57 protein-coding genes and 5 pseudogenes (1 of these 62 running past the window's edge) are annotated in these 55,479 nt (G+C 67.0%); 34 read left to right on the top strand and 28 right to left on the bottom strand.

What is annotated here, in order from left to right; translation table 11 throughout:
* Positions 1-639, bottom strand: partial view of a peroxide stress protein YaaA gene (yaaA, locus tag G6N10_RS04310; protein WP_085095753.1) — the 5' portion only. The gene continues 111 nt to the left of window position 1, outside the view; 639 of the gene's 750 nt are visible here — the first part of the coding sequence; its start codon is at positions 637-639; its stop codon lies beyond the left edge, outside the window.
* 172 nt (positions 640-811) lie between these two features.
* Here yaaA and G6N10_RS04315 point away from each other — a divergent pair, with 172 nt between their 5' ends.
* Together G6N10_RS04315 and G6N10_RS04320 are read left to right on the top strand one after the other, a co-directional pair.
* The gene (locus tag G6N10_RS04315) at positions 812-1,240 is read left to right on the top strand and encodes an MmpS family transport accessory protein (protein WP_085095755.1); all 429 of its coding nucleotides are present in this window, start codon (positions 812-814) and stop codon (positions 1,238-1,240) included.
* Positions 1,237-4,149: an MMPL/RND family transporter gene (locus tag G6N10_RS04320; protein ID WP_085095757.1), complete on the top strand. Its 2,913-nt coding sequence runs from the start codon at positions 1,237-1,239 to the stop codon at positions 4,147-4,149. The genes G6N10_RS04315 and G6N10_RS04320 overlap by 4 nt, the downstream gene beginning before the upstream one ends.
* A gap of 125 nt (positions 4,150-4,274) precedes the next feature.
* Here G6N10_RS04320 and G6N10_RS04325 read toward each other — a convergent pair whose 3' ends face one another.
* Genes G6N10_RS04325 through G6N10_RS04335 form a run of 3 tightly spaced genes read right to left on the bottom strand, consistent with a single transcriptional unit; the run spans position 4,275 to position 5,592 of the window.
* The gene (locus G6N10_RS04325; RefSeq protein WP_085095759.1) at positions 4,275-4,772 is read right to left on the bottom strand and encodes a DUF5078 domain-containing protein; all 498 of its coding nucleotides are present in this window, start codon (positions 4,770-4,772) and stop codon (positions 4,275-4,277) included.
* A gap of 15 nt (positions 4,773-4,787) precedes the next feature.
* Positions 4,788-5,123 (bottom strand): DUF732 domain-containing protein, encoded by a 336-nt coding sequence (locus G6N10_RS04330; RefSeq protein ID WP_085095761.1) that lies wholly within the window; start codon positions 5,121-5,123, stop codon positions 4,788-4,790.
* Positions 5,124-5,139: 16 nt separating this feature from the next.
* Positions 5,140-5,592 carry an Rv1352/Rv1906c domain-containing protein gene (locus G6N10_RS04335; protein WP_109750491.1) on the bottom strand — a complete coding sequence of 151 codons (453 nt, stop codon included), beginning with the start codon at positions 5,590-5,592 and terminating at the stop codon, positions 5,140-5,142.
* Positions 5,593-5,735: 143 nt separating this feature from the next.
* Between G6N10_RS04335 and G6N10_RS04340 the strand changes: the two genes are divergently transcribed.
* Entirely contained in the window at positions 5,736-6,575 is an 840-nt protein-coding gene (locus G6N10_RS04340) for a serine hydrolase (protein WP_407663966.1), read from the top strand.
* A 65-nt stretch (positions 6,576-6,640) separates the two neighbouring features.
* On the opposite strand, the gene G6N10_RS04345 is transcribed toward G6N10_RS04340, so the two are convergent.
* Complete coding sequence (locus G6N10_RS04345; RefSeq protein ID WP_085095765.1) at positions 6,641-7,057, bottom strand: STAS domain-containing protein; 417 nt, start codon at positions 7,055-7,057, stop codon at positions 6,641-6,643.
* 210 nt (positions 7,058-7,267) lie between these two features.
* On the opposite strand from G6N10_RS04345, the gene G6N10_RS04350 reads away from it, so the two are divergent.
* Complete coding sequence (locus G6N10_RS04350) at positions 7,268-9,085, top strand: fatty acyl-AMP ligase (protein ID WP_085095767.1); 1,818 nt, start codon at positions 7,268-7,270, stop codon at positions 9,083-9,085.
* Positions 9,086-9,176: 91 nt separating this feature from the next.
* On the opposite strand, the gene katG is transcribed toward G6N10_RS04350, so the two are convergent.
* Positions 9,177-11,375 (bottom strand): catalase/peroxidase HPI, encoded by a 2,199-nt coding sequence (gene katG, locus G6N10_RS04355; RefSeq protein ID WP_085095769.1) that lies wholly within the window; start codon positions 11,373-11,375, stop codon positions 9,177-9,179.
* A 51-nt stretch (positions 11,376-11,426) separates the two neighbouring features.
* Complete coding sequence (locus G6N10_RS04360; protein WP_085095844.1) at positions 11,427-11,864, bottom strand: Fur family transcriptional regulator; 438 nt, start codon at positions 11,862-11,864, stop codon at positions 11,427-11,429.
* A 178-nt stretch (positions 11,865-12,042) separates the two neighbouring features.
* On the opposite strand from G6N10_RS04360, the gene G6N10_RS04365 reads away from it, so the two are divergent.
* On the top strand, positions 12,043-13,005 hold the full coding sequence (locus tag G6N10_RS04365) for an enolase C-terminal domain-like protein (protein WP_085095771.1): 963 nt from the start codon (positions 12,043-12,045) through the stop codon (positions 13,003-13,005).
* Here G6N10_RS04365 and G6N10_RS04370 read toward each other — a convergent pair.
* Positions 13,002-13,643: a cutinase family protein gene (locus tag G6N10_RS04370; protein WP_109750493.1), complete on the bottom strand. Its 642-nt coding sequence runs from the start codon at positions 13,641-13,643 to the stop codon at positions 13,002-13,004. The genes G6N10_RS04365 and G6N10_RS04370 overlap by 4 nt on opposite strands.
* 239 nt (positions 13,644-13,882) lie before the next feature.
* Here G6N10_RS04370 and tpx point away from each other — a divergent pair, with 239 nt between their 5' ends.
* The 3 genes from tpx to G6N10_RS04385 all read left to right on the top strand — a co-directional run bounded on the left by tpx (position 13,883) and on the right by G6N10_RS04385 (position 16,090).
* Positions 13,883-14,374 (top strand): thiol peroxidase, encoded by a 492-nt coding sequence (tpx, locus tag G6N10_RS04375; RefSeq protein ID WP_085095775.1) that lies wholly within the window; start codon positions 13,883-13,885, stop codon positions 14,372-14,374.
* Positions 14,375-14,599: 225 nt separating this feature from the next.
* The gene (ripD, locus tag G6N10_RS04380) at positions 14,600-15,235 is read left to right on the top strand and encodes an NlpC/P60 family peptidoglycan-binding protein RipD (protein ID WP_085095777.1); all 636 of its coding nucleotides are present in this window, start codon (positions 14,600-14,602) and stop codon (positions 15,233-15,235) included.
* A 75-nt stretch (positions 15,236-15,310) separates the two neighbouring features.
* Entirely contained in the window at positions 15,311-16,090 is a 780-nt protein-coding gene (locus G6N10_RS04385) for a DUF3159 domain-containing protein (protein WP_085095779.1), read from the top strand.
* A 2-nt stretch (positions 16,091-16,092) separates the two neighbouring features.
* Here G6N10_RS04385 and G6N10_RS04390 read toward each other — a convergent pair whose 3' ends face one another.
* Together G6N10_RS04390 and mgtE are read right to left on the bottom strand one after the other, a co-directional pair.
* Positions 16,093-17,643: a class I adenylate-forming enzyme family protein gene (locus tag G6N10_RS04390; RefSeq protein WP_085095781.1), complete on the bottom strand. Its 1,551-nt coding sequence runs from the start codon at positions 17,641-17,643 to the stop codon at positions 16,093-16,095.
* A gap of 34 nt (positions 17,644-17,677) precedes the next feature.
* Positions 17,678-19,060: a magnesium transporter gene (mgtE, locus tag G6N10_RS04395; protein WP_085095783.1), complete on the bottom strand. Its 1,383-nt coding sequence runs from the start codon at positions 19,058-19,060 to the stop codon at positions 17,678-17,680.
* 93 nt (positions 19,061-19,153) lie between these two features.
* Between mgtE and G6N10_RS04400 the strand changes: the two genes are divergently transcribed.
* From G6N10_RS04400 to G6N10_RS04410, 3 genes are all read left to right on the top strand, one after another.
* Positions 19,154-19,564, top strand: a complete 411-nt coding sequence (locus tag G6N10_RS04400; protein ID WP_085095785.1) for a hypothetical protein — start codon at positions 19,154-19,156, stop codon at positions 19,562-19,564.
* 6 nt (positions 19,565-19,570) lie between these two features.
* Complete coding sequence (locus G6N10_RS04405; protein WP_407663967.1) at positions 19,571-20,212, top strand: hypothetical protein; 642 nt, start codon at positions 19,571-19,573, stop codon at positions 20,210-20,212.
* Positions 20,213-20,282: 70 nt separating this feature from the next.
* A complete protein-coding gene (locus tag G6N10_RS04410) occupies positions 20,283-20,522 on the top strand; it encodes a hypothetical protein (protein WP_085095789.1) in 240 nt (79 codons plus the stop codon).
* 18 nt (positions 20,523-20,540) lie between these two features.
* Here the strand turns inward: G6N10_RS04410 and G6N10_RS04415 are convergent, their stop codons facing one another.
* The 4 genes from G6N10_RS04415 to G6N10_RS04430 all read right to left on the bottom strand — a co-directional run bounded on the left by G6N10_RS04415 (position 20,541) and on the right by G6N10_RS04430 (position 22,596).
* Positions 20,541-20,846, bottom strand: coding sequence for a barstar family protein (locus G6N10_RS04415; protein WP_085095791.1), 306 nt, complete (start codon positions 20,844-20,846; stop codon positions 20,541-20,543).
* Positions 20,843-21,247, bottom strand: coding sequence for a guanyl-specific ribonuclease (locus tag G6N10_RS04420; protein WP_407664014.1), 405 nt, complete (start codon positions 21,245-21,247; stop codon positions 20,843-20,845). The genes G6N10_RS04415 and G6N10_RS04420 overlap by 4 nt, the downstream gene beginning before the upstream one ends.
* Positions 21,248-21,327: 80 nt before the next feature.
* Entirely contained in the window at positions 21,328-21,954 is a 627-nt protein-coding gene (locus G6N10_RS04425) for an FKBP-type peptidyl-prolyl cis-trans isomerase (protein ID WP_109750494.1), read from the bottom strand.
* Between the two features lie 36 nt (positions 21,955-21,990).
* Complete coding sequence (locus G6N10_RS04430; RefSeq protein WP_085095793.1) at positions 21,991-22,596, bottom strand: class I SAM-dependent methyltransferase; 606 nt, start codon at positions 22,594-22,596, stop codon at positions 21,991-21,993.
* 125 nt (positions 22,597-22,721) lie between these two features.
* Between G6N10_RS04430 and G6N10_RS04435 the strand changes: the two genes are divergently transcribed.
* The 4 genes from G6N10_RS04435 (at position 22,722) to G6N10_RS04450 (ending at position 25,825) form a co-directional block, all read left to right on the top strand.
* On the top strand, positions 22,722-22,916 hold the full coding sequence (locus G6N10_RS04435) for a hypothetical protein (RefSeq protein WP_085095795.1): 195 nt from the start codon (positions 22,722-22,724) through the stop codon (positions 22,914-22,916).
* Positions 22,917-23,005: 89 nt separating this feature from the next.
* Positions 23,006-24,625 (top strand): cation:proton antiporter domain-containing protein, encoded by a 1,620-nt coding sequence (locus tag G6N10_RS04440; protein WP_085095797.1) that lies wholly within the window; start codon positions 23,006-23,008, stop codon positions 24,623-24,625.
* A gap of 35 nt (positions 24,626-24,660) precedes the next feature.
* On the top strand, positions 24,661-25,293 hold the full coding sequence (locus G6N10_RS04445) for an LGFP repeat-containing protein (RefSeq protein WP_085095799.1): 633 nt from the start codon (positions 24,661-24,663) through the stop codon (positions 25,291-25,293).
* A 103-nt stretch (positions 25,294-25,396) separates the two neighbouring features.
* On the top strand, positions 25,397-25,825 hold the full coding sequence (locus tag G6N10_RS04450; protein ID WP_085095850.1) for a cellulose-binding domain-containing protein: 429 nt from the start codon (positions 25,397-25,399) through the stop codon (positions 25,823-25,825).
* 10 nt (positions 25,826-25,835) lie between these two features.
* Here the strand turns inward: G6N10_RS04450 and G6N10_RS04455 are convergent, their stop codons facing one another.
* Positions 25,836-27,530 carry a GMC family oxidoreductase gene (locus G6N10_RS04455; RefSeq protein WP_085095801.1) on the bottom strand — a complete coding sequence of 565 codons (1,695 nt, stop codon included), beginning with the start codon at positions 27,528-27,530 and terminating at the stop codon, positions 25,836-25,838.
* A 147-nt stretch (positions 27,531-27,677) separates the two neighbouring features.
* Between G6N10_RS04455 and G6N10_RS04460 the strand changes: the two genes are divergently transcribed.
* Entirely contained in the window at positions 27,678-27,911 is a 234-nt protein-coding gene (locus tag G6N10_RS04460) for a hypothetical protein (protein WP_085095803.1), read from the top strand.
* Positions 27,901-28,212 (top strand): type II toxin-antitoxin system PemK/MazF family toxin, encoded by a 312-nt coding sequence (locus tag G6N10_RS04465; protein WP_085095805.1) that lies wholly within the window; start codon positions 27,901-27,903, stop codon positions 28,210-28,212. Before G6N10_RS04460 ends, G6N10_RS04465 begins: the two co-directional genes overlap by 11 nt.
* A 10-nt stretch (positions 28,213-28,222) precedes the next feature.
* Here G6N10_RS04465 and G6N10_RS04470 read toward each other — a convergent pair whose 3' ends face one another.
* From G6N10_RS04470 to G6N10_RS04480, 3 genes and pseudogenes are all read right to left on the bottom strand, one after another.
* Positions 28,223-28,735: a YaeQ family protein gene (locus tag G6N10_RS04470; RefSeq protein WP_163742641.1), complete on the bottom strand. Its 513-nt coding sequence runs from the start codon at positions 28,733-28,735 to the stop codon at positions 28,223-28,225.
* Positions 28,732-30,051, bottom strand: a complete 1,320-nt coding sequence (locus G6N10_RS04475) for an IS256 family transposase (RefSeq protein ID WP_085100861.1) — start codon at positions 30,049-30,051, stop codon at positions 28,732-28,734. The genes G6N10_RS04470 and G6N10_RS04475 overlap by 4 nt, the downstream gene beginning before the upstream one ends.
* A 130-nt stretch (positions 30,052-30,181) precedes the next feature.
* Positions 30,182-30,271: pseudogene (locus G6N10_RS04480) on the bottom strand (YaeQ family protein); the annotation flags it as partial.
* Positions 30,272-30,472: 201 nt separating this feature from the next.
* On the opposite strand from G6N10_RS04480, the gene G6N10_RS04485 reads away from it, so the two are divergent.
* Both G6N10_RS04485 and G6N10_RS04490 read left to right on the top strand, forming a co-directional pair.
* On the top strand, positions 30,473-30,706 hold the full coding sequence (locus G6N10_RS04485) for a hypothetical protein (protein WP_085095809.1): 234 nt from the start codon (positions 30,473-30,475) through the stop codon (positions 30,704-30,706).
* On the top strand, positions 30,688-31,038 hold the full coding sequence (locus tag G6N10_RS04490; protein ID WP_234810544.1) for a type II toxin-antitoxin system PemK/MazF family toxin: 351 nt from the start codon (positions 30,688-30,690) through the stop codon (positions 31,036-31,038). The genes G6N10_RS04485 and G6N10_RS04490 overlap by 19 nt, the downstream gene beginning before the upstream one ends.
* A gap of 445 nt (positions 31,039-31,483) precedes the next feature.
* Here G6N10_RS04490 and G6N10_RS04495 read toward each other — a convergent pair whose 3' ends face one another.
* The 4 genes from G6N10_RS04495 to G6N10_RS04510 all read right to left on the bottom strand — a co-directional run bounded on the left by G6N10_RS04495 (position 31,484) and on the right by G6N10_RS04510 (position 35,094).
* A complete protein-coding gene (locus G6N10_RS04495; RefSeq protein WP_133055135.1) occupies positions 31,484-31,822 on the bottom strand; it encodes a hypothetical protein in 339 nt (112 codons plus the stop codon).
* A 170-nt stretch (positions 31,823-31,992) separates the two neighbouring features.
* Positions 31,993-33,228 carry an IS256 family transposase gene (locus G6N10_RS04500; protein ID WP_085095815.1) on the bottom strand — a complete coding sequence of 412 codons (1,236 nt, stop codon included), beginning with the start codon at positions 33,226-33,228 and terminating at the stop codon, positions 31,993-31,995.
* 145 nt (positions 33,229-33,373) lie between these two features.
* On the bottom strand, positions 33,374-33,859 hold the full coding sequence (locus tag G6N10_RS04505) for a hypothetical protein (protein ID WP_163742128.1): 486 nt from the start codon (positions 33,857-33,859) through the stop codon (positions 33,374-33,376).
* A 170-nt stretch (positions 33,860-34,029) separates the two neighbouring features.
* Positions 34,030-35,094, bottom strand: coding sequence for an IS630 family transposase (locus G6N10_RS04510; protein ID WP_085095819.1), 1,065 nt, complete (start codon positions 35,092-35,094; stop codon positions 34,030-34,032).
* Between the two features lie 262 nt (positions 35,095-35,356).
* Between G6N10_RS04510 and G6N10_RS04515 the strand changes: the two genes are divergently transcribed.
* The 6 genes and pseudogenes from G6N10_RS04515 to G6N10_RS04540 all read left to right on the top strand — a co-directional run bounded on the left by G6N10_RS04515 (position 35,357) and on the right by G6N10_RS04540 (position 40,834).
* The gene (locus tag G6N10_RS04515; RefSeq protein ID WP_163742211.1) at positions 35,357-36,154 is read left to right on the top strand and encodes a TnsA-like heteromeric transposase endonuclease subunit; all 798 of its coding nucleotides are present in this window, start codon (positions 35,357-35,359) and stop codon (positions 36,152-36,154) included.
* Positions 36,151-37,140, top strand: a complete 990-nt coding sequence (locus tag G6N10_RS04520; protein ID WP_163742215.1) for a helix-turn-helix domain-containing protein — start codon at positions 36,151-36,153, stop codon at positions 37,138-37,140. The genes G6N10_RS04515 and G6N10_RS04520 overlap by 4 nt, the downstream gene beginning before the upstream one ends.
* A 77-nt stretch (positions 37,141-37,217) precedes the next feature.
* Positions 37,218-38,357: pseudogene (locus G6N10_RS04525) on the top strand (IS3 family transposase).
* Positions 38,358-38,432: 75 nt separating this feature from the next.
* Positions 38,433-39,470 (top strand): Mu transposase C-terminal domain-containing protein, encoded by a 1,038-nt coding sequence (locus G6N10_RS04530; protein ID WP_163742218.1) that lies wholly within the window; start codon positions 38,433-38,435, stop codon positions 39,468-39,470.
* 7 nt (positions 39,471-39,477) lie between these two features.
* Positions 39,478-40,509, top strand: a complete 1,032-nt coding sequence (locus G6N10_RS04535; protein WP_085100120.1) for an AAA family ATPase — start codon at positions 39,478-39,480, stop codon at positions 40,507-40,509.
* Between the two features lie 7 nt (positions 40,510-40,516).
* Complete coding sequence (locus G6N10_RS04540) at positions 40,517-40,834, top strand: hypothetical protein (protein ID WP_133055194.1); 318 nt, start codon at positions 40,517-40,519, stop codon at positions 40,832-40,834.
* On the opposite strand, the pseudogene G6N10_RS04545 reads toward G6N10_RS04540, so the two are convergent.
* Positions 40,835-41,674: pseudogene (locus G6N10_RS04545) on the bottom strand (IS3 family transposase); the annotation flags it as partial.
* A gap of 31 nt (positions 41,675-41,705) precedes the next feature.
* Positions 41,706-42,973, bottom strand: a pseudogene (locus G6N10_RS04550) (IS3 family transposase).
* Positions 42,974-43,026: 53 nt separating this feature from the next.
* Between G6N10_RS04550 and G6N10_RS04555 the strand changes: the two are divergent.
* The 8 genes and pseudogenes from G6N10_RS04555 to G6N10_RS04590 all read left to right on the top strand — a co-directional run.
* Positions 43,027-43,896, top strand: a pseudogene (locus tag G6N10_RS04555) (Mu transposase C-terminal domain-containing protein); the annotation flags it as partial.
* Positions 43,884-44,912 carry a TniB family NTP-binding protein gene (locus G6N10_RS04560; protein WP_046253719.1) on the top strand — a complete coding sequence of 343 codons (1,029 nt, stop codon included), beginning with the start codon at positions 43,884-43,886 and terminating at the stop codon, positions 44,910-44,912. The pseudogene G6N10_RS04555 and the gene G6N10_RS04560, both read left to right, overlap by 13 nt.
* 454 nt (positions 44,913-45,366) lie before the next feature.
* A complete protein-coding gene (locus G6N10_RS20270; RefSeq protein WP_052740222.1) occupies positions 45,367-45,735 on the top strand; it encodes a hypothetical protein in 369 nt (122 codons plus the stop codon).
* A 467-nt stretch (positions 45,736-46,202) separates the two neighbouring features.
* The gene (locus G6N10_RS04570; RefSeq protein ID WP_234810677.1) at positions 46,203-47,651 is read left to right on the top strand and encodes a GMC oxidoreductase; all 1,449 of its coding nucleotides are present in this window, start codon (positions 46,203-46,205) and stop codon (positions 47,649-47,651) included.
* A gap of 51 nt (positions 47,652-47,702) precedes the next feature.
* Positions 47,703-48,374 (top strand): carboxymuconolactone decarboxylase family protein, encoded by a 672-nt coding sequence (locus tag G6N10_RS04575; RefSeq protein WP_046253722.1) that lies wholly within the window; start codon positions 47,703-47,705, stop codon positions 48,372-48,374.
* A 101-nt stretch (positions 48,375-48,475) separates the two neighbouring features.
* On the top strand, positions 48,476-48,901 hold the full coding sequence (locus tag G6N10_RS04580) for a hypothetical protein (protein ID WP_163742225.1): 426 nt from the start codon (positions 48,476-48,478) through the stop codon (positions 48,899-48,901).
* Between the two features lie 99 nt (positions 48,902-49,000).
* Positions 49,001-49,573: a TetR/AcrR family transcriptional regulator gene (locus G6N10_RS04585; protein ID WP_052740224.1), complete on the top strand. Its 573-nt coding sequence runs from the start codon at positions 49,001-49,003 to the stop codon at positions 49,571-49,573.
* 9 nt (positions 49,574-49,582) lie between these two features.
* The gene (locus tag G6N10_RS04590; RefSeq protein ID WP_046253724.1) at positions 49,583-50,233 is read left to right on the top strand and encodes a carboxymuconolactone decarboxylase family protein; all 651 of its coding nucleotides are present in this window, start codon (positions 49,583-49,585) and stop codon (positions 50,231-50,233) included.
* Positions 50,234-50,551: 318 nt separating this feature from the next.
* Here the strand turns inward: G6N10_RS04590 and G6N10_RS04595 are convergent, their stop codons facing one another.
* From G6N10_RS04595 to G6N10_RS20275, 3 genes are all read right to left on the bottom strand, one after another.
* Positions 50,552-51,310: an alpha/beta fold hydrolase gene (locus G6N10_RS04595; RefSeq protein ID WP_085100058.1), complete on the bottom strand. Its 759-nt coding sequence runs from the start codon at positions 51,308-51,310 to the stop codon at positions 50,552-50,554.
* A 244-nt stretch (positions 51,311-51,554) separates the two neighbouring features.
* Complete coding sequence (locus G6N10_RS04600) at positions 51,555-52,373, bottom strand: IS3 family transposase (protein WP_244960448.1); 819 nt, start codon at positions 52,371-52,373, stop codon at positions 51,555-51,557.
* The gene (locus G6N10_RS20275; protein WP_244960449.1) at positions 52,363-52,689 is read right to left on the bottom strand and encodes a transposase; all 327 of its coding nucleotides are present in this window, start codon (positions 52,687-52,689) and stop codon (positions 52,363-52,365) included. Before G6N10_RS20275 ends, G6N10_RS04600 begins: the two co-directional genes overlap by 11 nt.
* A gap of 530 nt (positions 52,690-53,219) precedes the next feature.
* Here G6N10_RS20275 and G6N10_RS04605 point away from each other — a divergent pair.
* Entirely contained in the window at positions 53,220-54,533 is a 1,314-nt protein-coding gene (locus G6N10_RS04605) for an IS256 family transposase (protein WP_083033565.1), read from the top strand.
* Positions 54,534-54,583: 50 nt separating this feature from the next.
* Here the strand turns inward: G6N10_RS04605 and G6N10_RS04610 are convergent, their stop codons facing one another.
* A complete protein-coding gene (locus G6N10_RS04610) occupies positions 54,584-55,444 on the bottom strand; it encodes a phytanoyl-CoA dioxygenase family protein (protein WP_085094720.1) in 861 nt (286 codons plus the stop codon).
* Positions 55,445-55,479: the final 35 nt, after the last annotated feature.

Raw genomic sequence — 55,479 nt, forward strand, 5'->3', positions numbered from 1 at the left:
GGCCGCCAGCGCGCGGGCCAGTCGGCCCTTGTGCGCCTTGTTGAAGTGACTGACCACGGTGCGCCGACCATCGGCATGCTGGCAGAGCACGTCGACGCCGACCGCCCCGGGCACCCGGCCGAGCCCGGCGTAGGCGCCCGAACGCAGGTCCACGACCAGTTCGCGGGCGGCGATGTCGGCGAGCACCGGTTCCAGCAGCGGGCGCCAGCGGGTGGCCAGCCCGGGCCGCCCGGGCAGCTTCGACCCGGCCGAGAGCCGATAGGCGGGCACCGGGTCATCGGCGCGCAGCAGCCCGAACAGCGCCGAGCCGACCGCCAGCCGGGCCCGCGCTCGCGCCGCGGCCGCCCCGCGCAGCGATCCGATGTCCAGCGCGTCGTAGAGCACCCCGGTGTAGCGGTCGATGGCCGGCAGGGTGGCCGCACCGCGCAACGCGGCGTTCCGGCCGATCTCGTCGTCCTGCTTGGCGGAGATGCCCAGGGCGGCCCGGCTGGCGGGCCGGTCGGCGGCCAGCCGCACCAACTCCTCGACCAACTCCGATCGCAGCGGGGTCAGCGCGGGGAAGCTCAACGCGGCCAGGTCCAGCGGAGCGCCGTCGCCGCCGGGGCGCTTGGTTTCCGACGGCGGGAGCAGCACGATCACCGGCCGACCGTAGCCCAGCGGCCAGGGGTGATGGCGGACACAGGCCCGGCTTACCCATGGTGAGGCATCGATAAGTTAAATTAGCTAACCTGATGAGCACGTACCGAATGGGGTTCTTGATGGAACGCAGTACAGGCGGTGGACCAGTCTCCCGGGTCTGGAGGCACCCCGCATGCTGAACCTGCTCAAAAAGGCCTGGCTGCCGCTGCTCATCGTCGTCGTCGTGGTGATCGCCGGGGCCGCGGTGATGCGGGTGCGCACCTTCTTCGGTGCCAACAATGATGCCGGCGCGGCCGGCACCAAGTTCGAGGACACCGAGCCGTTCAACCCCAAGCGCGTGACCTACGAGATCTGGGGCAACGGTTCCTACGCCGACATCAACTACCTGGACCTCGACGCCGAACCCCAGCGCGTCGACGGCGCCGCCCTGCCGTGGACCCTCACCCTGGAGTCCACCGCCCCCTCGGTCTTCCCGAACATCGTCGCCCAGGGCGATGGCTCCACCATCACCTGCCGGATCACCGTCGATGACGAGATCAAGGACGAGCGCACCACCGACGGCGCCAGCGCCCATACCTACTGCTTGGTGAAATCCGCATGAGTGCACCCACCTCCGACGCGCCGACCGACTCGTTCCCGGCGGCGGCGCCGTCGTCCCATTCCGGCATCGCGAAGTGGATCCGCACCCTCGCCGTCCCGATCATCCTGGGCTGGATCGCCGTCATCATCGGGCTGAACGTCGCCGCACCGCAGCTCGAGGTGGTCGGCAACATGCGTTCGGTCTCGATGAGCCCGGAAAGCGCGGCCTCGACGATCGCGATGAAACGTGTCGGCGAGGTGTTCGACGAGTACAAGTCGAACAGCTCGGTGATGATCGTGCTGGAGAGCGAAAAGGATCCGCTCGGCCAGGCGGCGCACGACTTCTACGACGAGATCATCCGGGAACTGCGCGCCGACACCAAGTACGTCGAGCACGTCCAGGACTTCTGGAGCGATCCGCTGACCGCCGCCGGCTCGCAGAGCCCCGACGGTATGGCCGCCTACGTGCAGGTGTACACCGCGGGCAACCAGGGCGAGGCGCTGGCCAACGAGTCGGTCGAGGCCGTGCAGGGCATTGTCGCCAAGGTCCAGGAGCGGATGGCCCCCGACGGCGTGCACGCCTACGTCACCGGCCCGGCCGCGCTGTCGGCCGATCAGCACATCGCCGGTGACCGCAGCATGCGCCTCATCGAGGCGCTGACCTTCACCGTCATCATCGTGCTGCTGCTGCTGGTCTACCGGTCCATCGTGACGGTGGTGCTGTCGCTGCTGCTGGTGGTCTTCTCGCTGACCGCCGCCCGCGGCATGGTGGCGGTGCTGGGCTACTACGACATCATCGGCCTGTCGACGTTCGCGACGAACCTGCTGGTCACGCTGGCCATCGCGGCGTCCACCGACTACGCCATCTTCCTGATAGGCCGCTATCAGGAGGCCCGGTCCAGAGGGATGGACAAGGAAGCGTCCTACTACGACATGTTCCACGGCACCGCGCACGTGATCTTGGGCTCGGGCCTGACGATCGCCGGTGCGACGCTGTGCCTGCGCTTCACCAACCTGCCGTACTTCCAGAGCCTCGGCATCCCGTTGGCGGTCGGCATGGTTGTGGTGGTGGTCTGCGCGCTGACCATGGGGTCGGCGATCATCGCGACCGCCACCCGATTCGGCAACATCCTGGAGCCCAAGCGGGCGATGCGCATCCGCGGCTGGCGCAAGGTCGGCGCCGCGGTGGTGCGCTGGCCCGGCCCGATCCTGATTGCGACGATCGCGCTGTCACTGGTCGGTCTGCTGACCCTGCCGGGCTACCGGACCAACTACAACGACCGCAACTACCTGCCCGCCGACCTGCCGGCCAACGCCGGCTACGCCGCCGCGGACCGGCACTTCAGCCAGGCCCGGATGAACCCCGAGTTGCTGCTGATCGAGACCGATCACGATCTGCGCAACTCCTCGGACTTCCTGGTCATCGACAAGATCGCGAAGTCGATCTTCCGGGTGCCCGGCGTCGGCCGGGTGCAGGCCATCACCCGCCCGCAGGGCACTCCCATCGAGCACACGTCGATCCCGTTCCAGATCTCGATGAACGGCGTGTCGCAGAAGATGAACGAGAAGTACCAGCAGGACATGATGGCCAACATGCTCAAGCAGGCCGAGGACATGCAGGTCACCATCGACAGCATGACCAAGATGCAGAGCATCACGGTGCAGATGGCCGACGTCACCCATTCCATGGTCACCAAGATGAAGAGCATGACCATGGACGTCGCCGAAATGCGGGACAGCATCTCCGATTTCGATGACTTCTTCCGGCCGATCCGCAACTACCTGTACTGGGAACCGCACTGTTTCAACATTCCGGTGTGCTGGTCGATGCGATCGATCTTCGACACCCTCGACGGCATCGATGTGATGACCACCGACATCGAGGACATCATCCCGGACATGGAACGTCTCGACACATTGATGCCACAGATGGTGGCGTTGATGCCGGAGATGATCAGCACCATGGTGCGGATGAAGGCCTACATGCTGACCATGTACCAGACCCAAAAGGGCATGCAGGACCAGATGTCGGCGATGCAGGAGAACTCGACCGCCATGGGTAAGGCGTTCGACGAATCCAAGAACGACGACTCGTTCTATCTACCGCCGGAAACCTTCGACAACCCGGACTTCAAGCGCGGCATCAAGATGTTCCTGTCGCCCGACGGGCACGCGGTGCGGTTCATCATTTCCCACGACGGGGACCCGATGACCCCGGAGGGCATCGCCAAGATCGACTCGATCAAGCAGGCCGCCCGGGAAGCGATCAAGGGCACCCCGCTGGAGGGCTCGAAGGTCTATCTCGGCGGCACCGCGGCGACCTTCAAGGACATGCAGGACGGCGCCGACTGGGACCTGATAATCGCCGGCATCGCCGCGCTCGGGTTGATCTTCATCATCATGCTGATCATCACCAGATCGATCATCGCCGCCGCAGTGATCGTGGGGACGGTGGTGTTCTCCCTTGGGGCATCGTTTGGCCTGTCGGTGCTGATCTGGCAGCACCTGATCGGCATTGAACTGCACTGGATGGTGCTGGCGATGGCGGTGATCATCCTGCTTGCCGTCGGGGCGGACTACAACCTGCTGCTGGTGGCCAGATTCAAGGAAGAGATACACGACGGCCTGAACACCGGCATCATCCGGGCGATGGGCGGCACCGGTTCGGTGGTGACCTCGGCGGGCCTGGTGTTCGCCTTCACCATGATGTCCATGGCGGTCAGTGAATTGATCGTCATCGGACAGGTTGGCACCACGATCGGCCTGGGCCTGTTGTTCGACACCCTGGTGATCCGCTCGTTCATGACCCCGTCGATCGCGGCCCTGCTGGGCAAGTGGTTCTGGTGGCCGCAGCGGGTGCGTCAGCGTCCGGTGCCCTCGCCGTGGCCCAAGCCCCCGGCCAAGGACGACGAGCCGGTCCCGGTCGGCTAGTTTCCCCCGAGAGCGCTCAACGATGTTGCGACATCGTTGAGCGCTCTTGGCATTTCGCCGGGCACCGGCCATGCTCGGGGTACAAAAAATCCCCGCCCGAGGGGCGGGGATTTCTTGACTGCGGGTCAGCGGGGGACGGTCGGCCAGTCCCACACCGAGTAGTCGTCCGGGTAATCCATGCAGACCTTGGTGGCTGCGGCGGTGACGCCCTTGTTGTTGAAGAACGGCTTGGCCCAGTTCGGCCAGCGCCAGGACATCGACTCGTAGAAGGCGTCGGTGGCGATCTGCTCGGAGTACTGCCGGCGGCCCGGGTAATCCATCGAGAAGAACCAGTTGATCCGGTCGCGGGCGCCCTGCTGGTCGGCGGCCGGCTTGTTGTTGTAGTCGATCATGTAGCGCTCGTAGTAGATCGGCCGGGTGTCGCGGACCGCCGCCAGGTACTGCTGCGCGGTGCACGGGGTCTTCAGGATCCGGCTGGGGATCGGGTACTCGTCGGTCGCGTCGGCGCCGGCGACCGCAGCGGCAGTCAGGCCGGTGCCGAGCATCGCGGTGGCCACCCCGGCCAGCAGGGTCGCCTTGAGTGACTTCTTCAGCCCGGTCGTCTTCGCAGGTGTGCGTGCCATCGGATTCTCCTAGGTTCAGTGCTGCTCGGCGGCCCGGGCCAGCACCGGCTGCTGGTCGGGGCAGTAGGTGTCGACGGTCAGCCCGAGGAACTTCCAGACCTGGTCGGTCTGGGTGGTCCGGTCGAGCTGCTTGCCGATGAAGGCGGCCGATTGGTAGGCGTCCTTGTCCTGGCCGATGCGCAGGCGCTTGCACGCGATCTTGGCGATCCAGGCGTTGTAGTCCCGCTGGCCGTAGATGCCGTAGGTGTGCAGGGTGTTGGCAAAATCGGTATCGATCTCGGCGTTTGCCGGAGCTGCGAAGCCGATTGCGGCTGCGGTCAGGGCGACCGTGGTGATGCCGAGTAGTTTCATGGGCTAAGTATATCGCCTAACCGGCCGGCGGCGGGGCCGACCCAACCCGTCCGGCCATCTGGCCTATTCCGCCGAGGATCTCCCACGGCGATCGCGGTGGCGGCGGGGCCTGATCGGTCAGCCGCCAGGTCTGGCACGAGGTGGTCCGGAAGCTCTTGTCGGTCGGCGCGATGACGACGATGGCGGGCTTCTTGGTCAGCGCGTTGTCCAGGGTCTCGGTGCCGTTTTCGCCGCCGGACCGCTTCCAGTAGCAGGGGCTGCCGTCGCGCGGGCCCTCCGAGGCGTAGTTGCCGGGCACGATGTCGGTGCCCACCGCGTAGGTGCCGTCCTCCTCGATGGAGGTCTTGGGCCCGTCGCCGGGCTTCGGGGCGGCGGTCTCACTCGGGGCCGGCGGGGCGGCCGGATCCGCGGCGGCCGGCGCAGCAACGGAAAGCGCCCCGGCGGCCAGCACCGCGGTGGCGAGAATCATTGTGCGACGACAACGCATGTTCTCCAGGTTAGCCGCCCGATCGGCCGCACTTCCAGCGTTGACCGCGTCGGCAGCGGTGATACTTGGCACAGCGTCCGCGTGTCCACGCCGGTCGGGCGCCCTCCGCACCTACCATTCGCCGCATGGGTCGGCGGGTGAGGTTGTTCAGACCGGCGGCGGCGACGCTGCTGGCGTTGGCGTTGATCGCGCTGGCGCCGGCCGGCCCGGTGCTCGCGCAATGTGTCCCGGCGACCGGCGCGGGCTGCGATCTGCGTTCCCGGATCGCCGCGGCCGAGGCGTTTGTGGCCACCCGCCCGGGCACCGTCGGCTACGTGCTGCGCGATCGCACCTCCGGGCTGCGCTACCGCAATGCCCATGCCGCGACGATGATCTGGACGGCCTCGACGATCAAGCTCGCCATGGTGGTCGATCTGCTCACCCGGGAGCGGGCCGGGACGGTGCGGCTGTCGGCCGAGGACCGCCAGTTGATGCAGGCGATGCTGCGCGGCTCCGACAACGACGCCACCGACACCCTGTGGGACCGCTACGGCGGGCCCGACCACCGCGCGTTCAATGCCGGCTTTCCGCGCTACGGGATGACCAGTGTTGCCCCGCAGCCCGGGTTCGGTTCGGTGTTTCCGTACTGGGGATTCCAGAAGGGCACCGCCGACGATTTCGACCAGCTGATGAATTTCACGCTGTCGCAAATGAATCCGGCCGACACCGCGGCGATCGTCGCCGAAATGCAGAAGGTCGCCCCGAACCAGCAGTGGGGCGTGTGGGGCGCCGGGCCGCAGATGGCGCCCGGCAACAAGAACGGCTGGTCGCAGGAGCAGGGCGGCTGGGTGGTCAACTCGGTGGGCTTCGCCGGACCGGCCCAGCGTTACACGCTGACGGTGTTCAACGCGCTCAACGGTGAGGGCGGTTTTGACGACGGGGTGCAGACCACCACCGGGCTCGGCCGGATCCTGCTGGGCCGGTAACCGCCGGACAGCAGAAAGGCGGCGGCGGTATCCGAGTGGATACCGCCGCCGCCTTTCTCGTGTCGTCAGGCCGTCCGGTGCAGCAGCGGGATCAGCATCCTGCGCCGGAGGAACACGTCGTCGGCGAGCCACTGCAGCGCCTCGGGTACCGAGGTGGCCACCGGGTAGCCGTCGTCGCCGATGCGGACCTGGTGGGCCAGCGCCGGGGAGGTCACCAGCAGCCACTGCACGCCGGCCGCCAGGCAGGCCTCATCGACGGACTCCAGCAGCGGCAGATACTCCTCCGGCGAGGAGGTGACCGCGGTCAGGTCAAGGACGACGGGCTTCTCGGCGATGATGAACCGCCGGGTCGCGGTCATCGCGGCCTCGGCGTTGGATTCGTCGAGCACACCGCTGATGGTCACAACGGTGGCCAGGTGGCGGCATTGCACCCGAATCTGGGCGCCGCCACAGATGATTGCCGGGTTTCCATAACCAGTCATGAGTGCCCTCACTTCACGATCAGTTTGCTGACGGGTCGCTCGCGCGTGACCTCGATGTCCCCACTGACGGTATGCGGCGAATTTAAGGCCACGGGGAGCACGATCTAACGCTTTGCTAAGAAACGCCGAGACTGTTTGCCCTGCTACCGGCCGGTAGCAGGGCGACGGCCCGAGCGGGGCCGCGATCCCCAGGCCCATAGACTTCCTGGCATGTATCCCGGTTTGCTGCAGGTCGACGTGTGCCTCGACGGCGACGGGCTGGTGGTCGTTCCGCCGACCCTGACCCTCGACACCCTGATCGAACGCTGCATCTACAGCGTCGGCAATCAGACCGCCTACCGCTACATCGACTTCTCCCGGACCACCGACGGAGTGATCTCCGAGATCACCTGGAACCAGGTGGGGGTGCGCGCCGCCGCGGTGGCGGCCGCCGTGCAGCGCCACGCGCACCGCGGCGACCGGGTCGCGGTGCTCGCCCCGCAGGGACTCGACTACATCACCGGATTTTTCGGCGCCATCAAGGCCGGCATGGTCGCCGTTCCGCTGTTCGCGCCCGAGCTGGCCGGTCAGGCCCAGCGACTGGACACCGCGATGCGCGACGCCCGCCCGGCCGTCGTGCTGACCACCACCGCGGTGCTGGACCTCATCGAGGGCTTCCTGGACCGGCTGACCGGGGTGCCGCGCCCGCACGTCGTGCTGCTCGACGAGACGCCGGACACCCTGGCCCGGCAGTTCAGCCCGGTCCACATCGACATGGCAGACGTCTGCCACCTGCAGTACAGCGGGGGAGCCACCCGCGCGCCGGTCGGCATCGAGATCACCCATCGGGCGATGGTGACCAACCTGGTGCAGATGATCCTGGCGATCGACCTGCACGACCGGAACACCCACGGGGTGAGCTGGCTGCCGCTGTATCACGACATGGGCCTGTCGATGATCGGCTTCCCGACGGTCTACGGCGGGCACACCACGCTGATGTCCCCGGCGGCGTTCATTCGGCGGCCACAGCGCTGGATCAAGGCGATGTCCGACGAGATCCGGCTGGGCCGGCTGGTGGTGACCGCCGGGCCCAACCTCGCCTACGAGTGGGCCGCCCAGCGCGGGCTGCCCGCGGACGGCGAGATCATCGACCTGAGCCGCTCCACCATGATCATCGGGTCCGAGCCGGTCAGCTTCGACGCGATCGAGGCGTTCACCGAAGCCTTTGCGCCGCACGGGCTTCCGCCCACCGCGATCAAGCCGTCCTACGGGATCGCCGAGGCCACCCTGATGGTGACGACCACCGGGCCGGGCGAGCGTCCCACGCTTCGGCACTTCGACCGCGCCGGGTTGGGTGCCGGGCGGGCGATCCCGGTCGCCGCCGAGGATCCCGCGGCGGTGCCGCACGTCAGCTGCGGGCAGCTGGCCAACAACCTGCAGGCGGTGATCGTCGACCCGGCCACCGGGGCCGAGCTGGCCGACGGCACGGTGGGGGAGATCTGGCTGCACGGCGCGAACATCGGTCGCGGCTACTGGCGGCGGCGGGCCGAGAGCGACGCGGCGTTCGGCGCCCGGCTGTCCGCCCGGCTGCCGGAGCACAGTCGCGCCGACCGGGTCGGCGCCGACGCCCGCTGGCTGCGCACCGGGGATCTGGGCTTCTTCCTCGACGGCGAACTGTTCGTGCCCGGCCGGCTGGTCGACCTGATCGAGATCGACGGCGTCGCGCACTACCCCGACGACATCGAACGGACCGCGGCCGACGCGTCGGCGCTGCTGCGCCGCGGCTACGTCGCCGCGTTCACCGTCCCCGACGGCGCCGGAGGCGAGCAGCTGGTCATTGCCTGCGAGCGGGCCTCGGGCACCGCGCGGATGGATCCGCAGCCGGCGATCGAGGCGATGATCGCCGCGGTGCGCGACCGGCACGGACTGCCGGTCGCCGACGTCCGGCTGCTGCCCGGCGGCGCGATCCCGCGCACCACCAGCGGCAAGCTGCGCCGGCGGGCCTGCCGCGCCGGCTACCTCGACGGCTCGCTGGGCAACAAGGGCTGAGAAACGAACACCGCCCCGCCGGCCGAAGCCTGCGGGGCGGTGCTCGTGTCTGCGACCTAGCCGGTTCTCATGCGGCTAGGCCCGCTGCGATCTAGCCGGTCACATCGAACCGGTCGGCGTCCATCACCTTGGTCCATGCCGCGACGAAGTCCCGGACGAACTTCTCCTGCGCGTCGTCGCTGCCGTACACCTCGGCCACCGCCCGCAGCTGCGAGTTCGAGCCGAACAGCAGGTCCACCCGGCTGGCGGTGTACTTCTGCTCACCGGTCTTGCGGTCGCTGCCCAGGTAGCTGCCGTCGTCGGCCGAGGACGGTGCCCACTTGATGCCCATGTCGAGCAGGTTGACGAAGAAGTCGGTCGTCAACGCACCCGGCCGGTCGGTGAGCACACCGAGCCTGCTGCCACCGAAGTTGGCGTCGAGCACCCGCAGGCCACCGACCAACACCGCCATCTCCGGCGCGGACACATTGAGCTGGTTGGCCCGGTCGATCAGGTGGTACTCCGCGGGCAGCCCCAGCCCCTTGCCGGCGTAGTTGCGGAAGCCGTCGGCCTTGGGCTCCAGGTAGGCGAAGGACTCCACGTCGGTGCCGTCCTGGGTGGCATCGCCGCGCCCGGAGGTGAACGGCACCGCGACGTCGAAACCGGCTGCCTTGGCGGCGGTTTCGACACCCACGTTGCCCGCCAGCACGACCAGGTCGGCAAACGACACCGCGACACCGGCCGAAGCCTGGAGCTCCTCCAGCGCGCGGATCACCTGGGCCAGCTCGTCGGGCTCGTTGGCCTCCCAGCCGAGCTGCGGCTGCAACCGGATCCGGCCGCCGTTGGCGCCGCCGCGCATGTCGCTGTTGCGGTAGCTGGACGCGGCCTTCCACGCCGTGGAGACCAGCTGGCCAACGGTCAGGCCGGAGCCCGCGATCGCCGCCTTGAGGGTCGCCACATCGGCGTCCGAGAGCCTCGGGCCGGCCGGAATCAGGTCCTGCCAGACCCAGGTTTCCTTGGGCGCCAGCGGCCCGAGGTAGCGGCTCACCGGCCCCATGTCGCGGTGGATCAGCTTGAACCAGGCCTTGGCGTACTCCTCGGCCAGCTCCTCGGGATGGTCGAGCCAGCGCCGGGTGATCTCGCCGTAGATCGGATCCATCCGCATCGACAGGTCGGTGGTCAGCATCGCCGGGTGGGTGCGGCCCTTGAGATCCGGGGTCGGCACCGAGTTGGCCCAGCCGTTGTCCTTGGGTCGCCACTGCTGGGCGCCGGCCGCGCTGTGGAACAGCTCCCACTCGTTGCTGTAGAGGATCTCCAGGAAGCTGTTGTCCCACTTGGTCGGGGTGTGCGTCCAGATCACCTCCAGGCCGCTGCCCACCCGGTCGTTCGGGTTGCCGGTGTCGTTGGGGTTGTGCCAGCCCAGACCCATCTGCTCCATCGGCGCGACGGCCGGCACGGGTCCCAGCGCACCGGCGTCGCCGTTGCCGTGGGTCTTGCCGAAGGTGTGCCCGCCGACGATCAGCGCGGCGGTCTCCACGTCGTTCATCGCCATCCGGCCGAAGGTCTCGCGGATGTCGATGGCCGCGGCCAGCGGGTCCGGGACGCCCTCGGGGCCTTCGGGATTGACGTAGATCAGGCCCATCATGGTTGCGGCCAGCGGGTTGTCCAGCTTGGTGCGGTCGCTGCCGGAGTAGCGGTCTTGGGAGCCCAGCCACTCGGCCTCGGCACCCCAGAACACGTCCTCCTCGGGCTCCCAGAAGTCCGGACGGCCGAAGGAGAAGCCCTTGGTCCGAAAGCCCATGTGCTCCATGGCGCGGTTGCCGGCGTAGGCGATCAGGTCCGACCAGGAGATCTTGTTGCCGTACTTCTTCTTCAGCGGCCACAGCAGCCGGCGGGCCTGATCCAGCAGCACGTTGTCCGGCCAGCTGTCCAGCGGCGAGAAGCGCTGCATGCCGCGGCCCGCGCCGCCGCGGCCGTCCTGCACCCGGTAGGTGCCCGCGGCGTGCCAGGTCATCCGGACGAACAGCGGGCCGTAGTGGCCGAAGTCGGCGGGCCACCAGTCCTGGGAGTCGGTCAGCAGCGCATCGAAGTCGCTTTGGAAGGCGTCGAAATCCAGGTCGAGGACGGCCTTGCGGTAGTCGTAGCCCGCGTCCTCCGGGTCGATGACGTCGGGGTTCTTCTGCAGCAGCTTCAGGTTGACCACGTCGGGCCACCAGTCGCGGTTGCTGCCGCCCTCGACCGGCGGCTTGATCCGCATCGGACAACCGGGTGCGGACTGCGCTGCTCCAATGGGTGGGGTTTCCTCAGGCACGGCGATTCCTTTCGGTGGTGGATGGGTTTTCGGTGGTGGATGGGGCGGTGATCACGGGTGCGACCCCGATGGCTGGACGCTCTGGCAGGCCGGGCAGTGGCCCCAATAGATGACCTCGGCCTCGTCGATGGCGAAGCCCCGGTGGTCGACCGCGGTCAGGCACGGCACCTCGCCGACCGCGCAGTCCACGTCGGCGATCACTCCGCAACGGCGGCAGACGATGTGGTGATGGTTGTCCCCGACCCGGGCCTCGTAGCGGGCCAGTGATCCCGACGGTTGGATCCGGCGGACCAGGCCGGCGGTGTTCAGCGCGCTGAGCACGTCGTAGACCGCCTGTCGGGACACCTCGGGGAGCCGCTCGCGGACCGCAGCGAGGATCGTCTCGGTGTCGGCATGGGCGTGGTCGTGAACGGCCTCCAGGACGGCCAGCCGCGGCCGGGTGACCCGCAGATCGACGGCACGCAGCTGATCGGAGTAGTCCGTCGGCATCTCCACACTTCAATACGTACGCCCTTTTTTGGATCTGGTCAAGATATTGTTTGGACTGGATCTAGAAGAGGCTGGTGCGCCGGGGAAGGGAGTGGCTACCCTGCACCGGGCCGCAGAGCCAAACCGTAGAGCCAAACCGGCCGTCGCGTCGGCGTTTCGGGGACTACGGTGTCCTCCGGTGAGAGCCCTGATCGATTTCGACGCCGCCGCGGCATTTTCGGTACCGGCAACGCACCCCGGCCGGCCGGCCGTCGAGGGACTGGTCCTGGAGGGTCCGCAGGGCTGGGGAGAGTTCAGCCCCCGCTCGGCGGCGCAGGCCGGCCCGGCACTGGTGGCCGCCACCGAGGGCGGCACGGTCGGCTGGCCCGACCCGGTCCGCGGCCGGGTCCCGGTCGCCCTCACCGTCGACACCGCCGACCCGGACCGGGCCGCGGCAATGGTCGCCGCGACCGGCTGCGGCACCGTCCGGGTTCCGGTGGGCGCCGGGCCGGCCACGCTGACCGACGACCTCGCGCGCTGCCGCGCGGCCCGCGCCGCGGTGGGCCCGCACGGGCGGGTCCGGCTGGTACTGGCCGCGGGCTGGGATCCCGAGGGCGCCGCGCCGGCGCTGCGGGCACTGCAGCGCGCCTGCGGCGGAATCGAATTCGCCGAGATCCCGGCCGGCACCACCGGGCAACTGGCCGCGCTGCGCCGCGGGTGCGACGTCCCGGTGGCAATCGAGGCGGCGGGGCTCGAGCCGGCCGGCAGCGACGCCGATGCGGTGCTGCGGCACGCCGATGTCGTCGTGCTCGGTGTCGCGGCACTGGGCGGGGTGCGACGCGCGCTGCGCATCGCGCAGTCGATTCCGCTGCCCGCGGTCGTCGGCTCGCCGGGGGAGACCAGCCTGGGGCTGGCCGCCGGGCTTGCGCTGGCCGGCGCGCTGCCGTCGCTGGAATACGCCTGCGCGCTGGGCGATCTGGGCGCCCTGGCCGGCGATCTCGTCGACCCGGCCCGATCGCTGCGTCCGGTCGACGGGCAGCTGCCGGTCGCCCCGATGCCGCCGGCGCCCGACGGCGCCGCGCTGGCCCGCTTCGCCTTGCGCGACCCGGGCCGGGTGCGGCACTGGCGCGCCCTGCTGGCCGGGGCCCGCGACCGCGACTAGAGCCGGGTGATCGCGAAGTCGGCGGCCTGCTCCGGCATTCCGTTGAAGGCGTAGAGCAGGTGGCCGGGCCCGTTGCCGTTGCCGCCGCAGATGAAATCGCCTGCGGCGCACAGCTCGATGGTCTTGGCGGTGTAGCCGGGGCCGATGGTCAGCGGGGGAGCGCCGATCGTGCTCAGCAGCCCGGCCGAGGGGGTGCCGAACAGCGCGACCGCGGCAACGTGCTCGGCGATCTCCGGCGGCAGCGGGCCGGTGATGCCGGGGGGCAGCGCCGTGCCCTCCGGAATCTGGTCGACGGTCAGGTACCCGATCACCGCCGCGCCCTGGGAGAAGCCACCCAGGATCAGCCGGGTGTCCGGGCAGCGGGCGGCCATGTCCCTGACCCGGCGGTCGGCGTCGACGATGCCCTGCGAGGCGGTCGGGAAGTCGGTGGTGGCCGGGTAGTTGACCGAGTACAGGTCGATGGAGCGCCCGGCGGCACGGGCCAGCACGGCGTTGTAGAAGGCCTGCCCGACGGCACCGGGACCGGGCGGCTCATCGGTGCCCCGGGCGAAGATCACCTCGGCATCGGGGCACGGATCGGCGACCGCGGCCGGCATCGCCACCGCCAGCAGCCCGGCGAGCACCGCCGTCGTCATCATCGCGCGGACCAGAACCCGTCCTGCCCGGCGCCCCGCCGTCGTCGTTCGTCGCATCTTTCCCGCCTCGAATCACCCCGGCCCTCGGCTCGCTCCCATGCTAGGGCGTGTCGAACAACGGGGTGAGTGTTCGGCAACCGCCGGCGCCTCGGCCCCGCCGGCGCCTGCAATGCTGGGCGGTTGCACAACAGTTCGCAACCCCGGGTGCGACAGGCCAGGCTGTCCTTGGCAGACTGTTGAACATGGCTCAGATCACATTCAAAGGAAATCCGATCAACACCGTCGGCGAGCTTCCCGCGGTCGGCAGCCCGGCCCCCGAGTTCACCCTGACCGGCACCGACCTGTCCGAGGTCACCAAGGCGACCTACGCCGGACAGCCCGTCGTGCTGAACATCTTCCCGTCGCTGGACACCGGGGTGTGCGCCGCCAGCGTGCGCACCTTCAACGAGCGCGTCGGCTCCGGCGGCACCAAGGTGCTCAACGTGTCGGCCGACCTGCCGTTCGCCCAGGGCCGGTTCTGCGGCGCCGAGGGCATCGAGAACGTCGACAGCGCCTCGACCTTCCGCAGCAGCTTCGGCGCCGACTACGGCCTGACCATGACCGACGGCCCGCTGGCGGGTTTGCTGGGCCGCGCGGTGGTGGTCATCGGCGCCGACGGCAATGTGGTGTACACCGAGCAGGTTCCCGAGATCGTCCAGGAGCCGAACTACGACGCCGCACTCGGCGCGCTGTAGTACCCGGACGCTCTTCCGGCGACCCAACGAGGCGCCGGCGCTGACCGCGCCGGCGCCTCGTCGCGTCGCGACACCGTCACCGTTGTGTCACGGTCGGAAAACTCCCCGGGCGATGCACCTGCTCGGATTGGCCGGTCTCCCGCACTTGTTGTACAAGTGAATTAAGTGGCTATTGAGGCTGCTGTGTACTAATAAGTGCGCGGTGCGGAGAGAAGGTTGATTCAGATGAAGCGCGCATACGCCGTCATGCTTGCCGCCGTCATGCTGTTTGCGGTGCCGGGCATCGCAAGCGCGGACATTTACCGAACCCCGACCAACCAGCAGGCCGTTGCTGTGGTGGTCCAGCGCGCGCTGTCCCAGCGCGGCGTGCCGTTCGTCTACGGCGGCGGCGACGTCAACGGCCCGACCCTGGGCGTCCCGCGCACCCCGGTCGCCACCCCGGCCCCCGGTCAGCTCGGCGCCCCTCAGCTGGGCCCCGGCCAGGCGCCCGCCGGTGCGCTGAACCCGGCACCGCCGGCCACCCCGGCGTTCGGCTTCCCCGGCCTGAGCGCGCCGACCGCCCCGATCCCGCTGGCACCGACGGTGCCCGGTTTTGATGCCTCCGGCCTGATGGTCTACTCGTTCGCCGGTGCCGGGCTGAAGCTGCCGCGGTCCTCCGGTGAGCAGTACCGGGTGGGCCAGAAGGTGCTGCCGCAGCAGGCGCTGCCCGGCGACCTGCTGTTCTACGGGCCCGAGGGCACCCAGAGCGTGGCGATGTTCCTGGGCAACAACCAGATGATCGAGGTCAGCGAGTCCGGGGTGTCCGTCGCGGCGGTCCGCACCAAGGACATGACCCCGTACCTGGTGCGCTACATCCCCTGAGACCGCCAGATCCCCTGATGTCAGATCGGGCCGCGAACCACCCGGCCGCGGACGGCTTTTCGTAGACTCGGCCCCGTGAGCATTCTCTTCGGGTTTTCGCCGTGGATCATCTACTGGCTGCTCGTCGGCAACGTCCCGTTCGGCACCTCGGTGCTGTGCGCGCTCGGCGTGGCGGCGCTGGCCTGGCTGGCCGAGCGCCGCCGCGGCGCCGCCGGGTGCACCCTGCAGATCGGCGCGGTGGCCACCTTCGGTGTGCTGGCCGTGCTGACCACGGTGGCCTCGACGGCGTTCCTGGAACGCTGGATGCAGCCGCTGAGCACCGCGGGCATCGTGCTGGTCACCGTGGTCGGCGCGCTGATCGGCAGGCCGTTCATCCGGGAGTTCGCCGAGCCCGGCCAGCCCCCGGAGGTCGTCGGCAGCGAGCTGTTCGCCCGCATCACCGAGCGGCTGACCTGGATCTGGATCGCGTTGTTCGCCGCGATGACGGTGTCCTCGGCCATTCCGCCGATCGTGCAGGGCGACGCCACCATCCTGGACACCCGCACGCCGCTGTCGTTCGTCTTCTATTGGGTGATCCCGGCGCTGCTGATGGCCACCGGCGCGATCGTCTCCAAGGTGCTGCCGGAGCGGATGATGGCCGGCTTCGACGACGAGGAACGCAACACCACCTTCGTCGCCTACAGCGAGGCCGCCATCGACGAGCTCTACTTCCTGGCCCGCGAACGCGCCGGGCGGGAGGTCCGCGACGGGCAGGAGGCCTACGACATCAAGCTCGGGGCGATGGGCGTCCCGCTGACCGGTGACGAATCCCGCAAGTCCTGGCCGATGAGCTACCGGGTGCGCACCAGGGCGTGAGCTCAGGGCAGCGCGGTGGCCGCCAGCTCCCCGCGGGCCGCCATGTCCCGCAACCCCTTTCGATTCAGCTTTCCGCTGGCCAGCACCGGCAGCCGGTCCGAGGACAGCACGCTCCAGCGGGTCGGCACCTTGTAGGAGGACAGCTGTTCGCGGGTGCGGGCGGCCACCGCCGCCACATCCAGCTCGGACCCGGCCGGCACCAGCACCGCACACACCCGCTCGCCGCGTTCGGCGTCCTCGAGCCCGAACACCACGCACTGGGCGACGTCGTCGAATCCCTCGATGACGGCCTCGACCTCCAGCGGGGAGACGTTGGCACCGGCGGATTTGATCAGCTCGCTGGTACGCCCGACGTAGAACAGCCGCGGGTCGCCGGCGCGCCGGTACACCCGGTCGCCGCTGTGGTACCAGCCGTCGTCATCGAAGGTGTCGTGGCGTTCGCGCTTGTTGTAGCCGGCCATCACCCCGATGCCGCGGACCAGCAACTCGCCGACCTCCCCGTCGGGCACCGGTGCGCCGCGCTCGTCGACGATCGCCAGCTCGGTGTGCACGAATCCGCCCGCGGTCTCGCTCATGGTGCGGTGCACCGGAAAGCCGTCCGGCACGTCGACCATCGCGATGTCCAGCGGCCCGTCCCGCAGCAGCGGCGCCGAGGACAGGTCCCGGTCGGCGAACCCGGGGTGCTCGCGCAGCCGCTGGGTGAACGCCGGCCAGCCGATCACCCCGGTCGCCCGCTCGGATTCGATCAGGTCAAGGGCGGCACCGGGATCCAGCCGTGCCAGGGTCAGCACGGTGGTCGCGGCGTGCAGCGCCCCGGTGACCGCCAGCATCCCGCCCACCCAGAAGAACGGCATCGCGCACAGCACCCGGGCCTGGTCCCCGGACCCGGTCACCAGCCGGGCGGCCACCGGCCAGGTGCTGGTCTGGCGCACCAGGGTGCCGTGGGTGTGCAGCACTCCCTTGGGATCGGCGGTCGACCCGGAGGTGTGCACCATGACGGCCAGATCGGCGGGGGACACCTCGGCCTCGGCCGCGGCCAGCAGCTCGGCCGGCACCGGGTCCAGCTCGTCGGCCGCCTGGGCCCAGCCCCGGCCGCTCGGCCCGGTGAGCACGACGGTGCGCAGGTAGGGCGCGGCCACCAGGTGCAGCCGGCCGGCGGACTGGGCGGCCAGCTCCGGCAGCGCGGCCTCCAGCCGGTCGGCGACGTCGACGTCGAGCACCCGCGGCGGCGCGATGAGCACCCCAATGTCGGCCAGTCGCAGCACCTTTGCCAGTTCGGCGGGCCGGTACAGCGTGCTCAGCGGCACCGCCACCGCGCCGATCCGGGCGGCGGCCAGCCACCACGTCACCCAGTCGACGCCGTTGGGGAAGAACAGCCCGACCCGGCTGCCCTTGCCCACCCCGGCCGCCAGCAGTCGGCGGGCCGCCGCGGCGGAGCGCTGCGCGGCCTGCGCGTAGCTCAGTCGCTCGGTCGGGGTGACCAGGTAGTCGGCCGGGCCGAACCGGTCGGCGGCGTGGGCCAGCAGGGCCGGGATGGTCAGCGGGGTGCTCACCCCTCGATCCTGCCCAACGCCGCCGCGCCGATCCTCACAGCCCCTGCAGCTGGGACAGCGTGGCGTGGGCGATCATGAAGTAGATGATCAACCCGGTGCCGTCGACGATGGTGGAGATCATCGGCCCGGACACCAGCGCCGGATCGACGCGGATCTTCTTCAGCAGCGGCGGCAGCACCGAGGAGATCAGCGCCGACCACAGCACGATCGCCACCACCGTCAGCGCCACCGTCACGGTGATCTCCGGTCCCACCCCCAGCGTCCAGGCCCGGATGACGGCGGCCAGCGCCATGGTCAGCGCGATCATCGCGCCGGTGGACAGTTCCTTGACCAGCACCGCCGGGACGTCGCGCAGCCGGACTTGACCGGTGGCCATCGCCCGCACCAGGGTGGTGGTGATCTGGGTGCCGGTGTTGCCGCCGGTGCCGATCAGCAGCGGGATGAAGAACGCCAGCGCGACGACGGCCTCCATCTCGTCCGCGAAATGCCGCAGCACGGTGCCGGTGTAGGCCTCGGCGGCGAACAGCAGCAGCAGCCAGACGATCCGCTTGCGCCACAGCAGCAGCGGCGAGGCCCGCAGGTAGGGCACCTCCAGCGGCGCCGAACCGCCCTGCCGTTCGGCGTCCTCGGTGGCCTCCTCGGCGGCGATGTCGGCGGCGTCGTCCTCGGTGACGATGCCCAGCAGTCGGCCCCGCTCGTCGACGACGGGCACCGCCACCAGGTCGTAGGCGTCCAGCGCGCGGGCGGCGTCCTCGGCGTCGTCGAGCGCGGCGACCGTGCGGACCTGGGTGTCCATCAGGGTGGCGACTGGGGTGGCGGGAGCGGCCAGCACCAGGTCGCGAAAGCCGACCACGCCGGCCAGCCGGCCGTCGGACTCGACGATGAAGATGTAGGCCCCGGTGCGGGCGTCGGTGCGCAGGTCGCTGGCCCGGGTGCGCACCGTGTCGATCGCCTCGGCGGCGGTGGCGCCGGGGGAGACCGTCAGCGTCTCGGGCACCATGTGCGCGGCCGCACTGTCCACCGGCCAGCTCAGCAGGGCGCGCAGCGCGGCGGCGCGCTCGGCCGGCAGCCCGGTCAGGATCCGGCCCCGGGTGTCCTCGTCGAGTTCGCGCAGCAGGTCGGCGCCTCGGTCGCTGTCGAGCGCGTCGACGAGGCGGACGCTGTCGGCGGGGACCGCTGCGCGCAGCAACCGGGCGGCCAACTCGTCGTCGACGGAGTCCAGCAGCTCGACCGTGTCGTCGGTGGCGGCGAAGCCGGCCAGGGCGCGCAGTGCGGCGCGCGGCAGCCGGGCCAGCGCGTGCGATCGGTCGGCGGGCAGCGCGCGGTGGTGCAGCCAGTCGGCCAGCGCGTCGGGGTCGGCTGCGGCGACGACGTCGGCCAGTTCGGGGGCGTGCAGCGGACCGGATTTGGTGTCCATGCGGGCTTCTCAACCTCGTTCGCGGGCGGTGGCCTCGGGTGGTGCGACGAGCATACGGCCATGCCGGCGCGACCGCCGGGTTAGCATCCGGACATGACGCGCGTCGTGGTGCTGCTGGCCGGGATGCTGGTTGCCGGGTTCACCGGACTGTTCGGCGCGACCCCGGCGGGGGCCTGGCCCGCGCCGGGCCCGGTGTGCACCTACACGCTGTCCAACCCCGAGGTGGTGCAGGTCGACGGCGCCGCGACGGTGCAGGTGACGGTCGCGCCGACGGACTGCGGCTGGCCGGCCAGCCCGCGCCAGCATGTGGCATGTCTGCAGGTCACCGGGGATCCGGTCACCCACTGCGTGCCCGCGCAGGGCGGCGACATCGCGGTGGTGCGGGTACCGTACCGGCAGGGCGCGGTGTACACCGGAACCGGCCGGGGCTGCGGTGGCTTCGCCGGCTTCCGGGAGCCGTCGCCGAACTGCCAGCCGCTCGGCCCCAGCACCGCAACTCTGTAGCACCCGATGAACCAGCAACCGATGAACCAGGACGCCATGCACCAGGACCCTATGCACCAGGAACCGGCGAGCCCGAACCGTCCCGCGCGCTCGTTCCCGGTCGGCCCCCGGCTGGCGGCGATCCTGCTGTCGGCGGCGCTGAGCTCGGCGGCCCTGTGTTCGGCGGCGCCGGCCACCGCCGACCCCGCCGACCCGGCCGGCGATCCGATGACCCCGGCGGGCAACGCGGCGGCAATGCCGCCGATCGGCGACCCGGCGGCGCCCCCGCCGCCCGGACCGGTGATGCCGCAGAAGGTGCCCGAGATCGCGAACCCGGTCTACGGCTCCGGCCAGTACGGTTCCGGCCCGCTGGGCACCCTGCGCGACCTGTGGAACGCGGCCCGCGACCCCTACGGCATGAACACCCCGGACCGGGCGCCCGGTCCGGCCGCGCCGCCGCCGGGTGCCGGGCCCGCGCCCGCGCTGCCGCCGGGCTTCACCTCGACCAACGCGCCGGGCTCGGAGACCGCCTCGAGCGGACCGGCCACCGGTGGCCCCGCGCTGCCGCCCGGCTACTACCCGATCGACGGTCCGCCGCCGCCCGGCTACGAGTACGCCGAGCCGGGGCAACCGCCACCGCCCGCGCCGGGCACCCCGTTGATCCAGTAGCGGCCCGGCGGCTCAGGTTTGAAACCCGGCTGGTGGGTACCCAGCAAGAATGGCTACGGAGGTTGCACTGATGAAGAAGACGGCGGTTCGGGTGTTGGCGGCCGCGGCCATGGCGGCCGCGCCGATGGCGGTGGCAATCGGGGTCAATCCCGCGGTGAGCCAGGCCATTCCGGACTGCGGACCGGGCAGCTGGTTCGACCCCAACATGAGCATCTGCCGGAAGGTCAGTGACATCACCAACCCGCAGGACTGCGGTCCGGGCAACTGGTGGGATCCGATGCAGGTGAGGTGCCGGCCGGTCTTCGGCTGAGGTCTGCGGTCGCGTGGCTCAGCGCAGCCGCAGGACGACCCCGGCATCGCTGAACACGTCGAGGACATCGTCGATGAGCGATGCGTCCGGCCCGTCGGCGAGGCGACGACGCGACACCGCGCTGTGCTGCCATTCGAACATGTACGGGCGGTCCTCGGGGGTGCCGAAGCCGCCGCGCAGGCAGTCCGCCAGGGCGTCGAGGTTGCGGCCGAAATAGCCGCCGCGGCCGTTCACCGCACGCCCGATCTCGCGGTAGAAGTCCTTGGCCGACTTGATCTTTCGGCCGTCGATCCGATACAGCACGGGCTCGGTTTGGCCGGTCATTTTCGCCTGCCCGCATCGGTGATCACGCAGAACGAGTCGTAGTGATCGCCGGTGTAGAAGTACTGCGGAGGATCGGTCACCGGGCCGCCGCCGGTGACGATCCGCTTGGTCGACCGGTTCCGCGCGCCGGGGGTGATCACGGTGTACTCGCGGTAGTAACCGCGGGCCCGCGGGGGCAGGTGCCCTTCGCGGTTGCCGAACACGGTGCCATCGCTGCGCGGGTGGGGGAACGGGCCGCCGGAGTGGATCCGTCGCACGGTGGCGCCCGCCTCGGGTGGCAGCGTGCGCAGCGGGCAGTCGGCGACCCCGGGCACCCCGGTGGCCGGCGCGGCCGCGGGCGCGGTGGCTGGCGCGGCTGCGGGCGGTACCGCGGTGGGGTTCGGCGAGCCGGACTGCAGCAGCGCCCAGCCGATGCCGAGCACGATCAGCGCGCACAGCGCCAGGATCGCGTTCCGGCGCCGGTGCGACGGGCCCGGCGAACTCACCCGGTGACGTCGAGGATCTTGATCGCGAAGATCAGCGAGTCACCCTTCTGGATCCCGGCGCGCGGCTCGCCCTGGGGGTAGCCGTCGGCGGGGACCATCGCGACCGCGACGGTGGACCCGATCTTCTGCCCGGCGATGGCCTTCTGGAAGCCCGGCACGACGTTGGTCAGCGGGAACTCCACCGGGGCGCCGCGCTGGTAGGCGCTGTCGAAGACGTTGCCGTCGCGACCGTTGACGCCCTCGTAGCAGACCGACACGGTGGCGGTGTCCGCCACGACCGGACCGTCGCCGGGCACCAGGGTCTGCACCTGCGTCTCGGTGACGCTGAACGGCGCCTGCACCGTGACGCGCGGGGCGGTGTTGTCGGTGGAGCCGATCACCTCGACGCTGCCGGTCGCACCGGCCAGCTTCCACTGCGGGGCCGCGTCGAGCGCCGGGGCGGCCGTCGGACAGGTGCTGGCCTCGGTCACGGTCGGCACGATGGCATCCGAGAGCGACGAGGTCTTCGACGAGGCGGTCTCCGACCCGGACCCACCGCAGCCGGCCAGGGCCAGGGACAGCGCGGCGGCACCGGCAACGAGCACGACGGAGGAAGACAGGCGAGAAGGATTCACCCCGGCCACGCTACAGCGGTCCGCGCCGCCGGTGGCCGATAGTCCCTATTCGGCGCGCAGCACCGCCACCAGGAAGTCCGAGTCCTCGGCGAAGGGCCGCAGATCCCAGGTCGACAGCAGCAGGTCCGGGGTCAGCCCGGCCGCGGCGGCGTCGGCGAAGAACTCGGTGAACGAGTAGTCCCGGCCGGCGCCGAAGCCGATCACCGCCCGGCCGTCCTCGGCCAGGTGCGCGCGCAGCCGCGACAGCACCAGCCCGCGGGTGCTGGGCGCCAGAAACGCCATCACGTTGCCGGCCGAGACGATCACGTCGAACGGTTCGGTGATGCCGCGGGCCGGCAGGTCCAGCTCGGCCAGGTCACCAACCAGCCAGCGCGGGCCGGGATGATCCTGCTGGGCCGCCGCGATCAGGGCGGGGTCGACGTCCACACCGACGACCCGATGACCGGCAGCCCCCAGGTAGCCGCCGAGGCGCCCCGGACCGCAACCGGCATCGAGGATGTGCGCACCGCGGCCGACCATCGCGTCGATCATCCGGGCCTCGCCGGCCAGGTCGGCGCCGTCGCGGGCCATCGCGCGGAAACGATCGATGTACCACTGGGAATGGTTCGGATCGGCGGCGACCTTTTGCATCCACAAACTCGGCTCGACCATGGCTCCATTGTGGCAGTCGGGGCCAGTCGCCGGCGGCCGGGGCGCGGGCCGGCCGCGGTGGGCGTTACCGTGGGCGCCACGGGCGGGTAGGGTCCGGGGGCGGTTCACTATTCAAGGAGACGGTAATGGGTTCAGAGCAGGAACTGTCGTTCGGCCAGAAGGTCAAGATGGGTTTTCAGGCCGCCGGGGCGCTCGCCCGCAATCCGAAGGCACTGGTCGCGCTGGTGAAGTACAAGCTCGACGAGCGCAAGAAGGCCGCGGCCCCGCAGGCCCCGGTCACCCCGACCGATCCGGCCGCCCCGGGCGGGCCCGTACACTGAGGCCCCGCTCACAGGTGACTTTCAGCAAGCGCACCTGAGACCCGGAAACATCGGCGACCCGCCACGGCAAACGAAACGGGGGAGCGCGCGTGACCACAGTCGCCCTGTACCTGCTGATCACCTTCGGCCTGGGCGGCGTGGCGATGGCGGTACGACTGCCCCCGCTGGTCGGCTTCCTGACCGCGGGGTTCGTCATCAACGCCCTGCACCTGGACAAGTTGCCCGAACTCGAGGTCATCGCCGACCTCGGCGTCACGCTGCTGCTTTTTGCGATCGGCCTCAAACTCAACGCGCGGATCCTGCTACGCAAAGAGGTGTGGCTGACCACCTCGGTGCACCTGCTGGCCAGCGTGGTGCTGGGCGGTGCCGTGCTGTGGCTGGGCGCGGTGGCCGGCCTGGCGATGCTGACCGACCAGAACCTGCAGACCATCGCGCTGCTGGCATTCGCGCTGTCCTTCTCCAGCACCGTGTTCGTCGTCAAGGTCCTCGAGGAACGCGGCGAGTCACACGCCCTCTACGGCCGGATCGCCGTCGGCATCCTGGTCATGCAGGACATCATCGCGGTGGTGTTCCTGACCGCCACCAGCGGACAGCTGCCCAGCCCGTGGGCGCTGGCCGTGCTGGCCGGGCTGTGGCCGATGACCCTGTTCGCCCGCAAGATCTGGGGCCGCCTCGGGCACGGTGAGATGCAGGCCCTGTTCGGCATGGTGATGGCGTTCGTGCCAGGGTACGCACTGTTCACCGCCGTCGGGCTCAAGGGCGACCTGGGCGCGCTGATCATGGGCGTGCTGCTGGCCTCGCACCCGTCGGCCTCGGAGCTGGCGCGCTCGCTGTTCCACATCAAGGAACTGCTGCTGGTCGGCTTCTTCGTCTCGATCGGGCTGACCGGGCTGCCCACCCTGCCGACCATCGAGGTGGCGCTGCTGATGCTGCTGCTGCTGCCGATCAAGGCGATCGGGTACGGCGGCCTGCTGACCCTGCTCAGGGTGCGATACCGAACCGCGATGCTGGCCGGGCTGGGCCTGACCAACTTCTCCGAGTTCGGCCTGATCGTGGTGTCGGTGGGTGTGTCGATGGGCATGCTCGACAAGACCTGGCTGGTGGAGATGTCCATCGCGGTGGCGTTGAGTTTCGTGGTGTCGGCGCTGTTCAACGGCCGCGGCCACATCCTGGTGGAGAAGCTCGCCGCCCGGCTGCCGGCCCAGGACGAAACGAAACTCACCCCCGAGGAGCGCCCCGCCGATGCCGGCGACGCCGAAGTCGTGGTCATCGGCACCGGCCGGGTCGGCCTATCCACCTACCGGCGGTTGAACGACCACTACGGGTTCCGCGTGCTCGGCGTCGACTACAACGGCCCGCGGGTCCAGCAGCTGCGCAGCGAGGGCTACCGGGTGATCGAGGGCGACGCCACCGACCTGGATTTCTGGAACCGGCTGCGGCACTCCGGCTCGGTGCACACCGCGGTGCTGGCGATGCACCGCCACGGCGCCAATGTCACCGCGCTGGAATGCCTGCGCGAGTCGGGATTCAGCGGCAACGTCGCCGCCGTCGCCCGCTATGACGACGAGGTCAAGTGGGCCATCGAGCACGGCGTCGGGATCGCCTTCAACATCTACGCCGGCGCCGGGTTGGAGCTGGCCGACCAGGTCGGCGAGCGCGAACTGGCGAAGCTGGCCAGGCCCGACGGCGACGCCGCCGAGCCCACCTGACCGGGCCGACACGAACACTCGAGGAGAGGACACCCATGAGGATGACCGCACACCGCCGCACCGCGATTGCCGCCGGACTGGCCGCCGTCGCGCTGCTCGCCGCCGGCTGCGGCACCAGCGACGACGGCACCAGCGACCATGGCACCGCGCCGGCATCGTCGGTGGCCGGCGCGCCGACCACCGAGCGCGCCACCGGCAGCGCCGCGGCTCAGCCCACCGACGTGACGATCGTGGGGGAACGCGACGTCGAGGTGACGCTGACCGGCCCGATCGCCGAGAAGTTCTCGTCGGCGACCCCGGAGCAGAAGCAGGCCCTCGGGTTGCCGCTGACCGGTGACCACAACGCGGGCGCGCGGGAGAGCGGCCTGCTGTTCCAGCAGTTCGCCGGCGGCGTGATCACCGCCAAGAGCGCCGAGCCGGGTACCCCGGCGTACATCACCTGGGGCAAGATCCGGGATGCCTGGAACGTCGACCGGGCCGCGGACGGCACCCCCGACGTCGGCGGCGACAACGGCTCGGTGGGCCCGCTGGGCGCCCCCACCAGCGACGAGACCGCCGACGGCGATCTGCTGACGACGACGTTCGACAACGGCACGGTGACCTTCAATACGGTGACCGAAGAGGTTGAGGTGACCATCAACGGCCAGGTCGTGCCGTCCGGGCTGTAGCCACGCGCCGGTGTTGCGTGACGGTGACGGTTGCGCATAGATCTGGCAGCGCACCGGCCTGGGGTTGGCCGGGTTCGCCGGGCCGGCTCTAGGCTTGGCCGTCATGGGCGCTGCGAAAACTGTGCTAATGCGTTGGCGCGCAGCGCTTCACCTCGTCGCAGCGGCGCTGATCGTCGCCGCCGGGGGAGTCACGCTCGCCCCGTCGGCGCACGCGGCCGTGGCCACGGCGTCGGTGACGGTCTCCTCGACCTGGCAGACCGGGTTCATCGGGCACTTCACCATCACGAACTACAGCACGGTTCCGATGACCGACTGGAGGCTCGAATTCGACCTGCCGGTGGGCGAATCCATCCGGCACTCCTGGAGCAGCTCGGTCACCCAGTACGGCACCCGCTGGGTGCTCACCCCGGCGAACTGGAATCGGATCATCCCGCCCGGCGGTACCGCCACCGGAGGGATGCGGGGAGTGCTGTCCGGCTTCTACGTTCCGCCGTCGAATTGTCTGCTCAACGGGCAGATTCCGTGTAGCTGACGACGCCGCCTCAGCCCAGGATGGCCCGGGCGGCGCGCTCGGCGATCAGCATGACCGGTGCGTTGGTGTTGCCGGAGGTGATGCTGGGCATCGCCGAGGCATCGACGACGCGCAGCCCGGCAACGCGATACACCCGGCAGTCGGTGTCGAGCACCGTGCCGGCCGACCGCGGAACACCCTGGGAGTCAAAGGCTCCCATCGCGCAGGTGCCCACCGGGTGGAAGATCGTGGTACCGAGTTCGCCGGCAGCCTGGGCCAAATCGTTGTCGCTCAGCACGTGTGGACCGGGCAGCATTTCCTGCGGGCGGTACGGGGCCAGGGCGGGGGCGGCCATGATCTCCCGGGTCATCCGAAGTCCGTGCACCGCGAGGCGACGATCGGCGTCGGTGGACAGGTAGTTGCAGGAGATCTTTGGGTCGGCCAGCGGATCGGCGCTGGCCATCCGCACATGACCGCGCGAGCTCGGGCGCAGATTGCACACCGAGGGAGTGATCGCGCCGAAGGGGTGCAGGGATTCACCGAACTTGGGCAGCGACAGCGGCTGCACATGCCACTCCAGATCCGGACTGGCCAGCGCGGGATCGCTTTTCGCGAAGGCGCCCAGGGTGGAGGGCGGCATGGTCATCGGCCCCGATCGCGCCAGCAGGTACTGCAGTCCCATGCCGGCCCGGGTGAACCAGTTCCGGTACAGGGTGTTGACGGTCGGGGCGCCCTGAATCCGGTAGACGGTGCGCAGCTGCAGGTGGTCCTGGAGGTTTTCGCCCACGCCCGGCAGGTCGACGGCCACCGGCACGTGATGCTCGGTCAGCAGTTCCGCCGGGCCCAGGCCTGAGAGCTGCATGAGGTGCGGGGAGCCGATCGCACCGGCGCTCAGGATCACCTCCCGGCGGGCCCGGACGTCGATGGTCTGGCCGTCCTTGCGCAGCCGCACCCCGGTGGCGCGGTGGCGCGCCGTCGTCCAGGCGCCGCGGCGCTGATCGTCGTCCACCCGGTCATCCATCAGCAGGCGCACGGCCTGGGTGTGGGTGTAGACGGTGAGGTTGGGTCGGTGGGCGACGGGGTGCAGGAAGGCGTCGGCCATCGACCAGCGACGGCCGCGCCGCTGGTTGACGTGGAAGTACGCGCTGCCGGCGTTGTCGCCCCGGTTGAACTCCTCGATCGGGGCGATGCCGGTCTGGGCGGCGGCGGCCTGCCAGGCGTCCAGGATCTTCCAGCGCACCCGCGGACGCTCGACGCGGATTTCGCCGTCGGCGCCGTGCCAGTCGTCGGCGCCGCCGAAGTAGTCCTCCAATTGTTTGTAGATCCCCAGTGTTTCGCCGGGGCCGCCCGGGCCGCCCCACCGCCAACGGTCGTCGCCGGTGGCCTGGGCCCACAGGTCGTAATCGCTTGCCTGGCCGCGCATGTGGATCATGGCGTTGATCGACGAGCAGCCGCCGATCACCCGGCCGCGCGCGTAGTGGATGCTGCGGCCGGCCAGGCCGGGGTCGGCCTCGGTGCTGAAGCACCAGTCGGTGCGGGGGTTGGCGATGGTGTACAGGTAGCCGACCGGAATCTTGATCCAGAACCAGTTGTCCTTGCCGCCGGCCTCGATCAGCAGCACCCGGTTGGCGGGGTTGGCGCTGAGCCGGTTGGCGAGCAGGCAGCCCGCGCTGCCGGCTCCGACGATGACGAAGTCGAAGTCGGTGGCGGGGCTGGGTTCCGGCATCGTTCCTCCAGGGCGTCGGGTGCGGGTACCAGTGTGCGTGACGATCACCCGGTGGGGTGGCAGGTTCTCGGGTGTGCGCCGCGGCAAGCTCGGGCGCTGGTCACCGGAATCCTGCGGGCGTCGCACAAACCGTCGTACAATGTTGCAATGGCTGACACCATCACCTTTCGGCCGGACGAGGACACCTCGAAGGCGCTGGCTGTCTTGACCAAGGATGGAACCGCGGTGTCCGCAGCCGTTCGAGCTGCCCTTATCGATGCCGCACGACGGAAGGCTCGCTCGGCGATTCGCGCCGAGGCGGAAATGCTTGCCGAAGACGAGGCCGACCGCGCAGAGGCGATGCAGGTGCTGCGCGACATGGAGACGCTGCGTGCGTGGTGAGGTCTTTCAGCTGCGCGCTCCGCGGGGGAGTCGCGGTCACGAGCAGTCCGGTTCTCGCTACGCGGTAGTAGTCCAGTCAGATCATCTGCCACTGTCGACGTGGCTGGTTGCACCGACATCCACCTCGGCTCGCGCCGCCAGCTTTCGCCCGGAAGTTGAAATCGGCGGCGTGCACACCCGCGTGCTTGCCGAACAGGCGGCCGCCGTCGACCCGGGCCGACTCGGCACCAGCGTCGGATTCCTGAGCGTCGATGAGATGCGACGCGTTGAGGCGGCCCTGCGCATCGTCTTCGACCTCTGAACGCCGGGGATCACTCCAAGGGGTCTGGCGTGAAGCTGACGTCGACGCCGCCTACGGTCATCGTCACCTGGCCTTCCATCACCATCACCTGCGCTGAGACCCGTCGATCGACAGCCTGGGCCAGTTGCTGCACCGCTGCGTGCGGTATCTGCAGCACCGAAAGGTTCGGCAGCCCAGCCACTTTGGGGCCGACGGTGCGCCACCAGGTGGCCACGCCGGCGGCGAACGGGAACAGCAGTACCTGGTCGGCCTGGCTGGCCGCCTTGCCCACGGCACGTTCGTCGGGCTGGCCGACGCTGATCCACTCCAGGGTCCGGCCGGTGTAGTCGGCCAGCCGCAAGTCCGGGACGCCAGGGGTGGACAGGCCCGCCCCGAACGCCAACTCGCCGTCGACGTCGCTGAGCCGATGTGCGCGTAGCCCGAACGCCAACAACCGCACCACCATCCGCTCATCGGTTTCACTGGGATGGCGGGCCACGGTCAGCGGAGGAATTGTCAATACCTGTGGATCGGCGTGTTTCAGGCGACCTCCGTTCCGGCTTGCTGATCGCCGTCTGAGGGCGGTGTCGGTGGGGTGATTTCGGTGGGGCGTTCGAGCAGTTTGCCCTTGTGGAAGACCGCGCCGGCGCGGACCAGGGCGACCAGGTGTGGTGCGTTGACGGCACGCCAGCGGGCCGCGGCGGCGTCGATGAGCTTGTAGGCCATGGCCAGACCAGCCGCACGTGATCCCGGCCCCTTGGTGACCTTGGTTCTCAAACGTACTGTGGCAAAGGCGCTTTCGATCGGATTTGTCGTGCGTAGGTGGATCCAGTGCTCGGCGGGATAGTGGTAGAACTCCAGTAGGGTGTCCAGATCGTCGGTGATCTTGGCGACCGCCTTGGGGTACTTGGCCCCGAAGTCGACCGTGAAGGCCTTGACCGCGACCTGGGCCTTGTCGATATCCTCGGCGTTGTAGATCTCCTTGAGCGCCGACAACGCCGACGCGTGCGCTGATTTTGGCAGGGCGGCAAGCACATTGGCTTGCTTATGAAACCAGCACCGCTGTTCTTTGGTGGCCGGGAACACCTCGCGTACCGCTTTCCAGAAGCCGAGTGCGCCATCGCCGACGGCGAGCACGGGTGCGGTCATGCCGCGTCGTTTACAGTCGCGCAGCAGATCAGCCCACGACTCGGTCGATTCCCGGTAGCCGTCGGTGATCGCCACGAGCTCTTTGCGGCCGTCCGCGCGCACGCCGAGCATCACCAGCAGACACAGCTTTTCCTGGTCCAGGCGGACCTTGAGGTGGATGCCGTCGACCCACAGGTAGACGTAGTCGGTGCCCGACAGGTCCCGGGCGGCAAACGCGCGGGCCTCGTCCTGCCACTGGCTGGTCAGCCGGGTGATCGTGGTGGCCGAGAGCCCGGCACCCGAGCCCAGGAACTGCTCCAGAGCGGGGGTGAAGTCGCTGGTGGACAGCCCGTGCAGGTACAGCAGCGGCAGCACTTCGCTCATCTGCGGTGACTTGCGTGCCCAGGCCGGCAGGATCGCCGAGGAGAACCGTTTCCGGTCACCGGTGTCGGGGTCGACGCGTTTGTCGTTGACTCGCGGTGCTTTCACCTCAACTGCCCCGGCTGCCGTCAGCACCTCGCGGGCCTGGTGATAGCCGTTGCGGACCACCAGCCGATGCCCCTTCTCATCGAGCTGATCGGCGAACTGGGCCACGTAGGCGGCGACCTCAGCCTTCAACGCGGCGGCCAGCATCTGACGGGCGCCGTCGCGGACGATCTCGTCCAACAACGACCGACCAGCACCGCCAGTGCTTTCGTTGGCCTCGATGGCATCGTGAACTACGGTGAGCATGGGCGTACCTTCCCGAACCAGCGCGCCAACGCCGGCTCATGATCGGACCTTCGGATATTCAGATCATCCTCGGGAAGGTGCGCCCACTTTCACGCCCCCTCACCGAGGCTCATCCACAGGTTCTGATCATTGCTCCGGTCAGCGTGTGATCGGCGTAGTAGCCGTGATCGACATCGGAGACGCCAAGTGCGACTTTGAAGACTGTTGCAGAAAGGGCCACGGCCTAGTGTCCACCCGGGTGGTGCACGCCCAGCAGTCGGGCCGCCGTATCTGACGCGGACTGGCCCGCGCGGGTGGGCGCCAGCTCGCGGGCCGGTCGTTTGCTGACGTGAGAGCGTCGCCGGCCGCATCCGATCAGCGAGTCCGACGACTCCACCGCATTCAGTGGGCCCCGTGTCTACAATTCGTCTACAATAGTTCCATGGCCGCAGAAACCACAACCGTCCGAGTCCGTCGGTCCGACTCCGAGCGGCTGCAATCCCTAGCCAAGGCTCGCGAAACCGCCGTCGTTGACGTCGTGCATGCAGCCATCGTCGCCCTGGAGCGGCAGGATTTCCTGCGGGGGCTGAACGGGGACTACCAGCGTCTGCGCAGCGACCCCGAACTGTGGGAGCAGTACCTGGCCGAGCGTCACGAGTGGGACGCACTGGCTTGATCTGGCGGGGGGAGGTTTACCAGGTCGATCTCGGCCAACCGGTCGGACACGAGCCAGCGTTTCGCCGCCCGGCGGTGGTGGTGTCGGTCGATATTCTCAACAACGGATCGGGCGGCCTGGTGGTCGTCGTCCCGATCACCACTGCGGGTTACGGCCTGCGAAGCCACGTTGAACTCGAGCCCGCCAGCAGCGGGTTGGACCACACTTCCTACGCTCGCTGCGATCAATTGCGGATGGTCTCCGTCGAGCGACTGTCAGCTCGCCAGGGAGTGATTAACCCAGAACAGATGCAGGCCATTGACCAAGCACTGCGCTCCGTCCTAGATCTGTAGTGCCCAGCCTCGGCATTGCCTCGCCGGCAGCGCCGGTGGGCAAGAACCGTCGGGCAGTAGCGCAATCGCGTACCTGACATAATGTGGCTTATCGGTATTTAGGTGACCTGGGTGGATGTCGGGCGGCCTCCGAACCCCAGCATGCAACCCGTCCGACCTGTCGTTTTGCAGTTGATCGCCGACTTTTGCATCCTTTCAACGACTACCTGCGAACATTTTTCAGTTGACCACAGCCATACTGCGGCCTTAGTGACACAAGCTTGACCATCGCGCAATCCGCTGAGAATCCCAACCTTGGTGTCGATAAGTCGTGCCGCGACGCAATCCCCGGCCTGGCCCCGACTACACTCGCAGGAGTATTTCGTCACAGTGACGATTAGACGTCAGGCCGCGGGCCTGCAGCGAGAGCGTTCGACTGGTTGGCTTCGCCACCAAAATCGGAGTGCTACACCGTGATTTTGTAGCGCGGCGCCAACTTGACGACAGTCTTGGCGAGACCCTCCGGGTAATTGCGAATCCGAGCGGGATCGGGATCGGGGCCGATCGACTGTGCCTCGAATAGCGATACTGCGCATTCGGTCATTCGGATTGCATTGCCGAAAGCGTCAAGCGTGACCTCCAACAACCCCGAGTCGTCCAACTCGGACTGTTCGAACATATAGTCATTCATCCACTTGAACCCGTGTACAAATCCCGATCCAAGTGAGTAGAAACTCTTGGCGCTGCGGGGCCGAATCACTGTGTCTAGTTCTGGATCTGGCGTTCGCGGCAGGTTTTCGTTCATCCAATCCTCTGACTGGCCAACGACTGCCATCGGCCCCGGCGGTGCCGCTCGAGCATCAGAAGGCAGCTCATCGATCTGCGCGATTCTCTTGGCTAGATAGCGTCCCAGGGAGTGGTGGACTTCGGATCTGGCGTGGTTCACGCGTCGCGATCAACGAGTCGTGTTGAACGCTAGGCGATTTGGTGTTGTTTGGCAAGTGCTGCCGCGGCGTTTTTCTTGTCGATGACGGCCCGTAGCTCGTCCATGGAGACGTCGGACAGATAGCGGCGGGTGACCTGCCACTCGTCGTGGGCTTCGATGACCACCGCGGTGGCCAGGCGCAGGAACGCCGCCGGGTTGGGGAAGATCTCCACGACATCAGCGCGGCGCTTGATCTCCTTGTTGAGCCGCTCGATGGGATTGTTCGACCAGATCTTCTGCCAGTGGGCCCGCGGGAACGCGGTGAACGCCAGCACGTCGGTCTTGGCTTCGCTCATCATGGCCGCGACCTTCGGGAAGCTGGGGGCCAGGGTGTCGGCGACCCGATCCCACTGATCGGCGACCTCGGCCGGGTCGGTGTGGGCGAAGATCGTCTTGACCGCCGCGGTCACCGCCGGCGCATGCTTGGCGGCGACCGCGGTGTGTAGGTTGCGCATGAAATGCACCCGGCACCGCTGCCACGACGATCCCGTGAACTGTTGTGCCACTGCGGCTTTCAGGCCAGCATGCGCGTCGGAAATAACCAGATGCACCCCGGACAGGCCACGCGCTTTCAGTGATGCGAGGAACTCGCGCCAGAACTCGAAGGACTCACTGTCACCGACGGCGGTGCCCAACACCTCCCGGGTGCCGTCGATGGACACCCCGGTGGCCACCACCAAGGCCTGAGAGACCACGTGCGCCCCGATGCGGACCTTGCAGAACGTCGCATCGCAGAACACGTACGGAAACTCGGTGTGGGCCAAGCTGCGGGTGCGAAACGCCTCGATCTCTGTGTCCAGGCCCGCGCAGATGCGCGACACCTCCGACTTGGACACCCCCGTTTCGACGCCCATGGCGGCCACCAGGTCATCGACATTGCGGGTCGACACGCCATGCACGTAGGCCTCCATGATCACCGCGTGCAGCGCCTTGTCGATCCGGCGGCGCCGCTCGAGCAGCGACGGGAAGAACGACCCGGCCCGCAGCTTGGGGATCTGCACCTCGATGTCACCAGAAGTCGTCGACACCGTCTTGGGACGGTGCCCGTTGCGGTGCACCGTACGCCCATCGCTGCGCTGGTAGCGGCCCGCCCCGATCGCGGCGGTGGCTTCGGCCTCGATGAGCGCCTGCAGTCCGGCACGGATCAGCTCGGCGAACACCGCGCCGGTATCAGCGGACTTGAGTGCGTCGAGCTGGGCGAGCAAGGCAGAATGGTCCTGGGTCATCGCGTCGTGTCTTTCTATGAGTCACTTTGGTCGGTAACTCATTGATCACTACGCGATGGCCCACCCCACAGCCGGTACCGACACACCCCCGGCCACCTACACCCCGGCCGGCGTCACCTCCCGAAACCCCACCACGCCAGGGGACTTACCCCTTGGCTAGGCGCTCACGATGCTGCTCGAACTCTATTCGTTGGTCATCCGCCAACGGATCTGTACGCGCCGAAAGCGCCTCGTACTCAATCTGGTCGAACTTGTCTTGCCACCCTTGTTCTGCCTTGATGAAGCCATAGCAGCGACGCACCCGCTCCGCAGTGTCGGATTCCTGGATCAGCCATATCGTCTTGGCTGATGATTCCATCGCAATTCGGCAGAGCGCAGCAACCGCCGAGGTACGAGTCTGCCCCTTCGTCAACGCAAGGGAGATGACCCCGGCCGCCGCCACGAGGTGCTCACTAGCGTTCATCGTGGGGTAGAGCGCCGTCGAACTGAGCAGACTCGGCTCCCCCTCTAGCCCGACCGCGGCGTTGTCGTGAGCAAAACGGCTGAGTGGGTGGATCGGGTTCGGCCTCAAGCCCCAGTCCATGAACGCATGGGCCTGCGCGGCCCGTTCGCCGACGAACGCGATGTACATCGCTCGCTTCAACCGCTTTGCGTCACGCGGGTAAGCCTTCTGCAGAGCAGACCAGTTGGCTTCGGAGAAATCGGGTCGCTGCTGACGCTCGCCCGGCCGCGCTCGAGGCGGCATTTTGAACCCAAAAGCTGCTGGACCTGGTTCTTGGACAGCGTCACTAGTGGTCCGTCTCAGTTTTGATTGACTACTTGTTGGAGTTTGGTGCGTGCGCGTCGAACTTTGGCCAGGATCGACTCGGCGGTGGCCGTCCAAACGTAGGGCTTCGGATCGGCGTTGTGGGCGTTGAGGTATGACTCGATGCTGGCGATCAACTCGGGCACGCTGGCGAAGATTCCCCGGCGTAGGTTCTTGTCGGTCAGGTCGCGGAACCACCGTTCGACCTGGTTGAGCCATGACGACGAGGTCGGGGTGAAATGGAAGTGAAAGCGCCTGTGCCGCTTCATCCATTTTTGAACTTGGGTGTGCTTATGGGTGGCGTAGTTGTCCAGGATCAAATGAACCTGTAACCCCTCGGGCACCTCGCGGTCGATCGTGTTGAGGAACTTGATGAACTCGACGTGGCGGTGCCGGGGCAGACACTGGCCGATCACGGCGCCAGTCATCACGTCCAGGGCGGCGAACAAGGTGGTCGTGCCGTTGCGCTTGTAATCATGGGTCATCGTGCCCGCCCGTCCCGGCACCATCGGCAGCGATGCCTGGGTGCGGTCCAAAGCCTGAATCTGCGACTTCTCGTCCATGCACAACACGATGGCCTGCTCGGGCGGATTCAGATACAACCCGACCACATCGATCAGTTTCTCCTCAAACAACGGATCGTTGGACACCTTGAACGTATCGATCCGATGCGGCTGCAACCCGAGATCCGACCAAATCCGTTGTACCGTGGCCGAACTGACCCCTACCCTCTTGGCCATCGTGCGACACGACCAATGCGTGGCACCTTCCGGGGTCGTGGTGGTGGTCAACCGCACGATCGTGGCGATCGTCTCCTCGGGAATCGAGGGCTTGCGGCCTCGACCTTCGCGGATCTTGCCCAACCCGGCAAGCCCGTCTTCACTGAAACGTTGACGCCAGGCCCGCACTGTCACCGGCGTCACCCCGACATCCTCGGCAATGCGGGTGTTGGCTTCACCATCGGCGGCCATCAGCAGCGCTTTCGCGCGCAGTACCTGCTGGTGTGGCGCCGTCCGCGACCGTTCTAGCGTCTCCAATGTCTCACGCTCGGCCGGCGTCATCGGCAAGGCCGCTGCTGGTGATGCACTCACCCATGCAGGATACCGAACAAGTAGCTAGTTATTTGTGTGACATACCACTAGCTTGGCGACGCTGCCGCTCTCGTTCCTGGGCGCGCTGCTTTGCGGCTCTCCTGTCTCCACGTCGTGCCATCGGCTGTCCTCTCGATTGATGACAGGACGTCACGATAGCGGTGCCCACCGACATCTCCCACCCGGCCGTCAGCAGCGAGTGGACCCAATGTAATCAGTTGGCTCCATCGGCGTGTCCAAATGGAAGCATTCTGGGCACGGCCATACGATCAAGGCCGTGCCCATTCACGGGCGCGCCGCGGCGCAAAGTCACCACGGCGAGCTGGTTGACTACCGGCCCGCCGAAGGTGAACCTGTCACTCAAGTTCCGCGCGACGAGCTATGGTCGGTGCCGCTTGAGAAATGTGCGCCGGTCCGCAAAGCCTTGTCGTACAAAGGCCAGAAGAACTTCACCGGCGAGTGGTGGTGTTCGACAACAGAGTCGCATATCTCGTTCGAATCGTGGGTTGAACGGGACTTTCTGCTCACCGTGGACTTCGACCCTTACATCGTTGGAATATCCGTACAGCCCTTTACTTTTCGATTTGTCACGGCCGCAGGCAAGCAACGTGAGCACACACCCGACGTATTCCTCCGGAGTACATCCGGCGACGGCGTTGTCGTAGATGTTCGACCGGACCGACTTGTGGACGATGATGCACGCGAGGCGTTCGATGCGACCGCTGAGCTTTGCGAGCAGGCAGGATGGTCTTACCGCCGTGCTGGAGAGCAGCCTCGCATCCGAGCGGCGAACCTGCGTTGGCTCGCCGGCTACCGGAACCCGCGGAATAGACGCCAAGACACGGCTGCTGACCTGATCTCACTGCTGACTTCAAACCCGATGACGATCAGTGAAGCTGCCGCCGCTGTTGGCGAACCGATACTGGTACTACCGACTCTCTATCACCTGCTCTGGACGCACGAGCTTGACATCGATGTCGATTCAGCGCCGATCGGTGAACGTACGATGATCGGTTTGGTAGCACGATGAACGCTGAGCCCGCCAAGATCGCCATCGGCGACTTCTGCCGATACGACGGCAAGTTCTGCGAGCTGGTGGCCATTGACGGAGTGGTAGCGAAGCTACGGCGGGAGGACGGTCAGCTCTCAGCAGTGAAGATTGCGGACCTGTTCGCGGACAGTTCGTTTGACGTCCTCTCCCCCAGTGTTCGTCGCCGACCAATCCCACCCGACTACTTTTCGACGCTGCCGACTCAGGTCCAGGAGCGTGTCCTCTGGCTTGAGCATCACATCTCTGAAGTAGTCGACGGGATACCTGTCGGCTCTCTCCCGCAGACTATGCCGCGCAACGGATACGACACGCGATCGACGTCACTCGGGCAGCGCGAACGCAACAAATGCTCCGAACTTGATGCTGCTGGGACTCCTTTGGGGCTCAAGTATATTCAGGAGCTCCGTCGGCGTTACGAACGGTCCGGCGTCGCCGGACTGATCGACGGCCGTCTTCACCGCCGCCGCTCGCCAACCCGGCGCGTCGATGATCGGTACATCAGCGTGCTGTTAGAGGTACTGAACGAAAACGAACTGCAATCGACGCGCACAGAGATTGCCTTGAAATGGCATGTAGACCGGCGCGTGGTCGACAGGTTCGCCGATGGAGTGAAACTTCCCTCTCACACCACATTTCATCGGCTGATGAAGCAACTCCTCCAGGCGCGTCATGCGACTGGATCCGCTCGAACCCGGCAGACGAAGAACCATCAACCTGAAGGCATGTTCAGCAGGGTCGTTGCAAGCCGTCCAGGTGAGTGGATGCAGATCGACACGACACCTTTCGACGTCGGCATCCAACTCGATGAGTCTGTGAAGGGGCGGGTGGAGTTGACTGGCCTCGTCGATGCTGCGACGCGCAGTATCGTTGCGGCAGTGCTGCGACCGACAACCAAGGCGGTGGACGCATCGCTACTCGTCGCGAAGTCAATGACACCGGAACCGATGCGACCCGGGTGGGTCTGAGGTGAGCCCGCTGTAGTGGTCCAGTCGTTGTGGGACTCTGTTGCCCGAGTGTTTGGGCAGGAAGAATCGACGACGACATGGCATCGAACAAGCGCCGGCGGCATACGCCGGATCAGATTATCCGCAAGCTCGCTGAGGGCAACAAGCTGCTGGCGACCGGCCAGGAGTTGGCCGAGGTGTGTCGGCATGTGGAGGTCGCGGAATCGACGTGGCATCGCTGGGTGGCCCAGTACGGCGGCATGAAGGCCAACGACGCCAAGCGGCTCAAGGAGCTCGAGGCCGAGAACGCCCGGCTCAAGAAGCTGGTCGCCAACCAGGCCCTCGACATCGACATGCTCAAGGAGATTTCGGCGGGAAACTTCTGACCCCGAACCGCAAGCGCCGCGCAGCAGCGATGCTGCGTGAGCGGTTCGGGGTCTCTGAGCGCCGCGCGTGCACCGTGGTGGGTCTGCACCGCTCCACGATGCGCCTGGCCCCGCCGTCGATCAGCACCGAGGAGGCCCAGCTGAGGGGGTGGCTGCGCCGGTTCTCCACCGACCGGCCGCGTTGGGGGTGGCGTCGCGCTGCCAAGATGGCCCGCCGCGCCGGTTGGCAGGTCAACAACAAGCGGATCCGCCGGCTGTGGCGCGAGGAGGGGGCTTCGGGTGCCGCAGCGGCGCCGCAAGAAGCGGCTGACTGGTATCGGTGTGGCCGTGGGCGCGATGTCGCCTATCCGTCCGAATGTCATCTGGGCGATGGACTTTCAGTTCGACACCACTGCCGACGGTCGCACGCTGAAGTTGTTGAACGTCATCGACGAGTTCACCCGCGAGGCCCTGGCGATCGAGGTCGACCGCAGCATCGACGCCGACGGCGTGGTCGCCGTGCTGGACCGCCTCGCCCTGGTACACGGTGCACCGCACTACGTGCGCTTCGACAACGGCCCGGAGTTCGTCGCGCACGCCGTCGCCGATTGGTGCCGGTTCAACAGTGCTGGTTCACTTTTCATCGATCCCGGCTCGCCGTGGCAAAACGCTTTCATCGAGTCGTTCAACGGCCGGCTTCGTGATGAACTGCTCAACTCGTGGCGGTTCGACTCCCTGCTGGAAGCCAGGGTGCTCATCGAGGACTGGCGTCGTGACTACAACGCCAATCGGCCCCACACCGCCCACGGCGACCTCACCCCGGCCGAGTTTGCCCTACAGTGGGCCACGACCCATCAACCGAAAGTCGCATAACGACTGGACCACAAAACGGGTCCCCCTCAGGTCGATGCCGTCCGAATGTCGAACTCCGTATTGCCGTACCACGCAATGCGGTCTGTCGATGACAGGCTTGAGCATGCTGCTGCGCGCCCCGTTATCGTTCCCGAGAACATCGTTTATGACAATGGCGCCGTCTACCTGTCAACCACATTCCGCTCCGCATGCAGATCGTTCGGAATCAGCATGCAGCCGGCACACAAGGACGAGCCCACCGACAAGCCGATCGTCGAACGCACGCTGGGATCGGTGAAAACCCTCTTCGCGCAGTACGTCACCGGCTACCTGGGGTCTTCGGTCGAGAATCGGGGCAAGAACGCGGAGCAGAACGCCGTATTCTCGCTGCAAGAGCTTCAGGATCTGCTGGACGAATGGATCGTCGTCGCCTGGCAGAACCGACCGCACGACGGCCTGCGGGATCCGCTGAACCCGCAACGAAAGCTGACCCCGAACGAGAAGTACGCGTCCATGCTCGCCGTCAGCGGTTACATCCCCGCGCCGCTGAGCTCCGACCAATACATCGCACTGCTGCCCAGCCTCTATCGAACGGTCACAGCTGCAGGCATCACCATCGACTACCGGGTCTACGACAGCGACGCCCTGGACCCAGCGCGTGGCGAGATTTCCGGGGTACCCGGCAAGGGCGTGCAGTGGCAGGTCCACTACGACCCCTACGACGTGAGTCGCATCTGGGTCCGCAACCACCACGGCGAGGGATACCTGATGGCGCACTGGACGCAGCTCCAAACCGCACCGCAACCGTTCGGATCGGCGCTATGGGAACACGCACGTCAACTCGAGACAAGTCGTGGCGAGCGACGAACATCCCAAGAGGCGATCACCGCGGCAGTCGAGGACCTCTTGGGACGTGCGTCCGTAGCGCCCGAGTCACCGCGACGGCGCCGCCGGACAGCAAAGGACCGCCGGGTCATCGCACGTACGCGGGCGGCAGCAGAACTCCCACCGACAGTGCCGCCGGCAGCGGGACCGCCTACGCCTCACCTGCCCCCCGAAGAGGACGACGACGACATCGCTGATGTCATACCACTACCCGTATTTGACGCCGAGAAAGAGGCCGACACATGGTGATTCGAAAATGACCATTGATGACCAGGCCGTCGAGCCTGACCTCGACCCGCGCCAGCTACCGTCAGTAACGCTTGATGGCTGGCGCAGATTCGTCGATGCCAAGCCTGCAACATTTGAGCTGCTCGATCACGACTCCTACAGCTCGCTCTCCGGTGCAGAGAAGCTCACCTTCGACGACCGGCGCATGGCCTACCACTCGGAGTTGGTCATCATTGAAACCTCAACGGTCCGCCACATCACCCGGCAAGGCCGGCTGCTGAGCCTGCTCAATCAACGCGAATGCGGCGCTCGCCGATCCATGATCGTGTCGGGGCCGTGGGCGAGTGGGAAGACCACTACCATCAAGCTGCTCGGAAAGATCCACGAGCAGAACGTACGCCGGCGGTATCCCGGCCAGGACCGGATACCTGTCGTCTACATCACGACACCGCCGAAAGGATCCCCGCGCAAGCTCGCATCTGAGTTCGCCAACTTCCTCGGGCTGCCCACGCGTCAGCGCCACAACACAACCGACATCGCCGATGCCGTGTGCCACGTGCTCACCGAAGCCCGGACCGAGCTCGTCATTGTCGACGAGATCCACAACCTCAACCTTGCCAGCGCCGCAGGCGAGGATATGTCCGATCATCTGAAGTACTTCAGCGAACACATGCCCGCCACATTCATCTACTCGGGCATCAACGTGGAGCGCTCTGGGCTGTTCACCGGAGTCCGCGGCCGGCAAATCTCGGGAAGATCAGTGCTCATCAAGACGGGCAACTTCCCGTTCAACGACGAATGGAAATCGCTCGTCGCATCGATGGAATCGGCCCTGCGCCTCTACAAACACCGAGACGGCACGCTGACGCGAAACTCCAAATACCTACACCAGCGAACGGGCGGGTCGATCAGCAGCCTGAGCCACCTCATCCGCGCAGCGGCGATCATGGCGATCCTCAGCGGAGACGATGCGATCACCCGAGAAGCGCTCGACGCCGCCATCATCGACCACGCAGCCGAGTCCGCAACCAGTCACCCGATCACACCCAAGGCCGGGTAGTCGAATCGTGATCACGCTCATGGCCAGCATTGGCAATCAGACACTTCCGCGCCCCGTGAGGCCCCTGAGCAATGAAGTTCTGGCTGAGTATCTCGCTCGCCTTGCGAAAGCTAACGGCATCAGCCGTGCTCGCCTGGAAGCACTTCTGATCCGCCGCGGGCCAACGATGCGGGCTGCGCTGGCCACCACCGTGTCCATCAGCGATCGCGCCCTCGTCTTCGCGCTGCCCGAACTACGAGTCGCGGACGATTCCGACGTCTACCCTGAATTGCTGCAACGCGAAGTGGAATGGGCCCTGCCCCCGGATCTTGGACACGGTGGGTGATTACGCAGCGGTTGGCAGCGTAGCGGCCCGGCGGGCCTCGTAGGTGGACGGGGACAGGTAGCCGCACCAGGAGTGACGGCGGCGGGTGTTGTAGCGGACGAGCCAGCGGAAGACCTCGCGGCGGCAGGTGGCCTCGTCGGGCCAGCAGGCGGCGTCTTGGAGGACCTCGCGCTTGATGGTGGCGTTGAACGACTCGGCCAGAGCGTTGTCGGCCGAGGAGCCGACGGCTCCCATGGACTGGGTCACGCCGAGCTGCTTGCAGAGCTTGGCGTAGTCCTTGCTGGTGTAGACCGACCCGTGGTCGGAGTGGAAGATCGCGCCCTTGAGGCTGCCCCGGGTGGCGGCGGCTGCCTTGAGGGCGTCCTCGACGAGCTCGGTACGCATGTGGTCGGCGACCGCCCACCCGGCCAGCCGGCGTGAGTAGCAGTCGATCACGGTGGCCAGATACAGGTTCGTCCCGTCCCCGATCGGCAGGTAGGTGATGTCCCCGACATAGCGGTCGTTGACCGCCTTCGCGGTGAAGTCCCGCTTGAGCAGGTCGGGGACCTTCTGCCCCGACGGCTCGGGGATCGTGGTCCGCACCCTCCGCTTCTTCACGTAGCCACGGATTCCCTCGGCCCGCATTACCCGCGCGACGCGCTTGTGGTTCACGCGCTCGCCGGCAGGGGCGCCGTCGTTGAGCTCGGCAGTGATCCGGGGCGCGCCGCAGGTCTTGTCCTGCTGGTGTGCGGACCTGATCCGTTCAGCCAGCGCCGCGTCCGCGACCGCCCTGGCCTCACGCCCGGGAGCGGCCTTGACCCACGCGTAGTAGGAAGAGCGCTCGATCTCGACGAGCTCACACTGAACCACCCCGGGTTTGATGCACACTTGGTTACTGGTGTGCAGCCGCGGATTGGGCTGTGTTTTGAGCGTAGTGGATCTGCTCGTATTCGATGGGTGGGATCCGGCCGAGGCGGTGCATGATCCGGTCGGTGTTGTACCAGCTGACCCAGTCGGCGGTGAGCAGTTCCACGTCGGCCAGTCGGCGCAGCGGGCCGCGGCGGAACGGGGAGTCCGCTCGGACGGCCTCGTGCTTGTACAAGCCGATGGTGGTCTCGGCCAGTGCGTTGTCGTAGGCGTCGCCGACCGAGCCGATCGACGGGATCAGCCCGGACAGGGCCAAGGTCTCCCCACAGCACACAGAGGTGTACTGCGAGCCCGCATCCGAGTGGTGAATCACCTTGCCCTGCAATGGTTTACCCTCACGTTCGCGGAGTTGTGCCGCGTGCCGGATCGCTCGACGCACCAACAGGTCGCTCTTGCTCGTCGAACATGCCCAGCCCACGATCCGCCCGGCGTAGGCGTCGATGACGAACGCGGTATAGACGAACATCCCGCACGCCAGGCGCACGTAGGTGAAATCGGCCACCAGCAGCACGCTGGGCGCGGGCGCCCGAACTGGCGATCGACCAGGTCAGCCGCGCGCTCGGCGGCGGGATCGGCGATCGTGGTGCGGACCTTGCGCCGGCGGGTGACCCGCGCCAGCCGTTGGCCCGCATCAACCGCTCCACCGTGCAGCGGGCCACCTCGATGCCCTGACGCCGCAGGGTCGCCCACATCTTCACCGCCCCGTACAACGACTCCGGGGCGCGTCGGCCCGCCTGATCAGGCTCGTAGTAGCCGGCCAGCACCCCGGTCAGGGCGATATCGGACAACGCACGCTTCGACGGCGGCCGTTTCAGCCAGGCGTGGAACGTTCTCGGGGCAATCTGGCAGCCGTGCTCGGTGAGCACGCGGCAGATCGGAGCGACCCGAACCGAGCGCGATGCTCGGCGATGAACGCACAGATCAACGGTGTCGCGGGTCGCTCTCCCGCACGAAGAAACTTGTCGCCGCCTTCAAGATCTCGATGGTCTCCTCAAGTTCACGGTTCTTGCGTTTGAGCTCGCGCAACTCCCGTACGGCATCGGAGGACACCCCGTCACGCTGGCCGGTGTCGACCTCGGCCTGGTTGACCCACCGACGCAGCGATTCATACGACACCCCCAACCGCTTGGCCACCGCGCTGATACACGCCGTGCGGGTGTCGTACTCCTCGGCATGGTCGATGACCAACCGCACCGCCCGGGCCCTGAACTCGTCGTCGTACTTCTTCGGCATGATGCGCCTTACCTTCCCTCGAAAGAAGGTGTGCATCAAACCCGGGGTGGTTCACCCTGCAGTCGGTGGGCACCCTGTTTGCGCAGTACGTCGCGGGGTATGTGGGCTCCTCGGTGGAACGGAGAGGCAAGAACGCCGAGCAGGACGCGGTGTGGTCGATGGTCGAGCTGCAGGCGCTGTTGGACGAATGGATCATCGCGGTGTGGCAGAACCGTCCCCATGACGGGCTGCGGGACCCGGTGACCCCGGGTAAGGCGTTGACTCCCAATGAGAAATACGCAGCGCTGGTCGAGGTGGCCGGCTACGTGCCGGTGCCCTTGGATGCCGACGACTACATCGAGTTGCTTCCGGTGCAGTGGCGCACGATCAACAACTACGGGATCCGGATCAACCACCGCACTTATGACGCCAAGGCGCTCAATCCCTACCGGCGCCAGCATTCCGGCGTCGATGCTCACAACGGGAAGTGGGAGGTGCACTACGACCCCTACGACGTGTCACGGATCTGGGTGCGCAATCACCACGAAGACGGTTGGCTGGCCGCGACGTGGACGCACCTGCGCAGCGCCCCGGTTCCGTTCGGTGAAACGCTGTGGCGCCACGCCCGCACGGTGGCCGACCGCAGGGGCACCCAGAAGGCTCGGGAAGCCGAGATCGCAGCAATCGCCGAGGACTTGATGGATCGGGCCGCAGCCGGGCCTGCAGATCGATCGAAAGCCGAGCGGCGGGTGATCGGGCGGACCAGCGCCGCCAGCGCCGGCCCCACGTGGCCGACCCCACCGCAGTCACCGCAGCGCGCTGCGCCGTCACCGGCGTAGCCTTGCGCCCACGGCGCGTCCATCGACGATGACGATGACATGGCCGAGGTCATACCTCTGCCGGTGTTCGATGCGCGTAAGGAGGCCCACGCATGGCGACTGTGACCGAAATTGCCGCGGTCGGTCAGCTCGAAGATCGCCGCCAGCCAACCACGACGTTGGAAGGCTGGCGGCGATTTGTTGATGCGGACCCGCCGGAATTCACGTTGCTCGACGACGACACGTGGGCCAGCCTCGGCGATGACGAGCGGACGGCCTACAACGAGGCCCGGGTGGCGCATCATTCCGAGTTGGTGGTGGTCACCACCTCCGCGATCGAAGCGATCACCCACCAGGGCCGGCTGCTGACCCTGCTCAATCAGCGTGAGATCGGAGCGCGGCGGGGACTGATCATTTCCGGCGGCGCGGCGACCGGAAAGACCACGGCCATGAAGCAACTGGGCCGGTTTCACGAACTGCGGACCCATGCACGTTTTCCTGGCGACGAGAGCCGTATTCCGGTGGTGTATGTGACGGCGCCGCCGAAAGGGTCACCACGGAAGTTGGCGATGGAATTCGCCCGATTCTTGGGACTGCCACTGCTCAATCCGCGGATGAACGTGACCGACATCTCCGATGCGGTCTGCCAAGTGCTCATCGATGCCCGCACCGACATCGTGGTGGTCGACGAGATCCACAACCTGAACCTGGATACCCGCGCTGGCGAGGAACTGTCCGATCACCTGAAGTACTTCACCGAACATCTGCCGGCGACATTCGTCTACGCCGGGATCGACGTGGAACGCTCCGGGCTGTTCACCGGGACCCGAGGACGGCAGCTCGCCGGTCGCTGCGGAGTCATCCACACCAGCGCGTTCCCCGATGCCAAGGAGTGGCGACAACTCATCGCCGCGATGGAAGGCACCCTGCGACTGCACCGCCACCAGCCAGGAACTCTGATTGCCCAAGCTCGTTACCTACATCGGCGCACCGGCGGCATGATCGGCAGCCTGGCTCACCTGATCCGGGCCTCAGCGATCCAGGCCATGCTCGACGGTACCGAGCACATCACCCGCGACGGGATGGACGCAGTGTTGATCGACTACGCCGCACATACCGCTGCGGCCCGCACCGCCAGCTGACATGGCTGCTACCTGGGCCTGGCCCCGTGGCCCGCGCCAGCGGTTGCCGCGAACAGTCGCACCGTTCGCATATGAGGCCGCAACGTCATATGCCGCAAGGCTGGCCCACGCCAACCGCATCGGAGTGCACACACTGCGGGGCTACGTCGCTGAATCTTGTAACGCTCGCCCGCGGCCCGACTGGTTGGCCGCTGTCAGCGGTCAACCAGTGGACGTCCTCGAGACGCGTCTGCGTGGCCTGGCTGGCGACCCCGCCACGCTCAAGCAGAATCTGCGACGTCCGCTCTGCCGAAGATGTATGGCCGGTAAAGGAATCCGCGAACCCGTCTACTGCTACCTGCCAGCACACCTCACGGTCTGTCACCGGCACCGACGTTGGGTCGGACCGCCTGCGAATACCCTCGACGACCAACTTGATCTGCGGGGTCATCCTCAGGTTCTTCGGGCTGCCCGAATGCACTGGCGCCTGGCGAATCTGTACGCCGAACTGGACCTGCGCGCGGCGCTCGGCGATGCGCGCCACATGCTGGGCTATTGGGCTCACGCCGAGCAGCGCGAAGCGGCCGCGATTCTGCGGGGTGGACTACACGCACACGTGTCGGCCTATCCCGATGTGATCTCGATCGCCGCGACCTTGCTCACCGCTCGACCGCAGATCGAACATCCTGACAGCTCAACGGTATCCGCCTCGACACTGCTGATCGTCCGTATCGGCGAACGCACCACCACCCACCACAATGACGCCACTCCCGTTGAGCAATGGGTACAGAACCGGCGGCAGGTGAGCAAGGTGTCGGGCGGTCGCTTGTCAGGGGCTCCTTAATCAGGGGGCTTCGAAAAAGCTTCGCAGTGCACCCAGATCGGACGGCAACTCGTCGACATCGACGGTGACGAGTATGCACCGATCTGCAACGGTGATCGGCTGCCCGCGGTCCCTCTGCGACGGTACACGTGGGCTTCGTGGGGCTACGCCGCACGGAGGCGATCTCCTCTGTCCCGGGATCCTTGATCAAGCACCGCGGGTGGTTGCATTGCGTTCCGTCCTGTTCTAGCATTTGGTCACGAGACCAAAGAATGGATTCTGGCTAGCGCCGCCTGGCGGCGTCTGGAAAACGAATCTGCGAAGCAGGGCGGAGGCGCACTCGATGCAAACCGAGCTGGCTCGCCACTCGCTGGCAACGTGCTGGGTCAGTTCGCTTCGAGCGAATCGGTAATACATTGCCTACGAATGTGTCCCGGCCGTGTGGCGACTTTGATGTTGTGGTCGTCGGCTCTGGGTTCGGCGGTGCGGTGACATCGGCCCGGTTGGCTGAAGCCGGGATGAAGGTGCTGGTCCTCGAACGCGGTCCGTGGTGGGGTGTGGCTGGCGATTCTCGGCCTAAGGAAGTCACCCGACCATTTCCCCGCGGTCTGACGGGGATGCCGGGGTTTCTCCGCGGCCTGACCAGGGCCAACGATGATGGACAGCGAGTCCTGTGGTCACGTCCGACCGGGTTGTTCGACGTGCACCTGTGGCCCGGTGTGACGGTTGTGGTCGGCAGCGGTGTCGGCGGCGGTTCCCTGGTCTACGCGGGGTACCAGTCCCGTCCGGCGGCCGGATTCTTCGATGACCACTTTCCTGCTGAGATCTCCGATGCTGACATGGCACCCTACTTCGAGATGGTCGAAGCGATCCAGCAACCGCAGCCGCTGCCACACCCGGTTGCTTCGCGTGAGGTCTTCGCCCGGGGGCTCGCACGCGCGGACCTGGGGGCGGCTGAATCACCCGTCATGGGTATCCAGTTCGGCGACCCCAGCACCCCGCGATGGCGGAACAATGCGGTCGGCAACCCGCAACAAACGTGTCGCGACTGTGGTGCCTGCGTCATCGGATGTGAATACACCGCCAAGACAACGCTGGATCACACGTATCTCACATTGGCGCGGCGCCACGGCGCCGATATCCGTGCGCTGTGCGAGGTGACCGCGATCGGCGGTACCGACCACCGCTACGAGGTGGCCTGGCACGACCACCGGGACGGAACCGATCATTTGATCGTCACGCCGCAGCTGGTTCTGGCTGCCGGCACGGTTGGGACACTGCGGCTGCTGTACGCCGCCCGCGACAAACACCGCAGCATGCCCTGGCTGCCGCCCGCGCTGGGCAAGAACTTTTCAGGCAACGGGGACTATCTGGCGATGCTGAGCCGAACTCGTTCGGCTAAACATGATGGGCGACACGCAATGTTTCAGAATGTGCACCACTTGGCCGACGGCGGATTCATCGGCGAGGCCGCCCCTCCGGTTGCCCAACTCCCGCTGCCCGGACCGGTGCGCCGCTGGTTATCCGAAACCGTGTTTCTGTTCGCCACGGGACGCGAGCCCGGGATTCAGTTGCTGGCCGCCAACGGTGTCCCGTTCGCCCCTGCATACAAGGCGATCAATGCCGATTTCTACGCACAGACGGGCGATCGGGTCAAACGCATCGCCGAGGCCTACCAGCCTTCCCGGTTCCGTGGGAACTGGCCCGGCGGACAACGAAGCCGACGGCTGGTCACCGTGCACCCGGTTGGGGGTGCTGCGATCGGGGCTACGCCTGATAACGGGGTGATCGACCACCGCGGTGAGGTATTCGGTCACCGCGGGCTCTTCATCGCAGACGGCTCCATCTACCCGGCCGCCCCGGGGGTGCCTCCGTCGCTGGGGATTGCGGCGATGGCCGAACGGCAGGCCGCATTGATGACTGGGGTGGGGTCGTGACACCGGCAATAACCACACCGGGTAAGCAGAAACTCTGAAGGGAGCTGGGAAATGGTGTTCACCAAGAAGTCGGCGCGAGCCGATGGAAAACCCATTGGGAAAACCTATACGCTGCGTGAACTGGCCGCCGCCCTGGTCCGGTTCGTCCCACTGGCACCCCGCGCCGCTATGGTGTGGGGCCTGCGCCGGATGGAACCGAGTCAGCGTGAACAGGTCATGCTGACGGTCGCCCGGGCAAACGGCTGCCGGTACTGCAGCTATATCCATCAGGAATGGGCCATCCGCACCGGCGCGTCCGACGAAGAAATCGCGCAACTGGAGGGCACCGATCCCGCGGCCTTCGACCGTGGCAGGTGGAGCGCGCTTGTCTACGCGAGATCACTGGCTGAAAACGACTTCGGGACGCCGCCTGCCGAGATCGTCGCCGACGCGGCCCGCCACCATAACGCGGGTGAACGCCACAACATTGAGGCCGTCGCGCTGGTGATGACCATCGTCAACCGATCCGCGAACACCATGGATGCTCTGCTTTGCCGCCTGCGCGGCGAACCCGCTTCACAGTCACTGGGAGCCGAGGTGGCCATCACGGTCGGCCTTGCTGCGATTGGCCCGGTCATCGTGCCGGCGCTGAGCGTCATTTTGCGCAAGTCCCCGTGGCGATTGCTTCGTGAGTTCCGCGCCTTCACCGCCGGCGAGACGCCCAACGATGCGCAGGCCGCCTGATGGACCTTCACAGCGGCCAAGACCCGACTATCCCTGAACCCGACGGCCGAGCACCGCAGACATCGCCTGTCCAGGAGGCCGTACCGCGGGACAGCTCCAGCGTGTCGGTGCGCACGATGGCCGAATGCGAACAGCTGTTTGATCGCTTGACTGCCCAGCCCGCAACCACGCTCAACGGTGTGTTTCGTGGCCGTCTGGCGGCCTTTCCAGTACTTGACGCGCTGCCAGATTGGATACGACGTACGGTCGCCTTGCTCGCCCCGCACCTACGGTTTCCTTGGTATGGCAAGTCCTTTGACGGTGATCACGGCGCCAACGTCTGGTTGACCTCGACCGGTCGCTTCCGGCGTTTTAGCTACAGCGTGCAGTATCGGGAGCAGCGCATGCGACTGTCGTATCAAAGCCCGGACAACCCGCGATTTCTGCGCGGGCTCGAAGCTGAGATACGTGAACTCGTACCGGGCCACTTCCTGTGCCGGGCCATCCATCGCGGCACGGCGGTGCTGTACTTCACTCTCGAAGCGTAGAAAACTCAGGCTTGCCGACACCCATTGCCGCCAGCCATCCCGCCGCTAAACCGAAGCCGAAGGATAGGGGCCATCGCACCACGACACCGCGCAACTGACATGCGCACGAAGATTCTCAACAGCGCTGCACGGCGTTTTCGCGCGCAGGGCTACCCGGCCACCACGGTTCGCCAGGTCGCCGACGATGCCGGAATGCTGTTGGGCAGCCTGCAGTACCGCTACGCCAAGAAAGAAGGACTGCTGATCGCAGTCATGGAGAGCGCGGTGGACCGCACCACCGATGCCATCCGCCAGGCGATCGCCGGCAAGCACCGGGTCGATGACCGACTGCGCGCGGCGATAACGGCTTACCTTGAGACGCTGTGGAGCGGGAACGACGCACTCTATGTCCTGCTGTATGACTGGCGCTCCCTCAAGGGCGGAGACCGGGAGCGGGCCGCGCTGCTACACGAGCGACTCTTCTCGCTCTTTGACGGCCTGTTCTATGAAGCCGCCGGCGCCGGCTTCATCTCCGCCGACATCGACATCCCCATGCTGAGGGACCTGTGGCTGGGGGCGCTGAACTGGACCGCCGACCATCCACCAAACAAGACCGCCGAACAGATCAGCGAACTGCTGTGGACGGTCCTCACCGAGGGCACCGCGCAGCGTCGCGCGGAGCAAGACCAATGAGCGAAGCCGATGATTCCTGTGTCACGCGATCATGTTTTTGACGTCTTCAACAAGCGCACCTATACCGTCGCTCAGTTGTGGGCAGATCTGCGGCGCGTCGACTGGAAGATCGGAGCCGATGTTTGGCTCCGTCACACAGTGGATCGGCGAACGCGAGAAGCCATCATGCTGGCGGTATCCCACGCCCACGACTGCCGCTACTGTACCTTCATCCACCGCGAATGGGCGTTGCGCACCGGCCTTCCGCTGTCGGTGATCTCAGGAATCGAAACACCCGCCGACCCGCACCAGAAACAGACCATCGGCTCACCACACGACCCGCAATGGCTGGCCACCACCTACGCCGAAGCATTGGCACGCGCCGACTTCGGCCCAGTCTCGCCGTTGCTCGAAACCGCGGTGACGGTCGAATTCGACAGCGACCACCGCAGCCGAATCGAGACGATCGCCCGGATCATCACGATCTTGAACCGCAGCACCAACACCTTCGATGCGCTTCTGGCCCGACTGTCGCGCGATCCCGTTGATAACAGCAGGCTTCGCGATGAACTGGCAATCTCCCTGTTCGCCTGGGCAGTCACCCTTCCCATGTTCCTCACCGCCGCATTGATTCGCCGCGAATCTCCTCGCCACGTCCTGCGCCGGTTTCGACGTTCCTAGACAAGGCAATTGCGCTTCTGCAAGCTGTTAGTCCACGTAGCATCGCGTAGCTACCTACCAACCGAACACGACTTGCCCCAGATTGGATGAGAAAGCCCAGCGGACCGATTCTCATTCAATCTGGGGCAACGCAGGTCAGAGTCGGCGTTGTGCCCCAGATTCACTGAGAACGGACACCTGCAGCCTGGCGTTTCAGGCGCTCTCAGGAGAAGCTCGGAACCTGTCCGCACCATCGGCTTTGCCTGCAACTCCGGCAGTGGAGACCATCCCGAGCCGTCCCGATGAATCTTGAATACCACTGCTGGGCAGTTCGTTTGACTACGCGTACAGCCGGCAGCGCTCGACGAGGATGGTGGCCAGCCGTTCCGGTTTGCTGACCATCAGCATGTGGCAGCTGTCGATCTCGATAAGCGTCTGCACTCCGCCAAGCGCAAGGATGCACTCATGTTGAATCTTCATCGAGACGGCGCGATCGCGCCGAGTGAGTATCCATGTTCGTGGCACCTCGTCGGGCATGCCGCTGCGGTCAATGTTTTCTATCATGATGGAGGGTGATTCCTGACAGGACCGAGTCAGCGTGAACCTGCGCTGTGCGGGAGTCATTCCGTTGCAGAATACAAACCCCGCCAACGCGGTAGGCAAACCTCCCGCCCGAACCGAACGGCCTTTCTGTACATAATGTTTCGCGGTGCGACGTGCGTACCAGCTCTGCGCCCCGTGAAGCGTGTCCACCAGGGCGCTGCCGTTGGCTGGTACTTGCGCGGTGGCCAAGATCATCTCCCGCACCCGCGCCGAGCCGAGCTTGGTGACAACACCGGGGACGATCACGCCCGCCAGCGAATGGCCGACGATCACGAGGTCGTCGAGCGCAGCATTCTCGATGTCCGACACCACCGAGTCGACCCACTCGTCGATACAAGCCGTGATCAGGTCACCGACTTTATTTCGCCGACCCGGCAAATCAACGGCCAGCACCCTTAGCTTCGGCTCCATACGTTGGATCGCGTCTACGGTGGGCTCCCAACAATCAGCGGCAAAACCGCCTCCGTGCACCAGGACCAAAGCGGGCAGTGCCATGGCGGGCCTCCTTCAGCGCCGTCGGCGCTGGACCGCATCGTAAAGCCCGCGACGCGACGGCGCGCCAGTTTTCGCCACCCGAACAGTTGCTAACGCCGCTCGTCGTCGGCTGCACGTGTCCGACACTCTCACGTCTTTTCGGATTCTGTCCCGCACTCTCATGTCTTCGTGGACAAGTGTTGTCAGATCAGTCCAGGGCAAATCGAGAGTGTCCATGAGGGGGACCCGTTTTGTGGTCCAGTCGTTATGCGACTTTCGGTTGATGGGTCGTGGCCCACTGTAGGGCAAACTCGGCCGGGGTGAGGTCGCCGTGGGCGGTGTGGGGCCGATTGGCGTTGTAGTCACGACGCCAGTCCTCGATGAGCACCCTGGCTTCCAGCAGGGAGTCGAACCGCCACGAGTTGAGCAGTTCATCACGAAGCCGGCCGTTGAACGACTCGATGAAAGCGTTTTGCCACGGCGAGCCGGGATCGATGAAAAGTGAACCAGCACTGTTGAACCGGCACCAATCGGCGACGGCGTGCGCGACGAACTCCGGGCCGTTGTCGAAGCGCACGTAGTGCGGTGCACCGTGTACCAGGGCGAGGCGGTCCAGCACGGCGACCACGCCGTCGGCGTCGATGCTGCGGTCGACCTCGATCGCCAGGGCCTCGCGGGTGAACTCGTCGATGACGTTCAACAACTTCAGCGTGCGACCGTCGGCAGTGGTGTCGAACTGAAAGTCCATCGCCCAGATGACATTCGGACGGATAGGCGACATCGCGCCCACGGCCACACCGATACCAGTCAGCCGCTTCTTGCGGCGCCGCTGCGGCACCCGAAGCCCCTCCTCGCGCCACAGCCGGCGGATCCGCTTGTTGTTGACCTGCCAACCGGCGCGGCGGGCCATCTTGGCAGCGCGACGCCACCCCAACGCGGCCGGTCGGTGGAGAACCGGCGCAGCCACCCTCAGCTGGGCCTCCTCGGTGCTGATCGACGGCGGGGCCAGGCGCATCGTGGAGCGGTGCAGACCCACCACGGTGCACGCGCGGCGCTCAGAGACCCCGAACCGCTCACGCAGCATCGCTGCTGCGCGGCGCTTGCGGTTCGGGGTCAGAAGTTTCCGCCGAAATCTCCTTGAGCATGTCGATGTCGAGGGCCTGGTTGGCGACCAGCTTCTTGAGCCGGGCGTTCTCGGCCTCGAGCTCCTTGAGCCGCTTGGCGTCGTTGGCCTTCATGCCGCCGTACTGGGCCACCCAGCGATGCCACGTCGATTCCGCGACCTCCACATGCCGACACACCTCGGCCAACTCCTGGCCGGTCGCCAGCAGCTTGTTGCCCTCAGCGAGCTTGCGGATAATCTGATCCGGCGTATGCCGCCGGCGCTTGTTCGATGCCATGTCGTCGTCGATTCTTCCTGCCCAAACACTCGGGCAACAGAGTCCCACAACGACTGGACCACTACAGCGGGCTCACCTCATCCAGGTCATCGCCCTGGTCTATTCTCATGATTTCCCGGATCGGACAGTGTCTGTCTGACCGACCTGAGGTTTCCCGCGCTCGCCGGACTACCGTTCCAAATCCGGTCGATGTCTCACCGCAGCCACCGGACATGATGCGTCGCAGTCCCCAGTCCAATCGCTAACTCAATCGGCCGCGGCGACGGCTGGAGCGGCGCTCGAAGCTGCGACTGACCGCGAGCGGCCGCATCGTTCCGCTCGCCCCCGCCCCCCCCCCGGCGAGACGCGGGCAATTCGTCACTGTGACATATTGCACGGCGCGGGGAGCCCGAAGAGAGCAATGATCAATACCTGTGGATGAGCCTCGGTGTGGGGGCGTGAAAATGGGCGCACCTTCCCGAGGATGATCATTACGGAATCAGGTATTCGATCAAGACCGGCGTTGGCGCGCTGGTTGGGAAGGTACGCCCATGCTCACCGTAGTTCACGATGGCCAGGAGACCAACGACGAAACCGGCGGACGCTCATTGCTCGATGAGATCGTTCGCGACGGCGCTCGGCAGATGCTGGCCACGGCGTTGCAGGCTGAGGTCGCTGCCTACGTGGCTCAGTACGCCGACCAGCTTGATGACAACGGTCACCGACTGGTGGTGCGCAACGGCTACCACCAAGCCCGTGAGGTGCTGACCGCGGCCGGCGCAGTCGAGGTGAAAGCTCCGCGGGTCAACGACCGCCGCCTCGACCTGGACACGGGCGAACGCAAGCGGTTCTCCTCCGCGATCCTGCCGGCCTGGGCGCGCAAGTCTCCGCAGATGAGTGAGGTCCTGCCGCTGCTGTACCTGCATGGCTTGTCGACCAGCGATTTCACCCCGGCCCTGGAGCAGTTCCTCGGCTCCGGTGCCGGGCTGTCGGCATCCACGATCACCCGGCTGACGTCGCAGTGGCAAGACGAGGCCGCCGCGTTCGGTCGCCGCGATCTGTCGGGCACCGACTACGTCTACCTGTGGGTTGACGGCATCCATCTCAAGGTCCGTCTGGACCAGGAGAAGCTGTGCCTGCTGGTGATGCTCGGTGTGCGCGCCGACGGGCGCAAGGAACTGGTGGCGATCAGCGACGGCTACCGTGAATCGGCCGAGTCGTGGGCCGATCTGCTGCGCGACTGCAAACGGCGCGGCATGACCGCCCCCGTGCTCGCCGTCGGTGACGGTGCGCTCGGGTTCTGGAAAGCGGTGCGTGAGGTGTTCCCGGCCACCAAAGAGCAGCGGTGCTGGTTCCACAAGCAGGCTAATGTTCTTGCCGCACTGCCGAAATCAGCACACCCGTCGGCCCTGGCGGCACTCAAGGAGATCTACAACGCCGAGGATATCGACAAGGCCCAGCTCGCGGTGAAAGCGTTCGAGGTCGATTTCGGCGCCAAGTACCCCAAGGCGGTCGCCAAGATCACCGACGACCTCGATGTGCTGCTGGAGTTCTTCAAGTACCCGGCCGAACATTGGATCCACCTGCGTACGACCAATCCGATCGAAAGCACCTTCGCCACAGTGCGTTTGAGGACCAAGGTGACCAAGGGGCCGGGATCGCGGGTGGCCGGTCTGGCCATGGCCTACAAGCTGATCGATGCCGCCGCGGCCCGTTGGCGGGCTGTCAACGCCCCGCACCTGGTTGCCCTGGTGCGCGCTGGCGCGGCCTTCCACAAAGGCAAGCTGCTTGAGCGTCCCGCCGACATCACGCCGCAGACACCGCCCTCAGACGACGATCAGCACGCCGGGACGGAGGTCGCCTGAAACACCCCGATCCACAGGTATTGACAATTCCTCCCCGAAGATCCGTCGGATCACAAAGGTTGAGCGCCGGAGCCCAAGAGCCGCTTGGGATGCATCCCGTCGACCTGGCCGATAAACGGCGGATGGATGCTGTAGCCGAGCATCCGGCGGATGTCCTCGGACACCGCGCGCACGGTGTCGCGGGTCATCGACAGCGTGAACGCCTCCTGCGGACGCAGCCACGGTTCGCAATACTGCGCGGTCAGGGCAAGGCGAGGGTTCGCCGAGCGGTTGGCACCGCCGCCGTGCCACAAGGTGCCGAGGAAGAACACACACGAGCCGGCGCTCGTCACCACCGGTTCGCGCTCGCCGGGATCGGGCATCCGATCGCCCCACGCATGGCTGCCCGCGATGATGTCGGTGGCACCATTGTCGGCGGTGAACTCGTCGATCGCCCAGATGGTGGCCGCTCCCAGGGCCTTCCGCGGCCTCGGCAGCGGATAGAACCCGTCGTCGGTATGCAACATCTGCGCCTGCTCGCCGGGCAGGATATTGATCACCTGCAGCATCGACAGCAGGTAGTTCGGCATGAACAGCCGATCCAGCAGCGCCAGCACCCGCGGGTGGTCGGCGATCCGGTCGCAGCTGCGGGTCTTGTTCAGCACGCTGTACACCCGCTGGGTGCCATGCCCCTCGAAACCGTTGCGGCCCAGCCGATTCAGCAGCGGCCCAACATCGGCCCGGATCGCCTCGAGCTCGTCCCCGCCGAGCAGATCGGGCAGGATAACATACCCGTCGCGCAGCAGCGCCGCCAGATCCGCCTCGACCACTGCCGGGGCGATCTGTGCACCGCTGCTCGCGGTCCGCGGAAATGTGCCGGCCAGGTCACCGGCCAAATCCAGCAGCGACGCCACCTTGTCGCCGGGCGCCATGTCGTCGGTCGATGGCTGTTCCACAGCAGCTAACA

The organism is Mycolicibacterium fallax, assembly GCF_010726955.1.
GTDB lineage: Bacteria > Actinomycetota > Actinomycetes > Mycobacteriales > Mycobacteriaceae > Mycobacterium > Mycobacterium fallax.

Coding starts and splice junctions, on each gene's coding strand:
- G6N10_RS04315 (WP_085095755.1), top strand. CDS start 812: ATGCTGAACCTGCTCAAAAAGGCCTGGCTGCCGCTGCTCATCGTCGTC.
- G6N10_RS04600 (WP_244960448.1), bottom strand. CDS start 52,373: ATGCTGCGTGAGCGGTTCGGGGTCTCTGAGCGCCGCGCGTGCACCGTG.
- G6N10_RS04510 (WP_085095819.1), bottom strand. CDS start 35,094: ATGACGCCGGCCGAGCGTGAGACATTGGAGACGCTAGAACGGTCGCGG.
- ripD (WP_085095777.1), top strand. CDS start 14,600: ATGAAGCGCGCATACGCCGTCATGCTTGCCGCCGTCATGCTGTTTGCG.
- G6N10_RS04410 (WP_085095789.1), top strand. CDS start 20,283: ATGAAGAAGACGGCGGTTCGGGTGTTGGCGGCCGCGGCCATGGCGGCC.
- G6N10_RS04400 (WP_085095785.1), top strand. CDS start 19,154: ATGACGCGCGTCGTGGTGCTGCTGGCCGGGATGCTGGTTGCCGGGTTC.
- G6N10_RS04530 (WP_163742218.1), top strand. CDS start 38,433: ATGCGGTCTGTCGATGACAGGCTTGAGCATGCTGCTGCGCGCCCCGTT.
- G6N10_RS04360 (WP_085095844.1), bottom strand. CDS start 11,864: ATGCCGACGGACTACTCCGATCAGCTGCGTGCCGTCGATCTGCGGGTC.
- G6N10_RS04585 (WP_052740224.1), top strand. CDS start 49,001: ATGCGCACGAAGATTCTCAACAGCGCTGCACGGCGTTTTCGCGCGCAG.
- G6N10_RS04450 (WP_085095850.1), top strand. CDS start 25,397: ATGGGCGCTGCGAAAACTGTGCTAATGCGTTGGCGCGCAGCGCTTCAC.
- G6N10_RS20275 (WP_244960449.1), bottom strand. CDS start 52,689: ATGGCATCGAACAAGCGCCGGCGGCATACGCCGGATCAGATTATCCGC.
- G6N10_RS04520 (WP_163742215.1), top strand. CDS start 36,151: ATGAACGCTGAGCCCGCCAAGATCGCCATCGGCGACTTCTGCCGATAC.
- G6N10_RS04610 (WP_085094720.1), bottom strand. CDS start 55,444: ATGGCGCCCGGCGACAAGGTGGCGTCGCTGCTGGATTTGGCCGGTGAC.
- G6N10_RS04435 (WP_085095795.1), top strand. CDS start 22,722: ATGGGTTCAGAGCAGGAACTGTCGTTCGGCCAGAAGGTCAAGATGGGT.
- G6N10_RS04495 (WP_133055135.1), bottom strand. CDS start 31,822: ATGAACGAAAACCTGCCGCGAACGCCAGATCCAGAACTAGACACAGTG.
- G6N10_RS04405 (WP_407663967.1), top strand. CDS start 19,571: ATGAACCAGCAACCGATGAACCAGGACGCCATGCACCAGGACCCTATG.
- G6N10_RS04430 (WP_085095793.1), bottom strand. CDS start 22,596: ATGGTCGAGCCGAGTTTGTGGATGCAAAAGGTCGCCGCCGATCCGAAC.
- G6N10_RS04320 (WP_085095757.1), top strand. CDS start 1,237: ATGAGTGCACCCACCTCCGACGCGCCGACCGACTCGTTCCCGGCGGCG.
- G6N10_RS04325 (WP_085095759.1), bottom strand. CDS start 4,772: ATGGCACGCACACCTGCGAAGACGACCGGGCTGAAGAAGTCACTCAAG.
- G6N10_RS04575 (WP_046253722.1), top strand. CDS start 47,703: ATGGTGTTCACCAAGAAGTCGGCGCGAGCCGATGGAAAACCCATTGGG.
- G6N10_RS04535 (WP_085100120.1), top strand. CDS start 39,478: ATGACCATTGATGACCAGGCCGTCGAGCCTGACCTCGACCCGCGCCAG.
- G6N10_RS04460 (WP_085095803.1), top strand. CDS start 27,678: ATGGCTGACACCATCACCTTTCGGCCGGACGAGGACACCTCGAAGGCG.
- G6N10_RS04500 (WP_085095815.1), bottom strand. CDS start 33,228: ATGACCCAGGACCATTCTGCCTTGCTCGCCCAGCTCGACGCACTCAAG.
- G6N10_RS04370 (WP_109750493.1), bottom strand. CDS start 13,643: ATGATGACGACGGCGGTGCTCGCCGGGCTGCTGGCGGTGGCGATGCCG.
- G6N10_RS04335 (WP_109750491.1), bottom strand. CDS start 5,592: ATGATTCTCGCCACCGCGGTGCTGGCCGCCGGGGCGCTTTCCGTTGCT.
- G6N10_RS04350 (WP_085095767.1), top strand. CDS start 7,268: ATGTATCCCGGTTTGCTGCAGGTCGACGTGTGCCTCGACGGCGACGGG.
- G6N10_RS04505 (WP_163742128.1), bottom strand. CDS start 33,859: ATGTACATCGCGTTCGTCGGCGAACGGGCCGCGCAGGCCCATGCGTTC.
- G6N10_RS04485 (WP_085095809.1), top strand. CDS start 30,473: ATGGCCGCAGAAACCACAACCGTCCGAGTCCGTCGGTCCGACTCCGAG.
- G6N10_RS04445 (WP_085095799.1), top strand. CDS start 24,661: ATGAGGATGACCGCACACCGCCGCACCGCGATTGCCGCCGGACTGGCC.
- G6N10_RS04330 (WP_085095761.1), bottom strand. CDS start 5,123: ATGAAACTACTCGGCATCACCACGGTCGCCCTGACCGCAGCCGCAATC.
- G6N10_RS20270 (WP_052740222.1), top strand. CDS start 45,367: ATGCACTGGCGCCTGGCGAATCTGTACGCCGAACTGGACCTGCGCGCG.
- mgtE (WP_085095783.1), bottom strand. CDS start 19,060: ATGGACACCAAATCCGGTCCGCTGCACGCCCCCGAACTGGCCGACGTC.
- tpx (WP_085095775.1), top strand. CDS start 13,883: ATGGCTCAGATCACATTCAAAGGAAATCCGATCAACACCGTCGGCGAG.
- G6N10_RS04605 (WP_083033565.1), top strand. CDS start 53,220: ATGCTCACCGTAGTTCACGATGGCCAGGAGACCAACGACGAAACCGGC.
- G6N10_RS04340 (WP_407663966.1), top strand. CDS start 5,736: ATGGGTCGGCGGGTGAGGTTGTTCAGACCGGCGGCGGCGACGCTGCTG.
- G6N10_RS04475 (WP_085100861.1), bottom strand. CDS start 30,051: ATGCTCACCGTAGTTCACGATGCCATCGAGGCCAACGAAAGCACTGGC.
- G6N10_RS04455 (WP_085095801.1), bottom strand. CDS start 27,530: ATGCCGGAACCCAGCCCCGCCACCGACTTCGACTTCGTCATCGTCGGA.
- G6N10_RS04590 (WP_046253724.1), top strand. CDS start 49,583: ATGATTCCTGTGTCACGCGATCATGTTTTTGACGTCTTCAACAAGCGC.
- G6N10_RS04595 (WP_085100058.1), bottom strand. CDS start 51,310: ATGGCACTGCCCGCTTTGGTCCTGGTGCACGGAGGCGGTTTTGCCGCT.
- G6N10_RS04415 (WP_085095791.1), bottom strand. CDS start 20,846: ATGACCGGCCAAACCGAGCCCGTGCTGTATCGGATCGACGGCCGAAAG.
- G6N10_RS04345 (WP_085095765.1), bottom strand. CDS start 7,057: ATGACTGGTTATGGAAACCCGGCAATCATCTGTGGCGGCGCCCAGATT.
- G6N10_RS04560 (WP_046253719.1), top strand. CDS start 43,884: ATGGCGACTGTGACCGAAATTGCCGCGGTCGGTCAGCTCGAAGATCGC.